45 protein-coding genes (1 of these 45 running past the window's edge) are annotated in these 57,671 nt (G+C 45.4%); 21 read left to right on the forward strand and 24 right to left on the reverse strand.

Going from position 1 to position 57,671, the window contains the following annotated elements; all coding sequences use genetic code 11:
* The first annotated feature begins 226 nt into the window (after positions 1-226).
* Complete coding sequence (locus HF312_10645; GenBank protein MCU7520661.1) at positions 227-2,773, forward strand: YfhO family protein; 2,547 nt, start codon at positions 227-229, stop codon at positions 2,771-2,773.
* A 428-nt stretch (positions 2,774-3,201) separates the two neighbouring features.
* Here HF312_10645 and HF312_10650 read toward each other — a convergent pair whose 3' ends face one another.
* The 4 genes from HF312_10650 to HF312_10665 form a co-directional block, all read right to left on the reverse strand.
* A complete protein-coding gene (locus HF312_10650) occupies positions 3,202-3,480 on the reverse strand; it encodes a hypothetical protein (protein ID MCU7520662.1) in 279 nt (92 codons plus the stop codon).
* Positions 3,443-3,772 carry a BrnT family toxin gene (locus HF312_10655; protein MCU7520663.1) on the reverse strand — a complete coding sequence of 110 codons (330 nt, stop codon included), beginning with the start codon at positions 3,770-3,772 and terminating at the stop codon, positions 3,443-3,445. The genes HF312_10650 and HF312_10655 overlap by 38 nt, the downstream gene beginning before the upstream one ends.
* A gap of 108 nt (positions 3,773-3,880) precedes the next feature.
* Positions 3,881-4,591: a Crp/Fnr family transcriptional regulator gene (locus HF312_10660; protein MCU7520664.1), complete on the reverse strand. Its 711-nt coding sequence runs from the start codon at positions 4,589-4,591 to the stop codon at positions 3,881-3,883.
* Positions 4,592-4,695: 104 nt separating this feature from the next.
* Complete coding sequence (locus HF312_10665) at positions 4,696-5,514, reverse strand: PAS domain S-box protein (protein MCU7520665.1); 819 nt, start codon at positions 5,512-5,514, stop codon at positions 4,696-4,698.
* Positions 5,515-5,651: 137 nt separating this feature from the next.
* Here HF312_10665 and HF312_10670 point away from each other — a divergent pair, with 137 nt between their 5' ends.
* Entirely contained in the window at positions 5,652-5,852 is a 201-nt protein-coding gene (locus HF312_10670; GenBank protein MCU7520666.1) for a DUF2892 domain-containing protein, read from the forward strand.
* On the opposite strand, the gene HF312_10675 is transcribed toward HF312_10670, so the two are convergent.
* Entirely contained in the window at positions 5,845-6,336 is a 492-nt protein-coding gene (locus tag HF312_10675; GenBank protein MCU7520667.1) for a hypothetical protein, read from the reverse strand. The two genes, HF312_10670 and HF312_10675, sit on opposite strands and share 8 nt — an antisense overlap.
* Positions 6,337-6,845: 509 nt before the next feature.
* On the opposite strand from HF312_10675, the gene HF312_10680 reads away from it, so the two are divergent.
* Positions 6,846-9,536, forward strand: coding sequence for a PAS domain-containing protein (locus HF312_10680; protein ID MCU7520668.1), 2,691 nt, complete (start codon positions 6,846-6,848; stop codon positions 9,534-9,536).
* The gene (locus HF312_10685; protein MCU7520669.1) at positions 9,523-10,785 is read left to right on the forward strand and encodes a PAS domain S-box protein; all 1,263 of its coding nucleotides are present in this window, start codon (positions 9,523-9,525) and stop codon (positions 10,783-10,785) included. The genes HF312_10680 and HF312_10685 overlap by 14 nt, the downstream gene beginning before the upstream one ends.
* A gap of 32 nt (positions 10,786-10,817) precedes the next feature.
* Here the strand turns inward: HF312_10685 and HF312_10690 are convergent, their stop codons facing one another.
* The 5 genes from HF312_10690 to HF312_10710 all read right to left on the reverse strand — a co-directional run bounded on the left by HF312_10690 (position 10,818) and on the right by HF312_10710 (position 16,463).
* Entirely contained in the window at positions 10,818-12,677 is a 1,860-nt protein-coding gene (locus tag HF312_10690) for a hypothetical protein (GenBank protein MCU7520670.1), read from the reverse strand.
* Positions 12,678-12,712: 35 nt separating this feature from the next.
* The gene (locus HF312_10695; GenBank protein MCU7520671.1) at positions 12,713-13,324 is read right to left on the reverse strand and encodes a LysE family transporter; all 612 of its coding nucleotides are present in this window, start codon (positions 13,322-13,324) and stop codon (positions 12,713-12,715) included.
* A gap of 34 nt (positions 13,325-13,358) precedes the next feature.
* On the reverse strand, positions 13,359-14,879 hold the full coding sequence (locus HF312_10700) for a B12-binding domain-containing radical SAM protein (GenBank protein ID MCU7520672.1): 1,521 nt from the start codon (positions 14,877-14,879) through the stop codon (positions 13,359-13,361).
* A gap of 42 nt (positions 14,880-14,921) precedes the next feature.
* Complete coding sequence (locus HF312_10705; GenBank protein ID MCU7520673.1) at positions 14,922-15,365, reverse strand: response regulator transcription factor; 444 nt, start codon at positions 15,363-15,365, stop codon at positions 14,922-14,924.
* Between the two features lie 405 nt (positions 15,366-15,770).
* Positions 15,771-16,463, reverse strand: a complete 693-nt coding sequence (locus HF312_10710) for a response regulator transcription factor (protein MCU7520674.1) — start codon at positions 16,461-16,463, stop codon at positions 15,771-15,773.
* Positions 16,464-16,786: 323 nt separating this feature from the next.
* Here HF312_10710 and bfr point away from each other — a divergent pair, with 323 nt between their 5' ends.
* Together bfr and HF312_10720 are read left to right on the forward strand one after the other, a co-directional pair.
* Positions 16,787-17,263, forward strand: coding sequence for a bacterioferritin (gene bfr, locus HF312_10715; GenBank protein MCU7520675.1), 477 nt, complete (start codon positions 16,787-16,789; stop codon positions 17,261-17,263).
* Between the two features lie 303 nt (positions 17,264-17,566).
* Positions 17,567-18,706: an alpha/beta hydrolase gene (locus tag HF312_10720; protein ID MCU7520676.1), complete on the forward strand. Its 1,140-nt coding sequence runs from the start codon at positions 17,567-17,569 to the stop codon at positions 18,704-18,706.
* 60 nt (positions 18,707-18,766) lie between these two features.
* Here HF312_10720 and HF312_10725 read toward each other — a convergent pair whose 3' ends face one another.
* Entirely contained in the window at positions 18,767-18,982 is a 216-nt protein-coding gene (locus HF312_10725; protein MCU7520677.1) for a hypothetical protein, read from the reverse strand.
* 8 nt (positions 18,983-18,990) lie between these two features.
* The gene (locus HF312_10730) at positions 18,991-21,162 is read right to left on the reverse strand and encodes a sodium-translocating pyrophosphatase (protein ID MCU7520678.1); all 2,172 of its coding nucleotides are present in this window, start codon (positions 21,160-21,162) and stop codon (positions 18,991-18,993) included.
* A 401-nt stretch (positions 21,163-21,563) separates the two neighbouring features.
* On the opposite strand from HF312_10730, the gene HF312_10735 reads away from it, so the two are divergent.
* From HF312_10735 to HF312_10760, 6 genes are all read left to right on the forward strand, one after another.
* Entirely contained in the window at positions 21,564-23,081 is a 1,518-nt protein-coding gene (locus HF312_10735) for an amino acid permease (protein ID MCU7520679.1), read from the forward strand.
* Between the two features lie 117 nt (positions 23,082-23,198).
* Positions 23,199-24,578 (forward strand): DUF4139 domain-containing protein, encoded by a 1,380-nt coding sequence (locus tag HF312_10740; protein MCU7520680.1) that lies wholly within the window; start codon positions 23,199-23,201, stop codon positions 24,576-24,578.
* A 31-nt stretch (positions 24,579-24,609) separates the two neighbouring features.
* Positions 24,610-25,680, forward strand: a complete 1,071-nt coding sequence (locus HF312_10745; protein ID MCU7520681.1) for a hypothetical protein — start codon at positions 24,610-24,612, stop codon at positions 25,678-25,680.
* Between the two features lie 36 nt (positions 25,681-25,716).
* Positions 25,717-26,772 (forward strand): thermonuclease family protein, encoded by a 1,056-nt coding sequence (locus HF312_10750; GenBank protein ID MCU7520682.1) that lies wholly within the window; start codon positions 25,717-25,719, stop codon positions 26,770-26,772.
* A 44-nt stretch (positions 26,773-26,816) separates the two neighbouring features.
* Positions 26,817-27,431, forward strand: coding sequence for a hypothetical protein (locus tag HF312_10755; GenBank protein MCU7520683.1), 615 nt, complete (start codon positions 26,817-26,819; stop codon positions 27,429-27,431).
* A 369-nt stretch (positions 27,432-27,800) separates the two neighbouring features.
* Positions 27,801-30,047 carry a nitric-oxide reductase large subunit gene (locus tag HF312_10760; GenBank protein ID MCU7520684.1) on the forward strand — a complete coding sequence of 749 codons (2,247 nt, stop codon included), beginning with the start codon at positions 27,801-27,803 and terminating at the stop codon, positions 30,045-30,047.
* A gap of 102 nt (positions 30,048-30,149) precedes the next feature.
* Here HF312_10760 and HF312_10765 read toward each other — a convergent pair whose 3' ends face one another.
* Together HF312_10765 and HF312_10770 are read right to left on the reverse strand one after the other, a co-directional pair.
* On the reverse strand, positions 30,150-30,896 hold the full coding sequence (locus HF312_10765) for a hypothetical protein (GenBank protein ID MCU7520685.1): 747 nt from the start codon (positions 30,894-30,896) through the stop codon (positions 30,150-30,152).
* Between the two features lie 478 nt (positions 30,897-31,374).
* Complete coding sequence (locus HF312_10770) at positions 31,375-32,214, reverse strand: EamA family transporter (GenBank protein MCU7520686.1); 840 nt, start codon at positions 32,212-32,214, stop codon at positions 31,375-31,377.
* A gap of 126 nt (positions 32,215-32,340) precedes the next feature.
* Between HF312_10770 and HF312_10775 the strand changes: the two genes are divergently transcribed.
* Positions 32,341-32,688 (forward strand): hypothetical protein, encoded by a 348-nt coding sequence (locus tag HF312_10775; protein MCU7520687.1) that lies wholly within the window; start codon positions 32,341-32,343, stop codon positions 32,686-32,688.
* A 98-nt stretch (positions 32,689-32,786) separates the two neighbouring features.
* Here the strand turns inward: HF312_10775 and HF312_10780 are convergent, their stop codons facing one another.
* The gene (locus HF312_10780) at positions 32,787-33,335 is read right to left on the reverse strand and encodes a cysteine hydrolase (GenBank protein ID MCU7520688.1); all 549 of its coding nucleotides are present in this window, start codon (positions 33,333-33,335) and stop codon (positions 32,787-32,789) included.
* A gap of 95 nt (positions 33,336-33,430) precedes the next feature.
* On the opposite strand from HF312_10780, the gene HF312_10785 reads away from it, so the two are divergent.
* Entirely contained in the window at positions 33,431-34,015 is a 585-nt protein-coding gene (locus tag HF312_10785) for an SOS response-associated peptidase (GenBank protein MCU7520689.1), read from the forward strand.
* Between the two features lie 40 nt (positions 34,016-34,055).
* Here HF312_10785 and HF312_10790 read toward each other — a convergent pair whose 3' ends face one another.
* The 3 genes from HF312_10790 to HF312_10800 are packed head-to-tail and all read right to left on the reverse strand — an operon-like array spanning position 34,056 to position 35,612.
* The gene (locus HF312_10790) at positions 34,056-34,568 is read right to left on the reverse strand and encodes a DinB family protein (GenBank protein ID MCU7520690.1); all 513 of its coding nucleotides are present in this window, start codon (positions 34,566-34,568) and stop codon (positions 34,056-34,058) included.
* A gap of 29 nt (positions 34,569-34,597) precedes the next feature.
* Positions 34,598-35,254, reverse strand: coding sequence for a hypothetical protein (locus HF312_10795; GenBank protein MCU7520691.1), 657 nt, complete (start codon positions 35,252-35,254; stop codon positions 34,598-34,600).
* Between the two features lie 10 nt (positions 35,255-35,264).
* Entirely contained in the window at positions 35,265-35,612 is a 348-nt protein-coding gene (locus HF312_10800; protein MCU7520692.1) for a DUF3147 family protein, read from the reverse strand.
* A gap of 147 nt (positions 35,613-35,759) precedes the next feature.
* Between HF312_10800 and HF312_10805 the strand changes: the two genes are divergently transcribed.
* The gene (locus HF312_10805; protein MCU7520693.1) at positions 35,760-36,635 is read left to right on the forward strand and encodes a phosphatase PAP2 family protein; all 876 of its coding nucleotides are present in this window, start codon (positions 35,760-35,762) and stop codon (positions 36,633-36,635) included.
* Positions 36,636-36,909: 274 nt separating this feature from the next.
* Here the strand turns inward: HF312_10805 and HF312_10810 are convergent, their stop codons facing one another.
* A complete protein-coding gene (locus tag HF312_10810; GenBank protein MCU7520694.1) occupies positions 36,910-38,703 on the reverse strand; it encodes a hypothetical protein in 1,794 nt (597 codons plus the stop codon).
* 1,418 nt (positions 38,704-40,121) lie between these two features.
* Here HF312_10810 and HF312_10815 point away from each other — a divergent pair.
* The gene (locus HF312_10815) at positions 40,122-40,928 is read left to right on the forward strand and encodes a T9SS type A sorting domain-containing protein (protein MCU7520695.1); all 807 of its coding nucleotides are present in this window, start codon (positions 40,122-40,124) and stop codon (positions 40,926-40,928) included.
* 216 nt (positions 40,929-41,144) lie between these two features.
* Entirely contained in the window at positions 41,145-43,076 is a 1,932-nt protein-coding gene (locus HF312_10820) for a T9SS type A sorting domain-containing protein (GenBank protein ID MCU7520696.1), read from the forward strand.
* 60 nt (positions 43,077-43,136) lie between these two features.
* Here HF312_10820 and HF312_10825 read toward each other — a convergent pair whose 3' ends face one another.
* Positions 43,137-43,544, reverse strand: coding sequence for a DUF937 domain-containing protein (locus HF312_10825; protein ID MCU7520697.1), 408 nt, complete (start codon positions 43,542-43,544; stop codon positions 43,137-43,139).
* 273 nt (positions 43,545-43,817) lie between these two features.
* On the opposite strand from HF312_10825, the gene HF312_10830 reads away from it, so the two are divergent.
* Both HF312_10830 and HF312_10835 read left to right on the forward strand, forming a co-directional pair.
* Positions 43,818-45,383 (forward strand): DASS family sodium-coupled anion symporter, encoded by a 1,566-nt coding sequence (locus tag HF312_10830; GenBank protein MCU7520698.1) that lies wholly within the window; start codon positions 43,818-43,820, stop codon positions 45,381-45,383.
* Between the two features lie 133 nt (positions 45,384-45,516).
* Positions 45,517-47,814 (forward strand): hypothetical protein, encoded by a 2,298-nt coding sequence (locus HF312_10835; protein ID MCU7520699.1) that lies wholly within the window; start codon positions 45,517-45,519, stop codon positions 47,812-47,814.
* A gap of 188 nt (positions 47,815-48,002) precedes the next feature.
* Here HF312_10835 and HF312_10840 read toward each other — a convergent pair whose 3' ends face one another.
* From HF312_10840 to HF312_10855, 4 genes are all read right to left on the reverse strand, one after another.
* Positions 48,003-49,118 carry a hypothetical protein gene (locus HF312_10840; protein MCU7520700.1) on the reverse strand — a complete coding sequence of 372 codons (1,116 nt, stop codon included), beginning with the start codon at positions 49,116-49,118 and terminating at the stop codon, positions 48,003-48,005.
* Positions 49,119-49,186: 68 nt separating this feature from the next.
* The gene (locus tag HF312_10845; GenBank protein ID MCU7520701.1) at positions 49,187-54,394 is read right to left on the reverse strand and encodes a T9SS type A sorting domain-containing protein; all 5,208 of its coding nucleotides are present in this window, start codon (positions 54,392-54,394) and stop codon (positions 49,187-49,189) included.
* Between the two features lie 76 nt (positions 54,395-54,470).
* Positions 54,471-54,872 (reverse strand): hypothetical protein, encoded by a 402-nt coding sequence (locus HF312_10850; GenBank protein ID MCU7520702.1) that lies wholly within the window; start codon positions 54,870-54,872, stop codon positions 54,471-54,473.
* Positions 54,873-54,971: 99 nt separating this feature from the next.
* Positions 54,972-55,460, reverse strand: a complete 489-nt coding sequence (locus tag HF312_10855; protein ID MCU7520703.1) for a hypothetical protein — start codon at positions 55,458-55,460, stop codon at positions 54,972-54,974.
* Between the two features lie 511 nt (positions 55,461-55,971).
* Between HF312_10855 and HF312_10860 the strand changes: the two genes are divergently transcribed.
* A complete protein-coding gene (locus HF312_10860; GenBank protein ID MCU7520704.1) occupies positions 55,972-57,075 on the forward strand; it encodes an FHA domain-containing protein in 1,104 nt (367 codons plus the stop codon).
* Positions 57,076-57,093: 18 nt separating this feature from the next.
* Positions 57,094-57,671, forward strand: partial view of a serine/threonine-protein phosphatase gene (locus HF312_10865; GenBank protein ID MCU7520705.1) — the 5' portion only. 484 nt of this gene lie beyond the right edge of the window; 578 of the gene's 1,062 nt are visible here — the first part of the coding sequence; its start codon is at positions 57,094-57,096; its stop codon lies beyond the right edge, outside the window.

Genomic DNA, 57,671 nt, shown 5'->3' on the forward strand with positions numbered 1-57,671 from the left:
ATTGAATAGCCACGAGCTTCAGCTCGTGGAATATTGCCCATTCCCCAATTGGGCTCCACCCCCCGATAACGCGGCTTATAAAAATGCATACCGCAATCCTTAAAAACGCACCGCCCCTGTTAAAAATATTATAAATTCTTTTACCGGAAAATAGTAAATTGTTTTTCCGATCTCATAAATAGTTTTTTTAAGTCAATTTTGCACTAATACTTTTTCCGGAGAAAAAATGGCTGTAAAAACCAAACCGGCGGCAAAACCTGCTGCTAAATCACATAAAGAAACTTCACAAAAACAATTACTTGCGGCTAAGACGATCCCTGAGAAATACCAGACCCCGCTCTCACTTGCAATACTTCTGATACTGTTCCTCATCTTCTTCTCTCCCATGTATTTCGGGGGCAAGACGCTGCAGTCGGGTGACATAATAACGAGCAAGAGCCTTCAGACCTATGTTACGACTCACGAGGGGGGCTATACGCTCTGGAACCCTTACATATTCTGCGGTATGCCCGCCTACTCACTGGGTGTGGGATTTAAGTGGTTTAACCTCATTTATGTGGGTTTTACGGCCATGAAGTGGCTTTTTGCAAAACTCTTCTCTGTTGAATACGCTGTCTGGAGCCTTTACCTCATTATACTCTCATTTACGAGCTATTTCCTCATGAAGTATAAGACCAGGAACACTCTGATAAGCCTCTTTACAGCCATTGCAGCCAGTTTTTCAACGGGGCTAGTCATCTTCCTTTTCATAGGTCACGTAACAAAGCTGACCTCACTTTGCATGTACCCTCTCATATTCCTGATGCTCTTAAAGTTCCAGAAGAAGGTCAGGCTCCTGGACTTTGCAATCCTGACCATTGCACTTCAGCTTTTTGTGCAGGGCTGGCACGTACAGATCATCTTCTACACGCTTTTTGCAGTCGGGATCTACTTTGTCTATTACTTTATCCGTTCCCTCATAAAGAAAGACCGCGAGCTCCAGCGACAGCTCCTTAAGTCCTTAGGTGTCTTTGCCGCAGCAGCAATGATTGCCATACTCATTCAGAGCGACAACCTGACACAGATCTACGAGTATTCTCCTTATTCGACGCGTGGGGGCAAGAGTGTTGTTGAAACAAAAGCAAATGAACCGGATAAGTCTTCATCCGGCTCGGCCTACTACGATTATCATACTTTATGGTCTTTCTCTCCTCAGGAGGTAATGACCTTTATGGTTCCTTCATTCTATGGATTCGGAAATTCCAAATATAACGGACCTCTTTCTGAGACTCCCGACTTCCAGGTAAATACTTACTTCGGACAGATGGAATCGGTAGATGTTGCAATGTATATGGGGGTGCTTGTCTTCTTTTTCGCTCTGTTTGCAATGTTTACATGCTGGAAAGACCCGTTTGTACAGTTCCTTACAATTCTTTCGGGCATTGCACTGCTGATATCATTCGGAAAAACATTTTCTCCTGTTTTTAATTTTATGTTCTATTACTTCCCTTATTTCGACAAGTTCCGTGTGCCCTCAATGATGCTTGTATTGCTGCAGCTCTCAATGCCTTTTCTGGCCGGACTGGGAATAAACAAAATAATTTCATTTCGTAAAGAGAAGGATCAGAGGGTTTTTAATCTGGTTAAATATGCTTCCATATTATTCGTTGCTTTGTTTGTAATTTCTCTTTTGCTCTCAGATCCAATAAAAAATTGGTTTACTGCACGGATGTTCGAATCCAACACTGCCAGGCTTGAAGCGGATAAGTTCAGGGCGCTTTCAGAATACATTACCAATATGTTTATTTCAGATACAATAATCGCGCTTGCTCTTTGTGCACTTTCATTCAGCCTTGCTTATGCTTACGTCTCTTCAAAAATAAAAGGCAGCGTGCTGCTCCTTGCAGTAATTGCATTTACAATATTCGATCTCTGGAGAATTGACAGCAGGGGAGCTTTATATACAGAAGAACAGAATGTCGACAATATTTTTAATGAACCCCGGTATGTAAAGGCAATAAAAGCTCAAAAGGATTCATCCCCGTTCAGGGTGATCGGGTTAAGGCAGGATGGCTCACACGGCAATGCCGACTACCAAAATGCAAATTTCAACGCGTACTTCCTTCTGCAGGATATTTACGGATATTCTGGAATTAAATTCAGAGCTTATCAGGATATTGTTGACGTGCTGGGAAATGTCGCAAACCCCACGCTCTGGCGGATGCTGAATGTGAAATATGTTGTCTTGAGTAAACCGGTCAGTTTTCCGGGACTTTCAGAGATTGACAGGTCAGAAGAAAGTATTGTATACAGAAACGATTCAGCTTTGCCAAGGGCCTACTTTGTAAATTCGGTTCAGACAAAGACGGCTCTTGAAATTTTGAACCTGATAAAGAATAATGCCTTTGATCCGAAAGAGACTGCATTCCTGGAGGGCGAGAGTATTAAAGTTGACAGGCCGGATACGGCTTCAGCATCTGCCGTGGTAACGAGTTACAAAGATGAGCATATTACAATTCAGGCAAAATCAACGGGGAGGAATTTCCTTTTCCTGGGTGACACGTATTATCCCAACGGATGGAAAGCATACATTGATGGAAAAGAGACTAAGATCTACAGAACCAATCATGCATTCCGCGGAATTGTAGTCCCGGAAGGAACACATAAAGTTGAATTCACTTTTGCCCCATTAAGCTTCAGGGTCAGCCAGATTATTTCCTTAAGCCTTAGTTCCCTGGTCATACTCGGCATAATTTTAGGCTTAATTCTTAATAAAAGAAGGGTAAAGGAATAACGCCGAGTTTTAATCGTACTATTGTAGAATTGAGTTTAATTTTGTAATGTAAATGGTAGAATTATTTGCTGCTGATCTAATAATTAGTATCCTCAGTGAGCGCTTGAATGGCATTCAAGAGGTCAAGATAGAACTAATCTTAATTGAAACGCCTGAAAAGGGTGTTAAAATGAAGGAACTATAATTCATTAAACCGCGCCTTAACTCATCTGCGTACTTGAATGGGGTTCAATTTGTCTAATGACTATTTCACTGAAACTCAGAGTACGGACTTACAGGATTGCTTCCTGACGTGATTTTTTGCGATGGGGCATTTCCTTTCTAAGGTTTTTTGCCACCCGCCTTTGACAAGCTGGCAGGCAAACCTCTGACTGCAAATATAGAACCCGCTGCTGCGGGTTCGGAATATCGCCTGATTTATTTGGCTCTTATCCTACCTTCTTAAGCTCCTCGCGGATCTTCTCTTCAAGGAAAATTTTGATCAGGGACTGGTAAGGAACATCCTTGCGGTTTGCCAGTATCTTCAAATCATTTATCATAAAAGTCGGAATCCTCAGGGAAATCGACTGTGTGGTCGGTTTCAAATTAGGAAATCTTACAAAGGCGGCCTTGGAGCTGTCAAAATTGTCCAGCACACTGTTGTTGGCCCAGAATTCCCTTTCTTCATCTTCATTCCTGAATTTCGGAATTTCTCTTTGCTTCTTCATAAAATTGCCTTTCCTTTCTACTCATGTCCCGAGCTGAAATAGCTCTTATTTTATTTTTCCTAATTGTAAAAATTACCTGGAGCATCCTTCCCGTATGCGTTCGGCCTAAAGCACCGTGCCTTTTTTCCTCTTCGCTTGAATGCGAAGGATCAGGGAAAAATAATAGCGGAGTATTAATAAATACTTCCTCTATTTCACTGTTTGAAACATTGTGCTTGATTAAATTCTTTTCAATGTTCCCTTTATCCCATTCAAATTCAACAGGTTCAGGTAAGTCATAAATCTTTATCATAATATCATTGACGTATATACGTGAAATATACAGACTATTTCTATGAAATGAAAGAGATTTTGCTATCCTAAAATAAAACCTCGAACTTTGAACCTCGGCTTTCGTACTTTAATTGCCCTTGCCTTTGCCTAATTCTTTCAGCTTCGCGTAGTTCGAAATGAATATCTTCTTCCCCTGCACGCGTATTATCCCTTCTGTCTCAAGCTTGCGGAATGTGCGCGAGAGGGTCTCTGTAATTGTCCCAAGATACGCCGCAATGGTCGCTTTCGTTACCTCGAGCCTTATAAAAGGCTCAGGCAGATTTGCCTTCCCGCCGGCCTCAACCTCGCTTACAAGATAACTGCAAAGCCTGTTGATTACTTCCTTCTCCGAAAGATCCTTTACCTTGTTCGTCATCTCCTTCAGCCTCCGGGCAAAACCCGCCAGCATCTTAAGGCTTATTGAAATGTTCTTCTCCAGCAGCCCAATAAACTCCGTCTTCGGAATGAAAAGCAGAACACTGTCCTCAAGCGCCTGCGCGCTAACCGGATAATTACCCCCTTCAAAAAGAGGTACGTCGGCAAAAGCGTTGAAAGGCTTTATTATGTGCAGTATGGCCTCTTTTCCCGAAGAGGAGGAACGGTACACTTTTACCGAGCCCTGCAGCACTACAAAAAATCCCCTGTAACTTTCACCTTCCATGAAAATAATGGCGTTCTTCTTAAAACGGCACTCTTTGCTTATTCCCGCTACCTGCTCAATCTGGCACTCGTCCAGCTCCGAAAATAAAGGCAGTGCCTTCAGCTTGTCCCTGAAAATGTCCTCTTTAATTGTTTCCATCTGATTGTAAAAGTTTTGTCATGCGTTCTGTTGATTATAATCGGAATAATAAATCCGAATATAATCAAAACTTACCTTTGTGAAAAGTAAAAAAGAGATAGACTTCAGTCCTTTTTTCCTGACGCCTGCACTTCAAGCAGCGATTTCAGGTGCTCTTCAATCCGCTTGCGCTCGGATATGTCAGTAAAAACGCTTAATAGGCATTCCTTTCCCTTTAACTTAAGCCGCCGCACGGAGATTAAGCCTGTAACTTCTTCACCCGTTTTCTTCCTGAAACTGAACTCCATATTCTGAATGAAACCGCTTTCCTTTATTATCTTCTGGAACCTTTCCCGTTCTTCCATACTCCGGAAAATAGCTAATTCGGAAAGCGTCCTGGCTAATACATCGTCGCGGCTGTAGCCTGTGATAGTCTCAAATGCCCTGTTTACGTCAACAAAAAGACCTTCTTTGTACGTGGTTATTGCAATAAGAGATGGAATTTCCTGAAAAATAACTGAAAGCATCTGCTCCGATTCCCGAAGCATATCATTCGCATGTTTTCTTTCAATTGCATATTTAAGCGAGCGCACGAGAAGATTTGTATCGAAATCACCTTTTACCAGATAGTCCTGCGCCCCTGCCTGTATGGCTTTTGTCGCCGTTTCCTCATCATCCAGATTTGTCATTACCACAACCGGAAGATCGGGAGCGGCATCCTTAACCTTCTTTACCGTATCCAGCCCCATGCTGTCGGGAAGCGTTAAATCCAAAAGAATAACATCATAATGCCCGCTTCTTAGGAGTTCCAGTCCGTTCGAAAGCCTGAAGGCATGATCCAGAGTTATCTCCGTACCCCGGGCATCTTCTATCATCTCCAGGATTAACTGCGCAAAGCTGCGGCTGTCTTCAATCATTAAGATTTTGAAGAAATTTTCTCTCATGTTGACCCCTGATGTTTAACCATAATATATAAATAAAAGGGAAAAAATCACCAGTTTTTTTATAAAAAGAGTTTTCCGGCCCCTTGAATCCTTTTTAGTAATTTTTCATCAAACTGTCTAAATAACAGAGATTAAATATGAATCCAGCAGTATCAATTATTCAAAGAGTTGTTAAAATAGCTTTGGGACTTGCCATGCTCTCCTGGCTCTTTATTGGGGAAGGGGAGTCGAAATACATGGGAATTATAGGACTTGCTCCCCTTATCTCAGGACTAACAAATTCCTGCGGCGGCGCCACAGGCTGCCGTACAAACTTCCGCGAAAAAGAAGTTAATTGATTTTATCTAATTCATTAAGCGCGGCATCAATTTCCGGATCCTTTCCTGAAAAGTAATCCTCAGATTTTACAGGCACTAAGACCTCCGGGAGGATATACATCCTGCCGTCATTCGCCCTTACGGGCTGGTTGTATCCAGATGATATTGTCCCCCGGAGGCCTGAAAACGGCAGCTTGAAAGGGCGTTCATTTCCATAATGATTTGGCTTGGAACCGGTTTTCTCACCTGCAAAAAAAGCGTGTGTCCATTGGTCCATCCTTGCTGCAAAAGTCTGTGCGGCTGAGAATGTCATCCTTCCTACTAATACGGCAATTCTGCCGCCTTCCATGTCGAAGTTCACACACGTCCTGAACAGTTCATCTGCTTTCAATGCTTCGCCGCCATTGTTGTACCGTAAGTCGAGTATCATCTTTTTATAAGGTCTTAACAGCTTCCTTAGCCCTTTCCTGAATTCTTCCAGCGTCTTTTCCCGGGAATCATTCATAGAGTTTACGGTAACATGCAGCACGTCAGGCCTGATTTCTTCAAGTCTGAAATTATCCTCCCTGTGCCTGAGATAGGCCTGGGCAACCCCGCCTTTCGGAGCAATCAGCTTAATTTCAAGCTTTTCAGGATCTATAGCTTCGGCAGTGAATGTATAATTTACATTATTCCCTAATTCGGAGAAGATTTCCCTTTTTCATACCAAAGGGATAAAGAATTGTATGCCCATCCCCAAGTGCAAATGGTTCTGCAGAGAATTGCGGACCTGCAGTTCCTTTAGGCGTAATAAATGCCGGGAAATTGGGATTTGTTCCTGCCTGTCCCGGCAAATTAAAATGATGAATAAAGAAATACCCGGTCCCTCCTTTTTTGCAGTGTAAGAGCTTTTCATATTCCTGTTTTTTTTCGTTACCTTATAGTCGGTACTTTTATATATTTAAGGTGATCTGTAAATCTATAGCCATTATAGTCTGCTGTGCTGCATAATTGTTTTCAGGAAAAGGGCAAAATATGAAAAAGTCTCCGGCGCTTTCGGAAAGTAAACAAAAACCTGGCGGTTTTGCCTCCGGCGGGAGCCTCCGCCCGGAGCTGGGTAGCCAGAACAAGTCCGGATTAGAGGCTGAAGAGCAGTTCCCGGTCGTCGGCATTGGTGCCTCGGCTGGCGGACTTGAGGCACTGGAACAGTTTTTTACCAATGTGAATCAAGACAGCGGTATGGCTTTTGTCGTCATACAACACCTGGATCCGAACTACAAGGGCATGATGCCCGAACTTCTGCAGCGCTTTACCCCAATGCACGTCCTTCAGGCTAAAGACGGCTTAAGGACAAAGCCAAATACAGTATATGTTATCCCTCCCAACAAGAGCATGTCTGTTCTTAACAGAACACTCCATTTGTTTGCCCCTGTGGAAAAAAGGGGCTTAAGGCTGCCCATAGATTACTTCTTCAGTTCACTTGCCGATGACCTCCAGGAAAAAAGTATAGGTATTGTTCTCTCTGGTATGGGATCCGACGGAGCCACAGGGCTGCGCTCAATTAAGGAAAAAGGGGGCATTGTTCTGGTTCAGGACCCTGCTGCGGCAAAGTACAGCGGTATGCCGCGCAGCGCAATTGAAGCTGTTGTGGCTGATTTTGTGGCCCCGGCAGATGAATTGGCCGGAAAGCTTCAGGCCTTCTTCAAACACGCTAGAGCCGTTAACTCCATTTCCACACCCGAGGGCATAGGTAAGAATGCCCTGGAAAAAATTATTATACTCCTAAGGGCACAGACCGGGCACGACTTTTCACTTTACAAGAAAGCTTCAATTTACCGGCGCATTGAACGCCGCATGACCGTCCATAAAATAGATACGATTTCCCATTATATCCGTTTTCTGCAGGAAAACCAGGAGGAATTAGAGATACTTTTTAAGGAACTGCTCATCGGGGTAACTAATTTCTTCCGCGATCCTGTCGTCTGGGAATACCTTAAAGAAAAGATTTTTCCTCCTCTTTTTGAAAAATTACCCGCGCGCTATGTCCTGCGCGCATGGGTGGCGGCATGCTCAACAGGCGAGGAAGCTTATTCACTGGCTATTGTATTTAGAGAAGCACTTGACCTGCTTAAGCAGAATAACAGGAACTTAAAACTCCAGATTTTTGCAACGGATCTCGACGCTGATGCCGTAAACAAGGCCAGAAAGGGTTTCTTTCCGGCAAACATTTCCTCCGATATTTCCCCCGAACGCCTCAACCGCTTTTTTACTCCCTCTGAAGGCGGCTTCTGCGTTAAACCTGAAATAAGGGAAATGGTAGTCTTTGCACAGCAGAACGTGACAAAAGACCCACCTTTTACTAAGCTGGACTTGCTTTTATGCCGCAACCTTTTAATTTACCTTGAGCCGGAACTCCAGAAAAGCCTTATTTCGCTCTTCCACTACAGCCTTAACCCGGGCGGTGTCCTGATCCTGGGAAGTTCTGAATCGAACAGTGACAACAGAATTTTATTTAAGAGTATTGAGCCTAAACTCAGGATCTACAGGCGACTGGTTTCAACAGTCCCCAGGCAGGTTGAGCTCCCGGCTTCTGACATAAATATTAAAACCGATCCCGTTAAAAAATACCCAAATATGAAAGCTACTGACAATATGGGAACTCTGGCCGATCAGCTGATGCTGCAGAAATTTGCCCCGGCAAGTGTACTGGTAAACAGCGATGGCGATATTTTGTATATTACCGGACGTACTGGAAATTACCTGGAACCTTCCTCCGGAAGGGCAAATATGAACATTTTTGCCATGGCCCGCTCCGGACTTCGCAATGAACTGCCTATGGTTTTCCACAGGGCTCTTAAGAATTATCAGAAAACGGTCCTGAGAAATGTGGAAATCAGGGATAATGAAAAAACTTATTGCGTGGACCTGACTGTTCAGAAAATTGAAAAGCCTGACGCCCTCAGGGATCTGGTCATGGTGGTGTTCTCCGAGGTGACGCAAATGAAAGAAAAAGAACCCCTGAAATCCAAAGGCGGGAAATCTTTATTGAAGAATTCTCCGGATAACCTTCACAATGGCCAGCTGCAGCTTGAACTGCAGAAACTCAAAAAGGAGATGCAAAACTCTTTTGAAGTAATGCAGACTTCCCAGGAGGAGCTTAGATCAGCCAACGAGGAGCTGCAGTCTACAAACGAGGAACTCCAGTCTACGAACGAAGAACTTACAACCTCCAAAGAGGAAATGCAGAGCCTTAATGAAGAGCTTCAGACAGTAAATTTTGAACTGCAGAGCAAAGTAGATGAATTTACAGTCGTTAATAACGATATGAATAACCTCCTCAACAGCATCGACATTGCCACACTGTTCCTCGACAGGGAACTCCACATCCGAAGGTTTACCAAGCAGACAACTAAAATTTTCAAGCTCATACAAAGTGACATCGGAAGGTCCTTTACCGACCAGGTTTCCGATCTTGAATATCCGGAAATATTAAACGATGCGACGGAAGTTCTCAGAACGCTCATCCCCTTGCGAAAGGATGTTGTTACCAACGACGGACGGTGGTTCGAAGCGCGAATTATGCCTTACCGTACAATGGATGACAGAATAGACGGACTTGTCATCACTTTTACCGACATAACAAAAGCAAAAAATCTGGAAGCTGAGCTGAATAAAACAATTGCTATTCTTCGTTCACATAATCTGGATAGTTATGAAAAAAAATAATGGCAATAATCCTAAAGAAGATTCTCTCCGCAGAAAAGCAGAAGAAAAGCTTAAAAAGCAGCAAAACAAAACGGAATCCTATCCCTCAGAGGCCGACGGGCTGAAACTTCTCCATGAACTCCAGGTTCACCAGATAGAACTCGAAATGATAAACGAGGAGCTCAGGCTTGCTAGGGACAAAGCCGAAATAAATGCCGGCAAATATCTTGAGCTTTATGATTTTGCCCCCTCCGGATATTTAACTCTTCACCCCGACGGGATTATCAGCGAATTGAACTTCAGCTCTGCCAAAATACTGGGCATGGAACGTTCCATGCTCATAGGCAGGAATTTTAAGTTTTTCATCTCTGCGGAATCAAAACCCGTCTTCGACGATTTTTTCAAAAAAGTATTTCAAAGCAGTACAAAGGCAGCCTGCGAACTAATGCTGCATACAGAAGACAATACTTCAATGTTTGTTTATATCGAAGGGAAAATCTCCGAAAATCCCCCCAAATGTAGCCTTACAATGATTGATATTACCGACCGCAGGATAGTAGAGGAAAGCTTAAAACATACACTTGCGGCACTTGAAAAAAGCAATTCTGATCTGCAGCAGTTTGCTTATGCGGCCAGCCACGACCTCCAGGAGCCGCTGAGAATGATTACAAACTATATTAATTTATTAGAGAAAAAGCTGAAAGGCACCCTGGATGCTCAAACCGGCAAATATCTGGAATTTATAATCGACGGCGCAAAGCGCATGCAGGGATTAATACACGGCCTGCTTTTATTTTCTCGCATTACTGCGCAAAAAAAAGAATTTAAACCAACAGATCTCAATTACATAGTTGAAGACGTGCTTAAAGATCTTGAGCTTATAATTACTGAATCCGGGGCTGAAATAAATGTGTCTAAACTTCCAGTATTAAACGCTGAACCGACACAGATGCATCAGCTCTTTCAGAACCTGATTGCCAATGCAATTAAATTCAGGGGGGAAAAGAACCCGGTTATTCATATTATAGCTGAACGCAGGGAAAACAGCCTGATCTTCTGCGTAAGAGATAACGGCATCGGTATAAACCCGGAATTTTTAGAGCGGGTATTCATGATCTTCCAGCGCCTGCATGAAAGAGAAAAATACGCGGGAAATGGCATTGGACTGGCCTTATGCAAGAAAGTAGTTGAGAATCATGGCGGCAGGATATGGGTTGAGTCTGAAGAGGGAAAAGGGGCGGCTTTTTATTTCACCATTCCCGACAAATAGTATGTCTGCAGCCCCTCCCCGTTCATAAGGGCTCATTCGGCTGAGACAACCGAAGGATTTGAAAATTGAAACCGGTTGAAGTTATAATATATCGAGCTTTGACGGAACATGCGGAAGTGCTTGCCGCCCTCCTGAGGTGTATTCGGATAAAAACCGAACATGAACTGGAACGGGGGAAAGATCAGGTGTTCATTTTGTATCCTGAATCCGATGCCGTAACCCTGGAAAAGCTTGCCTGAAAATAAAGGACTGTTGCTTGAAGAAATCAGGCCGAAATCGGCGAAAGTAATTATTGCAAGCTTAAAACCCAGGAATTTTACCGGTACAAAAATGTCGTTTTCATAATTCAATACCAGTTTCTTATTCCCCGTTAAATCGCCCTCTGAAAAACCCCTGAGCCCTCTTTCATAATTGATGTTCAGTACATCCCGTGGCCTGAGAGGGTCGTAGCTGTATGAGTAGCGGCTTCCCAGGTAATGCCTCCATTTGTATTTCCCAATTGAATTAAGCTTTGAAAAATATAGCAGCTCCAGAGTGGATACCCTCTCCACCCATTTCCTTTCGCTGCGGAATGCCCCGGTCTGAAACCCCCCGTAAAGATAACCCAGATAATCCTTATATAGGCTGTAGCCTGTCTTTATCCCATAATAAGGCCTGCTGGTCTTAGCCCCCTTATCCAGGCCGAAAAGGAGTTCTATCATATTTATTAGCGGAATATCCTCTGTCCTGCCGAGGCCGAATATAAAGCGGCTCTGGTAGTAAGTCCTGTAGGAATATCCGATCCGCCCCAGGTAGAACGTATTATCCTGGAACAGATTCATTGTATCAAAATTTGGCTTCTGGCTGTATACGGTTCTGGTAATTCTGCCTGCTATGTTGAACCTGTTCTGGTTTACTGCAGTTGGATCATAAGACTTTATGTCAAATGCATAACCGAGCCAGTAATCCTGGCTGTTTAGCCGTACGGTCTCTGCCTGCTGAAGTAAGTTCCTTAAATCAATATACCTTATATTCTGCCAGTCCTGCGCTATGGCACCAGCCCAGCCGATTACAGGTGAGAAGAAGTCTCTGCCAATTACAACCCCGTAGTGCTGATAGTCCCTGCCTGATGAATAATAAAACTTTGCCGCAAGAAATGTTCCTTCAATGTTATTATATGTATAACTGCCATCCCAGTCCCAGCCGTGTGTAAGAGCGCGGTCAAATTTAAGTCCGCCCCTGAATTCATTGCCGTATCCAAGGAAGTTAATATCGTTAAAGGAAACACTTCCCGACTTATTGCCCGTACTATATGCGGCGCTGCCGTTAATGCTCCATTTATCCTGTATATAAACCATAATATCAACACTGTCGGGGTTGTTCAGGACCTCCTGCGGAATAATGCGGACGTCATAAATATATGGATTTAACCTTATTATCCTTTCGCTTTCCTGAATATCATATGGAATAAAGATCTGTCCTTCAGAAAAGATCAGCATATTTCGAACGATCCACTCCTTTGTCTTTATATGAAGTGAATTCCCGCGTTTCTGCAGCCAGGTTCTAAGAGAGTCCTCCGGATTATGTACCGAGGCTCCAAATAAGTCAAGAACCTCAATATAAATATTCCTTATGACTTTCCCGGTATATTTCCCGACTATTTCCCTGTCGGGGTCCAATGGCTTGCCTGCCGGCTGTAGTTCCTCATCATGGGTGATAATATTTCTCAAAAGTCTTGAGAAAAAATTATCTTTTTCTGAAAAATCTTTTGCCCTCTGGACAATTGATTTACTGGTGTCAGCCTGCCGGGAATAATTTCCCCGGGCAATAAGAGGCTCTGTACCGGATAATATCAGTATGCTGTAAATGAAGACGCTGCTTAATAATTCTAACGATCTCTTTTTCAGATACATCGGATTATTCATCTCCTGGCGGAAATGGATATGGTTTATAACAAACTCCCAATGGCAATAAATCCTGAAACAACTATCAACACGCCTGCAATTTTATTTACCCAGATAAGCCCTTTTACCTCAAACTTCTTTCTGAAAAACATAACGCCTGAGCTGAGCATGAAAAACCACAAAGCCGAACCCAGAAAAACACCCGAGACAAGGGCTGAAGCCGAATAATTACTGAGATCATATCCCAAACCGAGTGCGGCAAACACGGCAATAAATGCAAAGATGGCCAAAGGATTTGTAAGCGTCAGAAAAACAGTAGTCAGGTACGACCGAATAATACTGCTGGCGTGAACGTTAAACTTGGGATCGGCGGGCATCTTAAGGAATGTCTTTACCCCCAGAAATAAAAGCAGCGCTCCCCCAACCAGCCTTATCCAGATTTTCTCCCTGATAAGCAGGTCTGAAACGAGCGTCAGCCCAAAGGCGGCTATAGAACCGTAGAGCAGATCCGCAGTTGCCGCTCCAAAACCTATAACCAGTCCGCGCAGCCGTCCTTCAGTAAGTGTCTTGCGTATGCACATAATCCCTATGGGGCCAAGGGGCACTGCCATAACAAAGCCAATTAAGACCCCTTTAAGAAAGATAATAAATTCCATAATTATTTCTCTCAATTGTAGCGTAATTCATATATTATCCGGCTCTTAAATTTTCGGAGTTATTATATATATGACTAAATCCATTGGATATTTTCCTGAAATGATACCCGTAAATCGTAAACAATATCGCCAGGGAAAAAAGCCTTGGTTTGCGGAACAAGGTCCAGATGAATAGTTTCCAGTAATAAAACCTTTCCTCACCAATTACTCCTAATTTTACAATGGACCTGAAGAGGGCTGCTATGTAATTGGAATTGAGATGAAATACCTTTTTTGTCTTTGGCTCAAAATCTTTCAGAAAGTGCATTACCCGTTCGTAAAAATATTTGGGGGAATATATTGTCCTTACAATGTTTTTATAACCGGAGATCAGTACATCATGATCCATGCGCGGGACAAAATTGATGGAAAGGTCGGTGTTATTGCCGTTAAAATCATTTAGCAGCCTTTCTTCCTGAAGCAGCCTTTTTTGAAGCTTGGTGCCTTTTGGAGCATTTAACAGCCCGACCATTGCCGTTACAATTCCGCTTTCCTGAATGAAGTCTGTAAGCTTATCGAAGATTGAAGGCGGGTCATTGTCAAAACCCACAATAAATCCACCCTGAACCTCAAGACCCGAGGCCTGGATCTTCCTTACGCATGAGATCAGATCACGGCTGCTGTTCTGCGTCTTGTTGCATTCAACCAGACTCTCCTTGTTCGGTGATTCTATCCCTATAAATACAGCATCGAAATCAGCCCTTATCATAAGCTGCATCAGAAGCTCATCATCAGCCAGGTTGATCGAGGCTTCGGTGCTGAAGTAAAATGGATAATTCCTTCTTTTGTTCCACTCCGCAATTGCAGGCAGAATATCTTTCTTTAATTTCCCTTTATTGCCTATAAAATTATCATCGACAAAAAACACGGGTCCCCGCCAGCCTGTTTTATATAAAGCGTCCAGTTCCAGGAGCACCTGCTCCCTGTTTTTTGTGCGCGGCCTTCTTCCATAGAGCACTGTTATGTCACAAAAATCACAATCATAAGGACATCCCCTTGAATACTGAAGGTTCATTGAGGTATACCTGTTCTGAGCTACAAGATCCCATTTAGGCAGAGGAGTATGTGTTATATCGGCCCAATCTTCTGTGGTATAAATATGTTTAGCCTTCCCTCCGCTCAAGTCACTTAAAAACTCAGGGAGTGTTATCTCGGCTTCATTGAGCACCAGGTGGTCAACACTCTGATAATATTCCGGGCTGCTGGTAAATAATGGTCCGCCTGCTACAATCTTTCTATTCAGCACTTTGCACCTTTGTATTACCTCATCGGCGGACCTGCTTTGAATTGACATTGCACTTATAAATACGTAATCGGCCCACAGTATATCTGAATCTTTCAGGCTGGTTACGTTCATATCAACTAACTTTTTGTCCCACTCTTCAGGCAAGATTGCCGCTACGGTTAATAGTCCCAGAGGCGGGAAACTTGCTCTCTTCGATACAAATTTCAATGCATGTCTGAATCCCCAGAATGTATCGGCGGGGTAGAGTGGATTAACCAGTAAAATGTTCATTTGCATTGTCCTCTTTATACTTCAGTCTCGTTTTGCCGAAAATCAATGGTGGATAATGGAGATACCCCCGGAAATTGCATTCGGTGTTCCTTCAGTATTAAAATAGTTCGCTGTCTCAAGCCGTGTATGCAATGCCAGCTTCTCCATGATATTATGAATATGACTTTTTACTGTATAAGTAGAAATATGGATCCTTTGCCCTATCTCCTTGTTTCTCATCCCTTCACTAAGCAATTCAATAACCTCACGTTCCCGCTTTGTAATCCTGATTGCATCTTTAAGTCCGGATTTACTTGCCCTGAATGCGTGATCAACAATCTCTGAAAAAAGCGAATCAACTGAGAGAGCAGGTAAGACAGTTGAGCCTTCAGCTACGGAACGGATGGTTACAAGGAAATCATTAAGTGACGCATCCTTAAGTATAAAGCCGCTTGCACCTGCCTTTACATACTGCAGTATATCGGCCTGAACGGGCGCAAGATCCATAAGAATTATCTTTGTCTTGGGAAAATCTTTCTTCACAATTTCCACAATAAGTAAACTGTTCTGGCTTCGAAGCCCCAGATCCAGAAGGATTACATTTGGTTTTAACTTTTTTATTTTATCTGGCGTTCCAATCCTGCTGCCGGATGCGCCTATTATTATAATATCCTTAAATGGCGCAAGAATATCAATTATTCCTTTTCTAAGCGTTCGGTTATCTTCAATTAGCAGCATTCTTATCTTTATCATCTCCCTTTCTCCCGGAAACATAAATAAAGGCCCTTGAGGGATGTCATTTTCTACATCTGCATCATATCAAAAAGATACGGCTAAAAGCGGCTCCTTATCAATCCCTCAAAAGGATGATATGTGGGCTAAATCTTAATGCCGGGTTTACGGCGCGAAATTTTAATTTCCTATGAAAGAAATCTCGTCTGTCGCGGTCTTATATGACTGGGAAATATGGGCATAGTTTGCTATCTGAACGCGCGTATGAAGCGAAAGCTTTTCAAGAATGTTATGCACGTGACTTTTGACGGTGTAGGTCGAGAGGTGAAGCTTCTGGGCAATCTCTTTGTTGGTAAAACCATCTGCAATCAGCAGTATCACCTGACGTTCGCGTTTTGTCATACGGACCGATTCTACGATTAAGGAAGGTTTCGAACCGTTCATGGCATGCTCAACAATTTGAGAAAATAGCGACCCGGTCAAGTTCGGCGGCAATATTCTTTCTCCTTTGAGAACTGAACGGATGGTTTTAATAAATTCGGTAATGTCGGCATCTTTAAGTATAAAACCCGTGGCACCAGCCTGAACAAATTCAAAGACATCATTTTCAAGCGGAATAATGTCCATAACTATTATTTTAACTTCCGGCGAATGCTTTTTTATTGTCTTTACGACTTCCAAACTATTCTGGCTTCTTAAACCCAGATCAAGCAGCACAACCTCGGGTAGGAAACTGTCCATCATTGCCAATATATTTTCGCCATTGCCAACTGCCGCGGCTACACTCATATCAGACTGTTTTTTGAGGATTGCGCAAATTCCATCACGCAGCAGCCGGTTGTCTTCGATAACGAAAATTGTGCTTTTTTTCATATCTTTTGATCTGGTCTCATGTCTAAAGGAATGTTTGGCCCTGTATTTATAATAAGGATTTGGAAAATATTTTACAAGACATCAGGGCAAAAGTTAAGGATTGAATATCCCATATCTATGCGATTTTTGCTGTTTTCATCCGGATGAAGTATTGAACTTCTACAATTAAAACCTTTTCCGCTTTGTTTTCTCACACCGAAAGATGTAGTTCCTTTTTCGATCTTTTGCCCGATTGATTCATTTTATAGCCTCATATAAGTTATATTATATCCTGAAGCATAAACTTCATAAAATAATAAACGCAAGTTTAACGGAGATCAAACATGAAAGGCAACGAAAAGATTCTCACAGTGCTTAACGAGCGCCTGGCTGATGAACTTACAGCCATTAATCAGTATATGGTACATGCAGAGATGTGCAGCAATCTGGGTTATGAAAAGCTCCACAAGGCGATCGAAAAGCAGGCAATGGATGAAATGCACCACGCCGAATGGCTCATTCAGCGCATCATTTTCCTTGATGGCACACCCGCCGTCTCAACGCTTAATCCAATGAAGATCGGTAAAACGGTTCCTGAGATGGTAACTAACGATCAAGCCGCGGAACTTACAGGATTAAAGGCATACAATGCTGCTGTTAAAACCGCCCATGAGGTGGCTGACGAAGGCAGTGTCGACCTGCTTACAAAGATACTGAAAATGGAAGAGGGACATGTCGATTGGGCTGAAGCACAGCGCTCTCAGATCGAACAAATGGGCATCGAGAACTATCTGTCTAAGCAGACTGAAGGCGCCATTTAATTTGATGCACCATTATGGGACAAACAAATGAAAAGAAATGTGTTTTTCAGGAAGTTATGTCATTCAGTGATTGAAACGCTGTATATTTGATGTGTTATTTGGCTTCTGGAGACATATCTGTGAAAAGCACACAACTCCTTCCTGCGGCGGCGCCACGGGCTGCCGCGCAATGTTCCCATTCCGAAATGATGAATTGTATTAAATTAAACCATCGATTGACATACAAAAACAAATTCATTAAGTTGAACCCAATTCTATTTTAGTGGCTATCCGTTCATGTGATCTTTCCCCGGGGCATGTATTATGAAAAATATTTTCAGAAAGGGATTAAAGGCTATGCTAATAATCTTTGCCGGCATTCTTTCGGTTATCCTGGTCTTACTGGCCCTCGTGCTGATCTATAGTCCCGGAAAACCTGACCAGTACCTGGATCAAAGCGGAAGGCCGGTCCCTAAAAGCCTCTCTGAGAAAACATTTGTTGAAATCGGAGGCTTAAGGCAGGGGATGTTCATAAAGAGTAAGAACATAAGTAATCCCGTGCTTCTTTTTCTGCATGGTGGCCCTGCATTCCCGAATTATTTCCTTATAGATAAGTTCAGGCCGGGGCTTGAGGACTGTTTTACAGTCTGCTATTGGGAGCAACGCGGTGGGGGACTTTCATACAGTTCAGATATTCCGCTAAAGAGCATGACTCTGGAGCAGCTGACTTCCGATGCAATTGAAGTTACAAATTACCTCCGCAGGCGCTTTAAGAAGGATAAAATATTCATTATGGCCCATTCGGGCGGCACCCCTATTGCCTTGATGGCCGCGGTAAAAGCTCCGGAACTCTATTCTGCCTATATCGCAATGGCGCAGATTACCCGCCAGAAAGAATCTGAAAAACTGGCATATAAATTCATGGTGGAACAATATTCACGCTCCGGGAATAAGAAAACTCTTGAAGAGCTGAAAAAATATCCCGTTCTGGAATCGGATAATTATATCGCACCGTTTTATAAATCCTTGCTTCGTGACGAGACTATGCATGAACTTGGAATTGGAACCATGCATAACATGAAATCCGTGTTCTTTGACATATTTATTCCTGTATGGACGTGCAGGGCATATACTTTAAGAGAGAAATTCAATATCTGGATCTCAAAATTTTCATTCCTGAAAAAGACCGGGTTAATTGATCAGATCCTGGCAACTGATTTTGCGGCAAAAATTCCTAAGCTTGAAATCCCGGTTTACTTTTTCAGCGGCAGATACGATTTAACAGTAAACATAGATTTAGCCAAAGCATATTTTAAGAAGCTTGAAGCCCCGGCAAAAGCCTTTTACACATTTGAAAGGTCCGCCCACAGTCCCTTATACGAAGAGCCCGAAAGAGTAAAGGAAATATTGATGAAAGATGTATTGAATCTGAGGACAAATCTTTCAGATAACAGTAAATTATGATCTGACTTTATTTTGTATTCTTAAACTCCTTTTTCTATCTTTTATTCCATAATTTAATTTTCACTTTTGACCGGAACAGGGAAAATGAAATTTATAAAAATACTTGTTGGCGGCATGCCCATCGAAGGCGGCGGCTGGGTTGCGGAAATCCCCTGCCAGTAAACACAAAGCAATTAAGCGGTATATAAGAAAATGGATGCCGCGGTCAGCGGCATCATGTTGATAGCCACCGGGCGCAGCCCGGTGGGACGCCGGAATATCGGAAAATGGATTCATCGAAATCCCTAAATAAATAACGGTGCCAATACCAGCGTAAGCGTGCTTAAAAGTTTTATCAGCACGTGCAGCGACGGGCCTGCCGTATCCTTGAACGGATCTCCAACGGTGTCGCCTACAACCGAAGCCTTGTGAGGCTCTGTGTGCCTTCCGCCGTAAGCTCCGGTCTCAATAAACTTCTTCGCATTGTCCCACGCGCCGCCGCCATTGTTTAAGAATAACGCAAACAAAATACCCGTAATTGTTGCCACCATCAGATATCCGCCAATTACTTCGGCTCCGCTTGCGCCATTTGGATTCGCTGCTCCGCCGCCCAGATAATAAACATACTTGAATATAAGCCCCACTCCTACCGTCATGCCTACAACCAATAACCCCGGCACAACCATCTTCTGCAGCGCTGCCTTGGTTGCAATGTCAACGCACTGACCGTAATCCGGCTTTGAAGTCCCGAGCATAATTCCCGGATTATTCCTGAACTGGTCTCTGACATTCCGTATAATTGAATACGCGGCTTTCCCCACGGCTTTAATTGCAAGAGAAGAGAAAATGTAAACCAGCATGGCGCCAAGTATTGCTCCAACAAACACTTCAGGCTTGTTCAGATTAATTACAGGCTGGAAGCCCGGTACGTAATTTCTTACTTCATCAATATATGCTCCGAAAAGAAGGAATGCCGCCAGCGCTGCCGAACCCACTGCGTAACCCTTCGTAAGCGCTTTGGTTGTGTTGCCTACCGAATCCAGACGGTCGGTCTTCCTTCTTATAGATTCTTCCTGCTGGCTCATCTCAACAATTCCGCCGGCGTTGTCTGTAATGGGACCGAAGGTGTCCATAGCCAGAATGTAGGCCGCCGTTCCAAGCATACCCATCGTTGCTACAGCCGTCCCGAAAAGCCCCGCGTCCTTAAGCCCCGAGTTCTGCCCCAAAAAATAAGTGCTTACAATGCCCGTTCCTATTACCAGTACAGGGAATCCCGTGGATTCCATGCCGACTGCTAGTCCCGCAATAATATTTGTTGCCGCGCCGGTTTGTGAGGCTTCTGCAATATACTTGACAGGGCGGTAGCGGTATTCAGTGTAATACTGGGTCAGGTAAACGAAAGCCAGTGAAATTAAAACGCCTATTGCGCCGCAGAAAAAGAAGTTCAGAAAGTATGTCCCTAAAAGCCACTTTGAGGCGATAAAAAATCCCACCATGGCAAGCCCCGCCGTAACATAAAATCCGCGGTTTAAGGCCTTCATCGGGTCTTCTTCTTCATTTGTCTTTACAACAAGAACTCCTACTATTGAAGCCACAATTCCAAATGCTCTTGCAACAAGAGGGAAGAGGAGTACTGAAAGAAGCGTCAGCCCCTGCGCTTCAAACACCCCGGCGTTTGCGCGGTAAAGCCCCGCGGCCAGTATCATTGCACCGATGTTTTCAGCCGCAGTGGATTCAAACAGATCGGCGCCGCGCCCTGCGCAGTCGCCCACGTTGTCTCCTACAAGGTCGGCTACAACTGCCGGGTTCCTCGGATCATCTTCCGGAATTCCTGCTTCAACCTTGCCCACCAGGTCGGCTCCCACATCGGCCGCTTTTGTATAAATGCCTCCTCCAAGCTGTGCAAAAAGCGCTACAAAGCTTGCCCCGAATCCGTAGCCCACGATAAGAAGCGGTATCTTCGACGGGTCATCCGTAACTCCAAGAAGCCTTACAACTGAAAAGAGTCCCGCAACACCCAACAGGCTCATTGCAACAACAAAGAAACCTGAAACTGCGCCGCCTCTTAAGGCAATCCTGAGCGCACCGTTCATTCCCTTGATGGCTGCTGCTGCCGTCCTGATATTTGTACGGATTGCAACCCACATTCCCATGTATCCCGCTGCAACCGAGCAGGCGGCTCCCAGCACAAATGATATCGTAGTCCATAATGCAAGCTGCGAGGGACTGGCCGGATCGTGAGGGTTTTGGGTTCTGACAAAGGCGTAAATTATATATATAAAGGCTGCAAGTGCAATGGCAAGGTAAATGATCGTCCTGTTCTGCCTTCTCAGAAAAGCTTCTGCACCTACCTTGATGGCATTCGATATCTCCTGCATCCTTGCGGTTCCTGTTTCCTGCTTTAGAACGTAGCGTGTTAGATATGCGGCAAATAAAAGTCCCAGAATGCTGATTGCCAAAATCAGATTGGCTTCCATCTTTTATCTCCTGTTTTATTATATATTAGATAATTATACCAGGCAAAAGAACTGCTTTTCTGGATTCGGGATTAAATGGGAGGGATATGCACGTCTTAAGAAAAAAAAAGATTGCAGGAATGAATGGATTACCGCAATCATTATTTATGCATTTCATACACCCATGCAGTCCTGTACTTCTTAATAAACAATAGTTGGACAGAACAGAAAGTTATCTCTTTCGTAGAAAATAAGATTTTTTCTCCAGAAATAACACCCTGATAACAAAATATTATAAATATTTAGCTCATTTTCCAGAGTTTAATATTTTATAACGCCGGACGTTGCAAATTAAAGCTGAATGTGCGATTTTCGTAAAATACTACAATATTTCTTTTTTTAGTAATCTAAGCAGGTGAAAAATGAAGCAATTATTTGCAAAAAAACCTTTGTCTCTGCTCCTCGAAGAGATGAAAGGCGAAAACCGCCTGCGCAGAATACTGGGACCCGTAGCCCTCACGTCCCTTGGCGTGGGCGCAATTATAGGGACCGGTATATTTGTGCTTACAGGCGTCGCTGCTCACGATAAGGCCGGCCCGGCAATCATCCTCTCATTTGTCATTTCAGGACTTGCATGCGTCTTCGCTGCCCTGTGCTATGCCGAGTTTGCTTCCATGGTTCCCGTGGCAGGCTCTGCTTATACTTATGCCTATGCCACTTTGGGCGAAATGTTCGCATGGATTATAGGCTGGGACCTCATTCTCGAATACGCCGTAGCTTCGGCTACCGTGGCTCACGGATGGAGCCATTACTTCCAGGACTTTATAGGCATATTCGGCCTCAGGATTCCATATTGGGCTACACGCGCGCCATTCGACTTTAATCCCGATACGGGCCTACTTGCCGGAACAGGCACTGCAATAGACCTTCCCGCAATTATTATTGCAGCTATCATTACTATTATACTCGTAAAGGGAATAAGGGAAAGCGCGTCTTTTAACGCCACAATGGTAATTATAAAACTCATCATTGTGTTCTTTGTAATTATAGTCGGCGCATTCTATATAAATACACAGAACTGGACGAACAACTTCGCCCCCTTCGGATGGTCGGGCATCAGCTTCTTCGGTAAAACCGTCTTCGGACAAACAGGCCTCGGAGGCGCCCCGGTCGGTATGATTGCAGCTGCTGCTACTATATTCTTTGCATATATCGGCTTCGACTCAATTTCAACTCATGCCGAGGAGGCCAAAAACCCGAGGCGCGACGTTCCGATCGGAATTATTGCTTCGCTCCTTCTTTGTACCGTGCTCTATATTGCTGTTTCAGCAATTATTACTGGCATGGTGCCTTACGATAAAATCGATATAGATGCCCCCGTCTCAAACGCTTTTAAGCAGGTGGGACTCCCGTGGGCACAGCTCATTATCTCATTCGGCGCCCTTGCAGGCATAACGTCAGTCCTTCTTGTTATGATGCTAAGCCAGCCCAGAATTTTCCTCGCTATGGCGCGCGACGGGCTGCTTCCTAAAGATGTGTTCGGATCTGTTCACGAAAAATACCGCACACCATGGAAGTCAACAATCCTTACGGGAATATTTGTCGCCATACTGGCAGGACTTCTGCCCCTTAGAATCCTTGCCGAACTGGTAAATATCGGAACCCTCTTTGCCTTCGTTATCGTCTGCGCCGCTGTTCTTATTATGCGCAGAACTCACCCCGAGGCCGAAAGACCCTTTAAGGCTCCGTGGGTTCCTTTTGTTCCCGTTGCAGGCATCCTTACGTGCCTTATGCTCATGTTCTCGCTTCCTGAGGAAAACTGGCTCAGGCTTTTCGTATGGCTTGCAATAGGCTTCGTAATCTATTTCGGCTACGGCCGCAAGCACAGCGTAATGCACGAATACATGACGTCACACGAACAGGAAAAAGTTCATAAATAAACATATAAAGGGCAGGCACATTAAACCTGCCCTTTAATTTTTATATTCTCCATTCCTGCTTTGCCTTTATTAAGGCATCTTCTTAAATTACACATCATCTTTCACCGGAGGACTTTAATGTTTAAGAAACTTATCATACCTGTAACTTTATTATTTTTATCCGTACAATCCATTTACGCCCAGGAGGCGGAACCTAAATCCCTTTCCGTCACGGTCTATAACCAGAACCTAGGCGTAATTAAAGACGTAAGACCTTTACACATAAATTCAGGACGCTCTGAAATTTCTATAAGGAACGTCGCACAGCTCATCGACCCCACCAGCGTCCATATTAAACTCCAGGGCGAAGTGCTCGAACAAAACTACCAGTACGACCTGGTTAGCATGGAAAAAATTCTGCAGAAATATCTCGACCAGAACGTTCAGCTCCTGGGCGAAAAAGATGAGCTCCTTGAAGGCCGGCTCCTTTCGGCTCAGGGCCCGCAGATTGTCCTCCAGAAAAAAGACGGCGGACTTATCATGCTCCCTAATACCGAAAAATACCGCATCAGCGTGGGCTCGCTTCCAGAAGGCCTTATTACAAAACCTACGCTCGTCTGGACCGTCCAGAGCCCTTCATCAAAGGACCAGGATGTGGAAATATCCTACCAGACAGCAGGCATGAACTGGCACGCTGAGTACGTCGCGGTCCTAAACGAAAACGATACAAAGCTTTCTCTTAACTCATGGGTCAGCATCGAAAACCAGTCGGGTACAACGTATAAAAATGCCGGACTTAAACTTGTTGCAGGCAACGTAAACCTCGTCTCACAGAGGCAGCCCGCACCCATGTTCAGAAAGGACGTTAACATCCTTGCTGAATCTTCAGGGCAGCAGTTCCAGGAAAGGGAATTCTTCGAATACCATATCTATGACCTGGAACGTCCTGCAACGCTTAACAACAATGAAACAAAACAGATCTCGCTTTTCCAGGCGGATAACATAAACGTAACTAAAAAATACCTCTACAGAAGCGGATTCCCTGTCTATACTTACGGCCAGCAGAACCAGAAGCCTAAGGTTGCCGTTGCAGTGGAATTTGAAAACACACAGAAGAATAACCTCGGTCTTCCGATGCCGGCTGGCAAGGTAAGGGTTTATAAATCCGACGGCAAAACAGTTGAGTTCGTTGGCGAGGATATGACAGACCATACGCCTAAGGACGAGAAAATAAAACTTAGGATTGGCGACGCGTTCGACATAGTTGCCGAGGAAAACCAGACCGATAACGTGCGCATATCCGACAAGGTTTATGAACAGGCTTTTGAAATCAAGCTCAGAAACAGGAAAAAAGAAGATATAACGGTAGATGTGGAAAGGATGATGGGACTTAACTGGGAAATTCTTTCTTCGTCAATAAATTATGAGAAAAAAGATGCCCAGACCGTGACTTTCAAAGTCCCCGTCAAGAAGAACGAGGAAACCGTGCTGAAATTCAGGGTCAGATACGCCTATTAGTCCAAAATTTCTGTAACAATACGGGAGCCTGATGTTAAAAGTTTTATCTCTGTTCCTCCTGGTGCTCATTTTGTGTACTTACAGCCAGGCACAGACGGCAAAGATTAAAAAGATAATAGATTCCAATTTGTTTGAAACTGACGACGGAAGAGTAATTAAGCTCGCGGGCCTGGATGTTCCTAATCTTAATCATCCCGACCGCTACTTAAGAAGTGTCGCAGATAAAGCCTATGTTTATGCCAGGTCGGTTTTCTTGAACAGGACTTTCAATATTAGTTCCCTGGCTCCACGCGACTCGGCAAGAGATTACGAGCTCGTGATAATGCAGAAAAAATACCCCCTGGGACTTCTGGATTATAATAAGGAGTTCCTTTCGCAGGGCTTCGGCCGGTTTACCGGGAGTGTCTCAAAAGCATTTTATAATGAATACAGGGATGCCGAACAGGAGGCCCTGGCACATGAAAGGGGGATCTGGAAGGTGGTTACGGGCGGCAGCACCGAGGTGCTCGACAGGCCTTTCAGCTCTGAGGAGATTAACCATTATACTCAGAAGGATTCCCTTATTTTTATGCGAAAGCCTGTCAGGAAATCCGGGTTATCTGCCGGAGTGATAATAAGTGAGGTGATTTTAGGCCCCGTGGCAGGCTTTGTAACTGCATTGCCCGGCGCATACCTGGTTGCCGGTCTTAGTGCACTGGATAGAAAAAACCAGGGCTGGGGTGTCCTGGGCTGGGCAGCTTTGGGAGCCGGATTCGGCTATATTACAGGAAATGCCCTCGGCGTTTATGCAGTAGCACATGGTGAAAACCCCAATGTATCCTTCCTCGGTACACTTACAGCCTCCTTTGTTGGAACTGCGGGGGGCGTCGGGCTTGCAACCCTCGTGTACAGAAAAGATTCATCTGTACCGTATGTAATTGGTTTTGCCGGACCCCTTGTCGGAGCAATGGTCTATGCTAATTTGATGTCACCGCGCTCCGAAGGGAAGGATTATTATTCCGTCTATCAGGCATTCACGCCTCCGGTACAATCATTTTCCCACAAGGACCTATATAACAGCACGGTTGTTTATAATCTTAACCTTTTCAGCATAACATTCTAATAAAATATAACACCAACAATCCGGAATTTTATGAAAATGCGGCTTTTCATTTATTTATTTGCATTAACCCTCTGCGCTCCCGTTTCAGCGCAGACCGTAAGGATTAAAACAATCCTCGATTCCAACCTGTTTGAAACATTTGACGGTAAAATTATTAAGCTTGCAGGCGTGGATGCACCCTCAAAGAACCACCCGGCTCCTTACATGAGGGATGTAGCCGAGAGGGCATACATTTACGCCAGGTCGGTCTTCCTGAACAGGCATTTTTCCATAGCCCCGCTGCTTCCAAAGGATACAACTAAGAATTATGAACTCGTCTTCATGCAGAAGGACTACCCTCTGGGGCCTGTAGATTATAACAAAGAGTACCTTCTTGAGGGCTTCGGCCGCTTTACCGGCCTTGTGCCGGATGAATTTTACGCCGGATATAAAGAAGCAGAACATGAGGCAATGGAAAAGAAAAACGGGATCTGGAATTATCTTCCTGGCGACAGCACGCTGACCTTCGAAAGGCATTTCAGCCCTGAAGAGTCTGCTCAGCTCAGGCAGCAGGATTCCCTACTCTTTATAAAAGATGCTTTTAAGAGAAAAAGCGACCCGACCGGAAGAATTGCAAGTGAACTTATCATGGCCCCATTATCCGGTTTTGCTGTGGCATACGTTTCATTGTTCGCTTCGGCAGGCGTTGGCGCCCTTGGCGGGTCGGAAGGACTCGGCCTTTTTCCTTACGCTATAGTGGGGGCAGGGGTGGGATACACTGCAGGATCGGCCCTTTTTGTTTATCTTGTGGAGCACAACGAAAACCCTAATGTCACCTTCTGGGGTACACTGGGCTATTCATTCCTTGGCGCTGGAGCCGGAATCGGTTTGGCCTGCCTGTTTCCTTACGGGACCTCCCAGTACGTCGCATTTTTTGCTGCTCCCGTCGTATCTGCAATAATTTACGCTAACTATGTGGTGCCGGAACCGCAATTCAGCGACTTCTATCCCACGGCTGGAAAATATAGCTTTAAGCAGAGGGGTTACTCACACAAAGATCTTTATAATAGCACAGTTTTATATAATGTAAACCTTATTAATATAGCATTTTAAGGCACCTGAATATTTAATCATTTTACAGTAGTTGTGGTAAATTTATGAAAAAGCTATTCTCCCCGTTCCTTATTGCACTCATGCTCTGTGCTTCCATCTCAGCGCAGACAGATTCCCTTGCTTCATTAAACAAGCCTTTGGAATCGTACTCACCTTCGGCAGGCACTATAATAGGCGAGGTGTTCTTAGGCCCTGTTTCAGGTGCAATTTGTGCTATCCCTATGGCACTGCTGTTCTCAGGTGCAAGCGACCAGAACTCAAAAAACGACAAATGGGATAATGTCGCCTGGGGAGCCATTGGAGTCGGTGCCGGATACATCATTGGAACCGGCTTGGGAGTTTACCTGTTCGCGCACCATGATAATCCGGAGGTAACGTTTGGTGGTACTGTTTTAGGCTCTGTCCTGGGTACTGGTGTTGGTATTGGACTTGCGGCTTTAATAAATAAAGGAGATTCAGCCATACCATACGTTGTAGGCCTTTCATGCCCGCTTATAGGCTCAATGGTCTACGCCAACTTTGTAGCCCCGCACCCCAAATCCTCCGGCTATTCCGCCAATATTGATAACTACAGGAGCATTGCCTTATCCTATTCGCATAAAGACCTCTACAACAGCACTCTCCAATACAGAATGAACCTCTTTACAGTTGCATTTTAAGCCCCCCGGAGAATGATGAATTTCCCGGCAGGGTAATTTAAAATTATAAATATTATAAACCACGGAGTGGTTTTCTATCTGTAGCCCAGGGTTTGCCCGCTCGCCTTCAGGCGAGCCAAAACCCTGGGAAAAATATCAAAAAAAAACCCCACAAAACCGCGTCAGCGGTTTTACATCTGTTACCGCAATCCCGCAATATTAAACGCGCATTTAACAAACATGAAACCACCGCTTCTAATTCCGACTAAAAAATCCGAAAATCATTTCAAAATTGACTTAAGTCAAGGAATGCCCGCCCACCCGTGAATAATTTAGTACTGTAGGAAATTAAAAATACATTCTAACAACACTAAAACCGGAGAAATAGCAATGAAAAAGTATTGGCTGGGCTTTACTCTCGTCATACTCGTGTCTTTTTCCGTACTCGGATGGGTCGGAGCAAAGATCTACCAGCAGGCGCCTCCAATTGCCGAAAGGGTCGTAACCGCCACAGGGCAGGTGGTATTCGAATCTGGCGCAATCGAAAAAGGGCAGAACGTCTGGCAGGCAATGGGGGGAATGGAAGTCGGCTCCATTTGGGGCCACGGAAGCTATACGGCACCCGACTGGACAGCCGACTGGCTTCACCGCGAAGCAATGTTTATTCTTAATGAATGGTCGAAAACCGACTATAATACCACATATTCACAACTCGACGTCGAAAAACAGTCGCTCCTTCAGGCACGCCTTTCTAAAATGATGAGGAATAATACCTACGACCCCACAACAAACCAGATCAGAATCGAAGAGGTCAGGGCCAGGGCAATTGAAGATAACGTAAAATACTACAGTACGCTTTTTTCAGAGGGCAGCGGCAGCTACGCTATTCAGAAAGGCTCCGTTACAGATCCCGTAAAGCTCCGTGAACTCTCGGCTTTCTTCTTCTGGAGCTCATGGGCCGCTTCTACCAACCGCCCGGGCGACAACATTACATACACAAGCAACTGGCCGCATGAAAAACTTGTTGATAATCAGCCTACAGGGGATTCTGTTGTATGGACCGGCGTAAGCATTATCATGCTCCTTGCCGGCATCGGCGGCATGGCTTGGTTCTATGCTTCACGTGAAAAGAAACACCCCGGAATTATCTATCCTTCCCGCGATCCTCTCTTAGGCTCAAAGGCAACTCCTTCACAATTGGCTGTTGTTAAGTATTTCTGGACTGTCGCGGGACTATTCCTCCTTCAGATCCTTATGGGCGTAATTTCGGCTCACTACGGTGTTGAAGGAAACAAATTTTACGGATTTGACATAGCTAAGATTCTTCCTTACAGCGTGGTAAGAACGTGGCACACTCAGCTCGGCATCTTCTGGATTGCAACTGCATGGCTTGCCGCGGGCCTTTATATAAGTCCTGCCGTAAGCGGTGTTGAACCTAAAGGGCAGAGACTTGGCGTAAACCTTCTCTTTGGCGCGCTCGTTGTTGTTGTGCTCGGCTCAATGGCAGGCGAGTGGATGAGCATTATGGGCCTCATGCCCGACAAGTTCTGGTTCTTCTTCGGTCACAGCGGCTATGAATATATAGATCTCGGAAGATTCTTCCAGATCGCACTCTTCATCGGACTTGTCTTATGGCTATTCTTAATGGTCCGCGCGCTCAGGCCCGCTCTTAAGAACAAGGACGAGCAGAAGCCAATTCTTACACTTTTCTTAATCTCGTCGGTTGCAATTGCTCTTTTCTACGCTTCGGCTCTTATGTACGGCAAGCACACAAACCTTGCCGTTGCCGAGTTCTGGAGATGGTGGGTAGTTCACCTCTGGGTTGAAGGCTTCTTCGAAGTGTTTGCAACCGTGGTAATTGCCTTCCTGTTTGCAAGGCTTGGCCTTTTGAACATCAAAACCGCAGGGCAGGCTGCCGTGCTTTCGTCAACCATATTCCTGTCTGGCGGCATCATCGGAACGCTGCATCACCTGTACTTTTCAGGCACACCAACCTTTGTGCTCGCGTTAGGATCAGTGTTCAGCGCGCTTGAAGTTGTGCCGCTGCTTTTCGTAGGCTACGAAGCCTGGGAAAACTACAAGCTCTCAAAGGCAAAGGAATGGGTTATTAACTATAAGTGGCCGATCTACTTTTTTATTGCAGTGGCATTCTGGAATATGCTGGGTGCCGGATTATTCGGCTTCATGATCAATCCTCCTGTAGCGCTTTACTACATGCAGGGCTTAAACACAACTCCCGTCCACGGACACGCGGCTCTATTCGGTGTTTACGGCATGCTGGGTCTGGGACTCATGCTCTTTACATTAAGAGCCTTAAAGCCCGGGTATGAATGGGACAGCAAGCTTTTAAGCTTCGGATTCTGGGCAATAAACATCGGACTCTTCTCAATGGTGGTATTCAGCCTTCTGCCCGTTGGACTAATGCAGACGTGGGCCAGTGTAGAGCACGGCTACTGGTATGCAAGAAGTTCAGAGTTCCTGCAGACAGGCGTAATGCAGACCTTAAGGTGGATGAGGGTATTTGGCGACACCATCTTTGCCGCAGGCGTTATATCGCTTATATTATTTGTAGGCAAGCTCACCGTAACCCGTTCCTACGAACCAACAGGCAAAGAAGCAGTCTCAGAAGCAAAATAATTTTTTCGAACGCAGACTAAATCTCCCGGTTTATTGAATGCTAAGCTGACAGGAGGCGGAGCAATCCGCCTCCGATTCTTTTAAATATTCTCCCAGGCTTCCTTAAAATTCTTCCTTAATTAAGTTTTCAATCTGCTTCCGCAGAAGAATATTTTTCTTATCCGACTGAATCCTTTTAAGCAGCTCTAATCTTTCAGATTTAGAATTTAGAGTTTTAAATTTATCAGGAATAAAGTAGAATATTTCCCTGTATCCCGGACATTTTTCAATCATCTCGTCTGCAATCTCTAATCCTTTCTCTTCATTATCCAATGAGATTTTCCATGTTATTCTTAATAACGTCAGGACAGGCGCCAGATAAATGCTGTTCGGATAAGAATCTGCAAGATGCCTTAATGTCTCTACACGCTTTTCAGGAGATTGATTTTCAATTGCATCAACATACCCGTTATGAACAATTAACTCATCACCCGAAGGCTCAATGACCTGAAATGGAATAGATATACTGTCTGTTATTACACCCTGTGGTTTTAAGTATATCTTCAGATTATATGCACCTGCCGGAATAAACTGCATTGCAGAATACGGATGATGTTTCCCAAAATTACCCGTTAATGAAATTATGTGATAATTCTCCTCTCCCGGCTTGAGCTCCTCTGTAGTAGGAGAAAAGAAATCAAAATTCCAACCGGTGTAAGGCAGCGCTTTGCCCTTGCTGTCTAAAACCTTAACCAGTACAGTGTGGTAACTAAGTCCCTTATAGGTTATTTTATCTTTATTACTAACAGTAAGACCAAATTCCACAGGTTCATCAACCAAATAGGTCATTTTAGGAAAGAGGACATCCATTTTAAGCGAATTCTGCGCATTCAGCTGGTGGCAGAAAATTACGAATATTATTAGAGTGCGAATGAGATACTTCATTTTAACTCCCTTTCGTTTTATAAATGATCTAAATATTTTGCAAGAGTTTCGGCAATTTATATAAAATGTGGTTCCGTTTACTCTCCGCCATTCGAATCCTTGAGTGTAAACTTGATTCAGGAATCACAAATAGGATTAAAGAGCCTCGGAGAGGCGACTTGTCTGTAGAAAAAGAGACACCACCCAACCCTCCCCAGAGCTCCGGAGGAGCGACTTGTAAAAGCGGAAAATAAACGTTTATATCCTTTAAACAAGTCGCTCCTCCGGAGCTCTATTGGATGTTTGGGGTCTTCGCTTTTTCTACAGACAATTCATTCCTCCGGAATTCTATGAAAACGAACCGCAATTTACCTTCATTTTATTTGCTTCATCCCATGAAAAAAATCTAAGTATTCACATCAGGTCACACATTAACCGCACGCTTTTTCCATATCTGCACCGTGCTCCTGTATGTAAGCGAGGCAATGACTATTATGCCCCCTATTATTGCCCAGAAACCCGGCGTTTCACCTAAGAATATAAGGACCCATATGGGATTTAATACGGGCTCAATTACAGGAATTAGTATCCCTTCAATTGCGCTTACGTGCCTTATTGCATATGCATAAAGAACATACGAAATGCCTAACTGCACTACGCCTAAAAGCAATAGCCCGATCCAGCTTTTTGAATCTATACCCTGACTGAAATAAAAAGGAATGCATATGATTGCGGTAATTAGATTCCCCCATACAACTGAATCCAGAGGCGACTCATTTTTCTGCTTTCTCATTAGTAATACAAGCCATGCAAACGCCACACCGCTAAGTATTGCAACTATGTTACCCAGCATGTCGCCTGCTGAAAGCTTGTCCAGAAAAAACAGCACCATGCCGCAGAATACCATTAAAATTGAGATCCAGTCCGTCTTTGTTATTTTTTCTTTTAAGAACCAGTGGCCCAGTAAGGCTACATATATGGGTGCGGTATACTGAAGCAGTATTGCATTGGCGGCGGTCGTAAGCTTGTTTGCCGAGACAAACAGTATTACAACTGCGGCATATGCAAAACCGCCTAGTATCTTTACGGGCGAGATCTTAAGCTTCGGGCGGAAGGCAATCATTATGAAAGCAAAGGCAATGAGGCTCCTTAAGCCCGCAATGGCCAGCGCGCTTAACGAAACCCACTTTATCAGCACACCGCCAAGTGACCATAAAAGAGCCGTTAAAACCAGATAAATGACCGACTTCCTGTGCTCAACCATTAATATTGCTCCACGTTGAAGTTTAATAATGACAAGAGCAAATTTTCGCAATAAATCTGAATTAAGCAAACACTCATTGTTCTTTTAAGGCTAATTAAACATATTAAAATAAAAGGGGGAATAAGTATGGAATACTACTGGTCGCTTCTGCAGGGAGTGTTTTATTTCATTACGGGCCTCTGGCCCATAATCTCAATAAAAACATTCGAGAAGGTTACAGGTCCCAAAATAGATAAGTGGCTCGTTAAAACCGTGGGAGTGCTTATTGCGGTTGTGGGCCTTGCTCTTATAATCGCGTTCATAAGAAAAGAAATATCTTTTGAAATGGTGATAGTAGCTGCCGGCTGCGCACTGGGACTCATGCTTATAGACATTATTTACTCCCTTACGGGCGTAATTTCAAAGATATATTTGCTGGATGCCGCGGCAGAGTTTGTACTGATTATCGGATGGGTATTTTTTAATTTCATTTGACGCAAGTTTCCAATGATGTCAGGAACCATTTCCTGACATCATTTGGCCGCCTTAGGCGGACAGTGCCGCGAAGTAGTCCCCGGCACCAACTGCAATGCCTACAATGTGCTTATAATTTCACCCGTGCTCTGCACTTTGGCAAACATGCCGTTTAATGCCGCAAGAAACGACCAGTGCACCTCTTCTGCCGCGACGGTCTTCTCGCCAATGGTTAACGCCTTCGTCGCGCAGGCGTCGTGCGCTATGGTGCAGTCAAAAGCGTAATCAAATGCCGCCCTCGTTGTTGAATCCACACACATGTGCGTCATCATCCCGCATATGTAAAGCTGCCTTAACTGCCGCTCCGATAAATATTCCAAAAGCCCCGTATTCCTGAAACTGTTGGGGTAATTCTTCTGGAAAACAATCTCACCCGGCTTAGGTGTAATGGATTCGTGTATCGCCGCTCCCAGCGTCTCCGGAAGCAGGTACGTCGCCCCCGGCTTTAACGACAAATGCTGAATGAAAATTACATGTGAACCCCTGTTGCGGAAGGAATCTATTAACTTCCTGGCGTTCTCTGCCGCTTCCATGCTCCCTTTAAGCTCGCAGTGGCCGCCCGGAAAGTAATCATTTTGTATGTCTATTACTAATAATGCTTTGTCCATATTTTTCTCTTTGTCTGAAATCTTTTGTTATAAGATCAAAAAAAAGCGCTTCATAATCAATTTTCTTTTATGAGGATTTTTTTTATCTTAACTTCATGTGCGGAAGATTTGAAAATAATGTACAGGTAGAGGACCTTTTCAGCGCCCTTGAGGCTAAAGGCACCTCTCTTAAGGCAGAACTGCCGAAAGAGAATATTGCGCCTACACAGAAAATTATGACTGTAATTGAAAAGGATAACGAGCTCAAACTTATTCCCATGAACTGGGGAATTAAATTCTCAGACGACTCACCCCTCATCTTTAACTCAAGGATTGAAACCATTAAGGAAAAACCTTACTGGCAGAGGCTTTTTTCTGAGAATAAATGCCTTGTGCCCATGACGGCCTTCTATGAATGGAAAAAAGAGGGAACAAGGAAAGTCCCTTACAGGATATTCCTCCCCAATGAAAGATTTTTCTTTGTGCCCGCGCTCTATCTGGAAAAGGACAGGCAGCTCTACGCATCTCTTATAACTACAACTTCAAACAAGTTCATAGAAAAGCTGCACCACAGAATGCCTGTAATACTTAAAATGAATGAGGCGCTGGACTACCTGAAATGCGATAGCGAGGTAAACCTTAAACGCTGCATCCCCTTAAGCTCAACCGAAAAAATGGATATGGAGCAGGTTACGCTTTAAGAGAAACCTGCCCCTGAAATTCCTTTTAGCCTTAAAACTCCTACAGCGCTATAAATTTCCTTACATTCTCCAGCTGCTGAAGATGCCGGTCGCCGTGGTAAATAATAAAATATATCCATTCGGCTCTTGTCAGTTCCCCGAACTTCGGATGTATAAAGTCCAGACAGCTTTCCGTCATGTCGTGCACTTTTATTGTATTAACGAGAGTGGTCCTGTTGTTAACAAGTTTTTGCGCAATCTCATCACGGTTCTTGGGCACTTCTGTGGGGTAGATTTCTTTTCCTGCCGTAAACTTCTTTTCAAAATCCTTGAATGTGGTCCCAAGAAGCGGCGCTTTCTGCAGCGGGTCGCGCTCCGATGCCCTCACGGCGCCCGTCATAATTTTACTTATAAAACTCTCTACAATATAAAGGTGCTCTGCAATGTCGCCCGCCGACCACGTTCCTATAGAGGCGCTTTTATTAAACTCATTTACTGGAAAATCCCCTATGGCCTCGGCAAGCCTCCCGGTTGCGCTTTCCAGGTCAAATATTAGCGTGTTTTTGTCTATCATGAAATTCCTCTTGTTATATCAAAAAAGCCTCAGCCCTTAACTGCAGCGTGAAGGCCTTTTTTATTGTAATAAATTATAAGCAGAAGTCCAATTACCCCCGCAAAAGAAAGCCCGAAGTCTTCTGTAACCGATAGCTGCACCGCCGCGCTGAAACCTAAAATGCTCCACAGAACAGGAATAATAAGCAGATAATACGGAAAGCGGTTCTTAACAAAAAGAAACATACCGAACGTAAAAATTGTGGTGGGGCAGGGAAGTCCGAACGTCGGCGCCTTGGGATAGCTGTGCCCTGACAACATACCCAGAATGGGATAAATTATAAGAGCATACGCAATAAATGCCCAGCCGAAGTATGCCTCCATGCTCCTTTCCGTGGAATAATTAAGTTCTTTTCTTATCGCTCCTGCATAAATAAAAAGAAGTCCCTGCAGAATAAAGAGTGCCCCGAAAAAATATGCCGCTTTGTTAATGGCGCTGAAAAACAAAATGTGGTAAATCACTCCTATCCATATCCAGTAGAATGCAAGAGATAGGCTGATTAAAAGATTTGAGTACTTATAATTCCTGTAGGCAAGGTAAATTAAAACAAATGCCAGCAGAATAAACACAATCTGAAGGGGAAATACACTAGTGTTGTACTCTGCAAACACATTCAGAAACGCTTCCTTTGTAAATGGCCGCTGCATTTTAGCCTCCTTATATTTTAATCCCTATTTTATCCAGTAAAAAGATCATTACAAAATAAAACAGAACCATAAGTACAATTGAAACCGCAAGAGCCGCGTAGAACCCCATTTTTTTCATTAGTACAGGAAGCAGCAGAAACATCGATAAGGAAGGTATTACGAGCCAGAAAATTCCCCTCGATAGTTCCGCAACCTTCAGCTTATCCTTTGTATCAACGTAAAGCCATATGAAAGCCAGTATGGAAACAAGGGGCACCGAGGCAAATACGCTCCCCAGGAAAGTGCTCCTTTTGGATACCTCGGAAACAAGCACAATCAGGACTGAGGATATGATCACTTTAAGAGCATAGTAGAGCATAAATTACCGTTATTGTCTGCTGTAAAATATTAAAATTTTAACAAAAATAAAGCACGATATTAACCTTGCCTCCTCCGAATTACATTGGACATCCCGGCCGTTTTCCTTAACATGAATTAATACACAGACCAGAGAATTGAAGATCTTATGAAAAAAATATATTTATTTATAACTATTATAGTTTTTTCAATCCAGGGATTTCCGCAGGAGATAGGTCAGAAAGACTCGCTCCAGATTCCCCTCCAGCAGGAGGAGCAGAACCAGACAGCGCTCCACATTTCACCTTTCGATAATATCGGGAATAATTTCCTGAACGCTTTTTCGGGCTATAAGGGACTCCTGCAGCTTGCGGGCATTGCATCCACCTATGCTCTCATCCATACAGATGTTGATTATCACGTAACTACCTATTTTATGGACCATTCCTCATATGCAAATTATGCGCTTCCCGCCGTGGTGCTCGGCTCCACGCTCCCCATAACTACAGGAGGCGTGCTTTACTTTTTGGGCAAGCACAATAACGACAACAGGATGATCGGGGCATCGTTTGCAGTCCTGCAGTCAGGACTTTTAACTGTGGCCTACATATCCGTCCTTAAAGGCATTACAGGAAGAGCGCATCCCGATGCAAGTTCACCGGCCGACAGAAAGGCCGTAAGCAGCCGGTTTAATTTCGGCCTTGTACGAAGCGGCATATACAGGGGATGGCCTTCGGGACACGTGGGCGGGGCGATGGCTGTTGCATCTGCGCTTTCAAATTATTACCCCGAGAAAACGTGGCTTAAATACTTAACTTACGGCTGGGTGGCATACACCATGGCAAGCGTAAGCGCGTTTCACAAAGGAACAATGCACTGGTTTTCAGATGCCGTTGCGGCAAGCATGATGACATATACAATAGGCGCAAGCGTAGGCACATACTACAGGAATGTAATGGAACACAATAATGAAGACGTTAAATTCCGCTTCCTCCCCATCGCAGGCGGCGATTACTCGGGGATTATTCTTTCATATTCATTTTAGTTTTTCAGGCCTGAGGTTCCCATAATGGCATAAAGGTTAAGGAAAGCTGAGCATCTGGAAAAGACAAATTACAGAGCCTCGGAGAGGCGAATTGTCTGTAGCAAAGAACAACCTAAAAACACCCAGAGCCCTGGAAGGGCGACATGTAACTTGAAGATTAACGTGGATACCTCATATACAAGTCGCTCCTCCGAAGCTCTGAATTATTTTTTATTGATATACTTTCTACAAACAATTCGCCTCTCCGAGGCTCTTTTTCTGATCAATGTAGAAACTATATCCCAAACCCCAAAAGCTTTGCTTCAAACTTCTCTATCTCTTCGCGCATCTTTTGTCTTACCTTTTCTGTCTCTTCTGTTATATCCGGGATCATCCCCTTATAATACTTTATCCCTTCCAGAAGATTCGTCCTGAACGTCTTGAGAAATGTTTCCGTCTGCTGCGGATAAGGCTTCAGGCTTTCTGAGGCTTTCTTAAAGAAATAATCCACGTAAAGCGACAGCTCCTTAACAAACATGTTCGGCCTTGAGGGATGCGTTATAAGGTTGATCCTTCCGTAAATGTGATCCACCATCTCCTTCAGACCCGTGACCTTCGAAAAATATGCAAGATTTGGCCCCGGGCATACTGCCACGGCCTGACTCTGCTTCGGAGTCTCAATTCCGTTTACAATTAATGCCGATGCCCCAAGCCCTTCGCAAAGACACGTCTTTTCGGCTGCCTTGTCAAATTCCTTTTTGTACTCTTCCTCACTTAGCCCCATCTCCTTAAGGCTCTTCATCTTCTTGTTCATGAATGTTATTGAGGCGGTGCATAAAGGCCTGTCTGAAAACTCTTTGCTCGACTGCAGGAATTTCTTCGGGCATGCGCTCCCGGCTTTTCCGCTTTTAACCCTTTCCATCCTCTCTAACTCTTTCCCATTGTTTCTCACACTGTTAAACGGCACACCAAGTGGCGAAATGCCGCTTAAGTAAAGATCTTCTTCACCGGCCTGACTTAATTTCTGAAGCGTATTCTCGTCAACATTCATTACCTCAGGCACAAGCAGAAACGGGCTTCCCCAGCCGACAGACTTAACCTCGAAATACCTCAAAAGAAAATTCTGCTCCTCCGACTTCCCGACGCCGCCCTGCACGGTAACGTCTATTTCAAGCGCCGAGGGGTCAAGCGTAATGTTCTTCTTCTTTAACGCCTCAAGATAGATCTCACGCACGGAACGGAAAAGCTCATCCCTTTTGTCTTTGAACTCACCGAGTATGGGACCCATGAGCTGCCCGTCGGAGGCAAATGCGTGACCGCCGCAGTTAAGTCCCGATTCAATCCTGTATTCCGAAATCCACAGCCCCTTTTTGGCCAGGAACTTCCCCTGAATTAAAGCCGAACGGAAATCGCTTACCTTAATTATAATTTTTTTCTTCATGCGCCCGTCACCTGCGGGGTAGAAATCTTCAAAATTCTCCAGATAACTGTAAAGCTTTGGATTCATACCGGCAGAGAAAATGATTGCACTCTCAAGCTCGCTTTGCGCAAATCCCCTTAATGCCGCGTGCGCATCATTAAATTCCATCGGAAGCGCCTGCCCCTCTGCAGTGTATCTGCCGTTATCCAGCTTGCTCATAATGTTTACGTCAATTGAGCCGGGACATATATTTTCCCTCAGCCATGCCTGCAGCTTCTTTATCACACATTCGTCCCTGGAGGACAGCATCTCATTGTACTTCATCTTGAGTGAGGAGAAGTCGGGCAGCATTTCAAAGTATTTGCTTATTTCGCTTCCTTTGGAAAATGCAGAATTCCTTAAAGCCTCAAACTGCTCCTTTACTATCCTGTTCATCATATTCAGGTATGCCGTTATCCTCGAAGCCCTGGAATCGTAATCCTTTGAGGAAATCGGCTCGTACGGCTTGTTCATCTTCTCGGAATAATGCCTGCGCAGCTTTTCCATCAGCGTGTCATCTACCAGCGAAATAACCGATGAAATGCCGTATTTTGACACCTTTACAGGTGTATCCACTGAAAAACCCACACCCAGAACGGGTATATGAAACTTATGCTCGGAATTAATCATATGTATTATACTTTGCGAATGAATGTGACGTGTAAATTCATAGCCAGGAATGTCTTAACTTAAAGGAGAATAGAAGAAATACCGTACGAAGAATAAGTAGAGATCAAAAACCTGCCAAAGAAATTAATTACGAAGTAAAGATACTAAAAAATTCCCCATAATGGGGATTATTTATATGAATTAATATTCGTTCCTGTTCATTTTTATCACAAAAACGAACTAAAAGTTTCCGTTTGCAATTGTTTCCCGGCGTACTTAGTTTTACAAAAACAAAAATCAGCAGGAGTATTATGACCCCGTTCCCTCTGTGCAGATACCGGTATTCTTCTTTGTCCGTTTTGCTCATCTTACTTTTAATCTTTAATTTTAACAGCCTTTCGGCGCAGGAATGCGGCGACTGCTCTAACCCAAGAGTTGCTCTTTACGACTTTGCCATAAAAATTCCAAGGCCGACTGAGACAAAGGCTATACAGAATTGGCTGAAACTCTTTTTTGTGGGCCCTTTTGCACGCGGCCATGTAAGAGAACCTTACCCCTACGGAAGCTGCATTACCTGGCTCGACGGGGCGATGATAAATGCAACGGAATATCAGGGGGATACCCTCCGCTTCGGCCCTGAAACTACAAACCTCCCCCCCGCGGGTACTTTTGAAAGCGCCGACTATATCTTAACCGGTGAGGTTAACGGCTCAATGGGAAATTATACGGCAACCATTTCCTTTGAAGCTGCATGGAGCAGAGAAGTTGTGGCTTCGGCTACTGTGGCCTTTACCGATGTCAGCTCCGACGGCCAGGACCCGATTGATAAGGCTGCAGTTAAACTCGCTGAAGGAATTTCGCCCCTCCTTAAGACAATACGCGACTTTGAACTGAGAAAAAGAAATACCGATACTAAAGTGGCTATAAGGGATAAGTGGACAAAAACGTCCATCCCTGAAATGGAAATAAAACCTTCTAAAAAAGAGGTCGATATAAATGAAACCATCGACGTCGAAATCAAAATGATCGACTGCGACGGCGTGCCCCTTAAGAACAGGGAAATTAAATTTACAGGCACCGACTATGAAGGCAATCCCCTTGAGGCCTCAACGGGCGGAGAGTTCGAAACCACCTCGGCTACAACCGACGAAAATGGAATAGCTAAAGCAAAGTTTAAGGCCGGAGGCGAAAAAGGCACCGGCGTGCTTTATGCATACTACGTCCATGAAAAACCTACCGGCAAACCTGCCATGTTTATGGGCTCGGCCGTAATTAATATTAAACAGCCCCCGGTTGAATTCTGGAAAATCAGCGTGAGCTTTACGGAAACAAGGACTTATGAAAGGGATTCCACGTGGGACTTCTACGGCATATCGGGCAAAAGCAGCGACAGGAGCTCGGCAGAGGCAAGCGGACACGTGACGGCTATTTTGGATAATATGTCAGATGCGGCGGGACATTTCAGCTTTTACCATGAGGTCCATTCTCCCATCGCACTCAGCGGAGGCGGAAACTTCTCTGAAATCTATAATTCAAAATCCTTTGAGTACGCTCTGGGAACCCTTGACGTTGCCGACGTCAGAAGCGATAATGTAAGCGCTGATGCAATAATTGATAAAGATATCAGCCTTACAATGGATTTTAATGACACCACTGAATACTTCGGGCTCACGGTTGGATTTTCCGGCAAGGGGTTCACAACCGCCAGACACTACGGAAGTCCTCCCGTTGGAGGCAGCGTTAGATGGTGGGATTACGGCGGACCCTTCGAAAGAGGGGACGTGGCAGCCTTAGGTTTTGACAGCGCCCCGGGAGTCTATGTCAGCCGTTCCGACAGCGGTTACTCTGTAAGCTGGTCTAAGACTGAAACCACCGATGACAGCGATGGCGCACACAGGTCGGTAAAGCAGAATCTTACCGCGACAATTACGCCTTACGACAAAACAACAGGAGTTGAAGAGAAACTGAGGTATGGTATACCGGATAACTATTCCCTTGAACAGAATTATCCTAATCCATTTAACCCTTCAACAAAGATACGCTACAGCCTTCCCGAAAGGGCATTCGTGACGCTTAAGGTTTATGACGTCCTTGGAAGTGAAATAGCCTCTCTTGTCAGCCAGGAAAAAGGGGCTGGAAATTATGAGGTGGAATTTGACGCCTCAAAGCTTACTAGCGGAATCTACATCTATAGGATACAGGCAGGAAAGTTTACTTCAGCCAGGAAGCTTCTTCTCGTGAAGTAAAAAACATAATAATATAAGAATGGGCGGACTTCACAATCTGCCCATTCTTAAAAATTCTGCATGGTGTGTACTTATCTTAATTAATATTTTCTCCTGATCCTCCTCCCTTAATGCATTTATCATCCCCAAAACACGCAAAAGTTTCCGTTTGCAATTGTTTCCCGTGTGCCTTAGTTTTCAGAATACAAAAATCCGACACTTACCCGCAGGAGTCTTATGAAATCCTTCTCTTTCAGAACACATTACTCTTTCTCCTTGTCCTTTTTGTTCATTTTTATTTTTAATCTTAACAGCTCCATGGCACAGGAGTGCGGCGAGTGCTCGCGCCCCAGGGTCGCTCTTTACGATTTTGCCATAAATGTCCCCAGGCCTTCGGAAGCTGATGCAATTATGCAGTACCTCAAACTCTTTTTTGTGGGCCCCTACGCCCGCGGCTCTGTAAAAGATCAATACCCCTACGGAAGCTGCATTTCTTTCCTCGATGGTGCAATGGTAAATGCATCCGATCTCCAGGGCGATACACTCCGATTCGGTCCCGAATACTCTAATCTTCCCCCGGCGGGAGCTGTGGAAAGCGCCGACTATATTCTGACGGGTGAGGTCACAGGCTCAAATGGCAGCTATACGGCAATGATATCTTTGGAGGCTGCATGGAGCAGGGAAGTTGTAGCCTCAGGAAGACTTCCCTTTACTTTATCTGCCGAATCTGCTCCAATTCAAAGTGTGGGCATAGGCCTGGCTGAAAAAATATCCCCCCTCCTTTCAATTATAAGGAATTTTGAATTGGAGAAAAGAAATTCAGATACTAAAGTGGCTATCCGGGATATATCGGCATCCGGCTCGAAGCCTGAAATAGAAATAAAACCTTCAAAAAAAGACCCTGATGTAAATGAAACTATCGACGTTGAAATTAAAATGATCGACTGCGATGGCGTGCCCCTTAAGAACAGGGAGATCCTATTTGAAGGAAACGACTACGAGGGAAACCCCCTGGACGCCTCTACGGGCGGAAAATTTGAAGTGAAATCGGTTGTTACAGATGAAAGCGGAACTGCCAAGGTAAAGTTTACCACCGGCAGCCAGCAGACTACCGGCATCCTTCACGCTTATTATGTCCATGAAAAACCCTCCGGAAGGCCCGCTATGTTCATAGGGACTGAACTCATCAATGTAAAACAGCCTCCCGTAAAATACTGGAAATTCAATGCTCAGTTCTCAGAGTCCAGAACCTATCAGTGTGATACATCCTGGAGCAACGAGTACTTTGCAGGCAGAAGCAGCGAACAGTCTTCTTCATTTGCCGGCGGCCATGTTTCCGCTATACTTGAAAATATTTCCGATTCATCGGCATTCTTTAATTATGACAATGCTGTCAGGCACCCTTTGTCTGTAAACGGAAGCGGAAACTATTCGGAATTTTCAACCTCAAAATCATTTGAATATATCACGGGAAAGCTCAATACGGCTGATGTAAGAAACGACAGGGTTTCCGGAAACGCATCAATAACAAAGGAAATCAGCCTGTTCCTCGATTTCAACGACTCTACGGAATCCTTTACTCTTGATATTGGATATCCCGGCAAGGCAAGCTACAACGGAAAACTTTTTGGCATCCCTCCTGAAGGAGGTGACCTTGGCTGGCGGCCTTACGCGGGAGATGGCGAGGGGGGTGGCGCCGTCGACTTTTCCTTCTCTTCCACACCTGGAACTCATGTAAGCCGTTCCGACAGCGGTTACGCCATAAAATATTCGGAAACCGAAAATTCAACCGAATATACCTCCGGAGGAAAAGCATACGTAACCGTCCGCAAAAACCTTAGCGCTTTTCTTGCCCCTTACGATAAAACAACAGGAGTTGAAGAGAAACTGAGGCATGGTATACCGGATAACTATTCCCTTGAACAGAATTATCCTAATCCATTTAACCCTTCAACAAAGATACGCTACAGCCTTCCCGAAAGGGCATTCGTGACGCTTAAGGTTTATGACGTCCTTGGAAGTGAAATAGCTTCTCTTGTCAGCCAGGAAAAGGGGGCTGGAAATTACGAGGTGGAATTTGACGCCTCAAAGCTTACAAGCGGAATCTACATCTATAGGATACAGGCAGGAAAGTTTACTTCAGCCAGGAAACTTCTTCTCGTGAAGTAATAAATCATAATAATATAAGAATGGGCGGATTTCACAATCTGCCCATTCTTATATCATCTCTTACAGTTTTTCTTTTATGAAGTTAATTCCCTGCTGGAGCGTACTTTGCTGTGGCACATTGCCGTCGGGTGTCAGTTTGTCAACAACGTTCGGCAGTACTTCCTGCAGTTTTGATGCAACCGTGTCGGGCGACTGTCCCGTCTTTGTAGCCAGGTTCTGTATCCTTTCCTCTCCCATACCCTCTCTGATCTGTTCTTTGGATACAGGCTGGTTTTCACCTTTGCCTATCCACGATTGTATAGCACCTCCAAGTCCCTTCTGCTGGAACGACTGAATCATTCCCTGGATTCCGCCATGTTCATTATGCGTAAACATCTGCAGAAGAGCATTTGTTATGCCTGAATTCTGTCCGCCCAGGTTTCCCAGCATTCCGCCTGCCGCGCCTTTGATATCATCCATCAATCCCATATTCATCTCCTCCATTTATTATTATAAAATCCTGCCCAAGGCAGAGTTATATTTAAATACTCCATATTTTCAAGAAATTCAAGGTCAAACGCCTTCGGCGTCTCCGACGTCGTACATCAGACCCTCTTCCCGTCGGACCTTCTTCCCGTCGGACGTCGGACGTCGGACGTCGGACCTCCCTTCACGTCGAACTTGTTTTTTACTTAAAGATTCCTATTTTTCGGTATTAAATCCGTTCCGTTACAGTTCATACCACAATTCCGGAGCTGCCGTATGGGGGAATCTCTTGAACTTAAAAGCCGTAAGATCGGCTTTGCACTTGGACTTGTACTGTTCGTGATAATAATGATTCTGCCCGTGCCCGGAGTATTTATACAGATGGCGGCAGACTCCCTTAAAATGAACGCCTCCTCTCCTCAGGTTATGGAAGCCGCCTTCGGCACCAAAACCGTCCTTGCCACACTCGCTATAATGATCTGCTGGTGGATAACCGAGGCACTCCCGATCCCCGTTACTGCACTTTTGCCGGGAGTAATATTCCCGCTTTTTCACGTAACCGGGGTCTTCGGCGGAAAGATATATAATTTTGACGCTAAGAATACATTCATAAACTACGCCAACCCCGTTATATTCCTTTTCCTCGGGGGATTCCTTATCGCCGCGGCGCTCCATAAGTGGAACCTCGACCGCCGCCTGACTTTATATATCCTCACGCGCGGCAACCTGGCAAATAAACCCAGACTCGTTGTCCTGGGCATTATGTCTGTCTCTGCCTTTATTTCAATGTGGATATCAAATACTGCAACTGCCGCAATGTTCCTGCCTCTGGGACTCGGTATACTGGGACTCGTAGGACTTGAAGCCGGAAGCTCAAATATGGGAAAAGCCCTCATGCTGGGCATTGCATATTCGGCATCAATCGGCGGAATCGGAACCGTTATCGGTACGCCCCCAAACGGGATCTGCCTTTCTGTACTCTCGGCCTCCGGATATGCTAAGATTAGCTTTGTGGACTGGATGAAGTTCGGCGTCCCCTGCGTAATGATCATGACGCCTCTTGCATGGCTCATACTGATGAAAATATTTCCTCCCGAAATCAAAACAATTAAAGGAGGTAAAGAACTCCTGCTTAAGTTTAAGGCGGAACTGGGACCCGTTTCAAAAGAAGAAAAAATAATTGCAGGAGTCTTCCTCCTTGCAGTATTCCTCTGGATCTCAAGCCCCTTCTGGCCATATATACTTCCTTCCTGGCTTTCGGACAGGCTTTCATGGTTTGACGAATACGTAATAGCTCTCTTTGCGGCATTCCTCCTTTTTATTATTCCGTCCGACGTGAAAAAACACACTTTCATTCTCGACTGGAAGGATTCGCAGAGCGTGGAATGGGGAGTATTGCTTTTATTCGGAGGCGGCATTGCGCTTTCCGACGGCATGTTCAGAACGGGACTTGCCGGATACCTTGCGTCTTCATTTATATCCTTTGCCGGAATGCCTTCAACGCTTTTGATGCTGATATTTATGGTTGTAATGATAGATTTTCTTTCTGAAGTAACTTCAAACACCGCAGTTGCCTCAATGATGCTCCCCGTGGTAATCTCAATAGCCAGGAATATGGGTAACGACGTCGTGGCACTTGCAGTCGGCGCCGCACTTGCGGCATCCTTAGGCTTCATGCTTCCCGTTGCCACACCGCCCAATGCAATTGTGTACGGATCGGGCTACTTAAAAGTGCGTGACATGATAAAGGCGGGCTTCATGCTCGACATCGCCGGCTGGCTTGCCGTCCTGGTAACTCTCTACGTCTTCGCCTACCAGATCTTCGGCGTAATAAGACTTTAATATTCTAAATTTTTGTGGGGGCGAGCGGCGGCTCGCCCATTATTTGATTATCGGCGTTATTCCCTGATGAACGGTACTCCCATTCCTCCCTCCCATGCGTCAAAATGACAGATAAAAACCTTGGGGAATAATTATGAAAAAAATTCAATATGCCGCCGTGGCACTGCTGTCTTTCTCCATGATCGCCCTCGAGCTTTCATGGACGCGCATTTTCTCGGCCGAATTCTTCTATACCTTCGCTTTCCTTATTCTTTCACTCGCAATAATGGGACTTGGACTAGGGGGACTTACACTCCGCCTCTTCCCTAAATTAAATGAAAAGGATAACCTGGGAATGCTCCTCTCCCTCTCAGCCTTAATGGCTCTTGCAGGACCTCCGCTGGTATTCCTTCTTAACCTCGACTTTACGCGGCTTTTCTCAAGCCCCCTGATGCTCCTGAAACTGCTTGCAACAGTTCTTCTTTTAAGCTCGTCATTTTTAATAGGCGGCATCGCGCTTTCCAAACTCTTCAGGAATAACTATTCCGATATGCCCAGGCTTTATATGACTGACCTTATAGGCGCGGCCATGGGAGTGGTGCTTTCAATTACCCTTATGAACTGGTACGGCACTCCCGTAACAACGTTCCTTATTCCGCTTCCCCTTATTATTGCCTCTTTCCTTTATAGCCGCAGATGGATGAAACTCCTCCCGGCTTTCCTTGCTCTGGCAATGATTATACTCTCTGTAAATTCCGAAAAGATGCTGGACGCCAAAGGAACGGACAAATATAAGGGCGCTATTATCTATAAGCACTGGGATGCCATGTCGAAGATAAAAGCTTTTCAGTACGATAAAGACCTGATCGGAATGAATATTGATAACGCCGCGTACACATTCACAACAAGATTTGACGGCAACTGGAACCGCCCCGACTCCATGAAGTTCCAGTTTGCGCTTGACGTAAGCTACCTCATAAACAGATTTGACCACTGCCGCTTTGTTTCACTGGGTTCAGGCGGGGGAGTGGACGTCCTTCAGGCGCTTCAGGCCGGGGCCACAGAAATCCACGCCGTTGAGGTCAACCCCGAGATCAATTACCTCATGAAAGACGGCGGGCTTGCAAAATTCTCGGGCTACATTTACAGGGACCCCAGAGTAAAAGTTGTTACCGAGGACGCCAGGACGTACATCAGGCGCTTCCATAACAAATTCGACCTCATTTATTCTTTCAGCTCAAACACTTTTGCGGCGCTTACTTCGGGCGCATTCGCTCTAGCTGAAAATTACCTTTTTACAACCGATGCATTTAAGGACTACTGGAACGCCATGTCTGAAGACGGCTTTATGATGATGGACCACCAGTTCTACATCCCTCGACTTACGGGTGAACTCATGGAAGCCTTAAAAGAAATGAAAGTTGAAAATCCTGAGCGCCACTTCGCGGTCTACGACGTTCCTAAAATGAAGCGCATGATGATGCTGATTTCAAAGCAGCCCCTTACGCCTGAAATAATTGACCTTGCATTCGGCCGCACAAAACCCGAAATGGAAAACTTCAGGGTCGTAATGCACCCGGCTGCGGATTCCTTAAAAGGAAACCTGATAGACGTAATTGTAAACAAGGGGTGGAAAGAGGCTTCACAGAAAGCGGGGATTGACATATCCCCATGCACCGATAACCGTCCCTTTACAGCCCAGTTGGGCCTCTGGCGCAATTTCTCACTGTCCAAACTGGATAAGATTACGCCCTACGACTTCAAAGGTTTCCCATTGTCAAAACTGATGATCGTAATAATAATTGCCGTAATATTATTAATTATTATTCCACTTAACTGCGTTCCGTATTTTACAAAAGGACCCAGGCTGAGGCCCTATCCGTGGCTGTACTTCTTCTCAATCGGCATGGCGTTTATGATACTGGAAGTAATACTGATGCAGCAGTACACAATGTATATAGGCCCGTCTTCCTACAGCGTAGTAACGATATTACTAACCCTGCTGTTGATGTCTGGAATAGGAAGCCGATTTGCAGAAAAAATTCAGGCAAAAACCGCGTTTACCGGAATTATTGTGTGGATCGTGCTTGACATAATTTTATTCAGCAGGATGTTTTATCTGATGGGTGACTTTTCAATGTTTGCAAGGATAGTTATTTCATCAGTAATGATTGCCCCATTGGGATTTTTCATGGGCATCCCGTTCCCGAAGGGAACCCTAAGGGTAAAAGAGCTCATAGACTGGGGTTTTGCCATAAACGGTGCCGCATCCGTATTAGGTTCAGCTCTCATAATACTAATAGCCATATCCTGCGGCTTCACCGTTTCACTCATCATAGCAGGACTTTTATATCTCGCAGCCTACTATCTCATCTCCACCCCCAAAGCCTGGGCGCAGGAAGAACAAAAAGATGAGCTAAAGGCAGTTCTAAAAGCAGAAGAAATATATTGAACTCGAACACCGCGGGCAGGGACCGCTCCCTGCCCCAAAGCAGAATATTAACAGAGCATTTAGCATAACGCAATTGCAGAATCCCGGATGGATGACTTGTCTTTAATGGCTCTTTCCGTCGGACGTCGGACGTCGGACGTCGGACCTTTTCCTCATGTCGGACCTTTTCCTCATGTCGGACCTTTTCCTCATTTATTGAATCCCATCTCCGTCACTTCCACATTCAGCCACTTGTAATCGCCGTCTTTCAGCTTCCACGTTACACTGCTTTTGGCCGGAATCCTCATTCCGCCGAATTCTTTGTATCCGTCCTTGTCTATCTCTATATACCACTTCTCAAGCGTGGAGCCTTCCTTGCGGAAGTAATAACGCATAGCTTCAAAACTTACCAGGTCACCATCTGAGTTAAACCTGTATACACCCGAGGCTTCAATACCCCCATAGGTCATCGTTGCCCTTGCACTTAATGAATCCACCTCTTCCCACCTTAAATAACTGCTTAATGCAAACGCCGGGAACCAGGTGCCCTCTGCTAAAAACCTCAGCATCGCTCCCTGATCTATGTCCTTGCCCTTTACATCCACTACCGGCACAAGCGACATCACTTTTATCATCATCTGCCCCCGGCCGTTATGATACATGTCGCGCCCCGTCATGTAAAGAAACGGATTTGCTTTTACGTCCACTTTCCACAGGAAGGCCGGCCTGTCTACGGTAAAATACTGCTCGGCCTTAAATGCCCACCAGCTTCCTTCGGGACTTGTACGCATCTGCCCGGTCTGCTTTAAGCGCACGGTCTTAACCATGTCTTTACCTATCACGTTTGAACGCCTCAGCCACTTCTGCACTGCGGGAGGAAGCCCTGAAATGTCACTGTCTTTTATAACTTCAGATTTAACGGGGCTCTGGGAGACAAATGACGGCAGTTCACTATTAACCATCCTGCTGAAGCTCCAGTCGCCGTAGCCTATTACGCACATTACAAGAATGATTACGTTTGCTATGGTGCCGAACTTTGCATCGTGCCAGTAGGTGATAATAAGTGCCTGTGAAACGATAAGCGCAACTGATGCGGGAATCCACCACCAGCCCTGCTTCATAAGGTAAGAAATTGCAGCTGCGGCAAATAAAATGCATGTTAATAACCAGAGCAGCCCTGCTGCTTTAGCCATTGCTGCCGTCATGGGGAAAAGGGTTTTCCCCGTCAGCTCTTTGACCTCGGAAATCTTCCACTCTTTTAAGAAACCTAAAAGATGTATAAACCCATGTATAAATACTATAAAAGAAAAAATAAACTTCAGCATTATATCCCCTCAAAAAAATTTTTTCAGGGATAAAACTCCGTATTTTTCCTCCTATAATCAAGCGTTCATTACTTTATAAGAAGCATCTTTTTTGCCTCCCGGAACCGGACATTCCCGTCAGATCCCTTCGCCTCCATCGAATAGTAATAGACTCCTGAGGCAAAGGTGCTTCCGTCAAAACTCACCTCGTGATACCCCGCCTCGCTGAAGCTGTTTACTACATCTTTTACCAGGCGGCCTAACATGTCGTATACCTTTATATTCACAAACGCATCCTGCGGCAGCGAGTACTTTATAAGCGTCGCGGGATTAAAAGGATTCGGATAGTTCTGGAAAAGCGCGTACTCCTGCGGCATAAGCTTGCGGCTTTCTTCCTTAATATAAGCGCTGCTGCCGATTAAAAGATCCATATCCATAAGCTTTGCGTATGAAGGCAGCGTCAAATCCGTTTCCTTCCTGAGGTCGTAAGCCTTGCTGAGCCTTTTATCTATAAGGCAGACCTCATACCCCTTGAAATTATCCGTTCCTTCCCACTTAAGCTTAAGCACCCGTTCCGTGTTATTCTTAACCCTCAGAGTAAACTTCTGTCCTTCACCTACTTCACTCCTGAACTCTGTGAAAAGCTGCTTCCATCCGGTGGAAATATTGTTGTCTATAATGCGCATCCCCAGCTCCTCAAAGTCCCCCGGAGGCGCCATGGCATCCAGCGTGTCGTAGTCATCGGCAGAGTTTTTGTCGATCCCGGCTACCACGTGCGACTTTACCTCATCCTGGTCCATAAGGCTGAAGGAAATTGAGCTGTTATCATTAGAACCCTTCTCAGTAGAACCCTTCTTTGAAAGCAGCGCCATTGAAGCTGTGCCGCTTAAAACAGGCTTGTATGCCAGCTTCAGCTCCTTAAGGTTCCGGCTGTTATAAAAGTAATACCCCTCATAAGGCGCCATAACCTGTGCGTCGCTGAAACCGCTCCCGCTCCAGCCCGATATTTTCTCTGTTACGGAGTTTAACCCCTGGACATTTGACCAGAGTATCGGTATCTCAAAGGGATTGGTAATTATATTCCACCCCGCGTGATCCAGCTTTATGGAATATGTTCCTCCAGAAGAAAGCGCTACAGTCTTAACCTCTCCCGAAAGCTTAACCGGGTTTCTGCTCACAATCCAGAACCCTCTTCCCGGGGCGAAAGTAAAGACTGACGAGCCGTCGTACTCAACAAAATAGTCCGCGTCCTTGCCGTTGTCGTAATACATCGTCCAGTCCTTCTTTGCCTCTCCCTGCGCATACTGCGAAAGCTTTAGCGATGATGACTCGCCCGGAATGCCTATCATCCTGTAGCTCGATTTCTGTATGGGCGAGCTGAAGGCAAATACCACATCCGTCAGCGAAATTGCCTGCGCATACGTCCTGATCTTAAAGGCCTTATTAACAGTGTCTGTAGTAAGTGAGCTGTTATCCCTTATTCTCAGCATGCAGGAAGAAGAGCTGATATCGTTGGGCACATTCCATACGTAGCTGCCCTGTGAGGCCTGAATGTCCGAGGCAATCGTCTGCCAGTTCTGCCCGTTATCGGTCGAATACTCAATGCTGATCCTGGAAACGTTGCTGCTCGTCCATGTAATGACATACTGGACGGACCCCACAATTTCTTCACCTCCCGTGGGACTCACCAGTTTCAGCTCGGGCTTCAGAGCTGTAAATGCCGCATCGCTGCCGTAGGCAATTCCGGCCAGGCTTATTGCTCTTACCCTGTAGTGATAGGTTGTGCCCGCAGTAAGCCCCGACACCTGTGCGCTCACCTCGGCATCTCCCGCGCCGTATAAAGGGCTTTCCTGTGCCTTGATAACCGTGCCGTAGCTTGTAGTTGTCCCGAACTCAAAGGAAACCTGCGTGGGCAGGCTGCCCGCATTTACGGTGCCTCTTAAGTATGCAGAGCTGAGCGTAATGTCGGTTGCGCCTTTAGTTACAGCAGAGGGAGTGGAATAGACTAAAAAGCTGTTTGAAACCGCATTTAATGACGCGTTTGTTACATCGGTAATTCTTACCCTGTATTTTGAGGACACCTGCGAAGGAACCGTCCATTGGTAGCTCCTCTGTGAAGTGGCAACGGACGGGACTATCGTAATCCAGCTGCTGCCGTTATCGGTGGAGTACTCTATCTTTATGTTTGCTACGTTCTTGCTCCGCCAGGAAATGTTCTGCACTGTGCCCGTTAGCCACTGTTCGCTTCCTGTCGGCGAAGTAAGCGTAAGTGTAATGCCGTCTGTGGTAAATGTCTTGTCGTCGCCGTAAAAATTCCCAAGGCTGCTGTTGGCTCTGACCCTGAAGTGATAAATGTTCCCCTGCGAAAGCCCGTTTATCGAAGCGCTTACGTCTGTGGCCGATGTTCCGCTTATGGTGTCCGGAGTTGCCGGTATGGTCAGTCCGTAGGCTGTTGAAGTCCCGTATTCAAAGATAACGGTTGAAATCACATTGCCGGGATTTACAGAAGCATATAAGACAGCCGAGTTGAGCGTAATGTTTGAGGCGTCGCTTGTAATAACAGCGGGAAGCGCGTAGACAGAAAAAGCTTTTGACGTATAGCTTATGAGCGAATCCTGCGCATTGCTGATCCTTATTCTGTAAAGTGAGGAGAGTGTGTTCGGTACTATCCAGGGATACCTTCCTGTAATTGATGGTGTGCCGGGTGTAATGGTAATCCAGCTTTTCCCGTCGTCTGTCGAGTAATCAATTTTAAGGTCTTCCAGGTTTTTTACCGACCATGTAATGTACTGCAGCGACCCGGCTTTCCAGCTTTCTCCTCCTACGGGGGCTGAAATAGCAAGTTTTATGCTGTCGGTCGTAAATGTAATATCTTTCCCGTATGATGTACCCGCGGGGTTCTGCGCCGATACCCTGTAATGATAAGTCGTTGCAGGCAAAAGCCCCGTCAGTTCGGCCGATACATACACAAAGGATGTTCCTGAAACCGGGTTCTGCTGGGCAACTATTCTTGAACCGTAAGCATCCGTGGTGCCGTATTCAAAGGCTGCTGTTGCCGGCGAATTCCCCGCCATTACAGAGCCCCTTATTACCGCAGAACTTATTGTAATATTTGAAGGGGCATTGCTTACGGCTGTGGGTTCAGTAAAAACTGAAAACGGGCCGGAAGATGAACTTAAAAATAAATTCCCGGCGTCAATTAGCTTTATTTTGTAAGATGATGAAACCGAGTCGGGCACCTTCCACTGATAGCTCCCCTCAGAGGCCGGAGCGGCCTCGGCCAGCGTGATCCAGCTTTTCCCGCCGTCTAAAGAATAAAGTATCATAACAAAATTAACATTCCTGCTCGTCCAGGTTATTTTCTGCTCCGAGCCTGCGGGCCACTCTTCACCCCCTGTGGGGTAAGAAAGCGCAAGATTAATGCTGTCGGCAATAAACGTTACGTCGTCCCCTAAGACCGTCCCTGCTTCATTTGCAGCCCTGATCCTGAAGTGATATGTTGTTGCCGGTTTAAGCCCGCTTAAAACTGCAGTGACCTCAGTCTGACCTGTGCCGCTTACAGGGCTTTCAAGTGCGCTTATGGAATTGCCGTAGGCCGAGGTCGTTCCGTAATCAAAACTGACTGTGGTCATGGAATTCCCCGCGCTCAAAGAGCCGTTCAGCTTAACCGAGTTTACAGAAATGTCAGAAGCATTATTCGTTTTGGCCGCGGGCAGCGAATATACGGAAAAAGTGCCCGAGACGGAGTTTAAGGCCGGATTTGACTGCTCCGATGCCCTTATCACGTATTCAGAGGAGAGAACGTCCGGCACCCGCCACGGGTAGGAGTTTCCCGAAGTAACCGGGTTCCCGTTATTTATTGAATTCCAGTTTAACCCGTTGTCTGTCGAATATTCTAAAATAACCCCGCTGAGGTTCCTGCCCGACCATGCAATTGTGCGGGTTACACCCGAGCGCCACCTTTCACCTCCGGAAGGGGAGGTAAGTGAAAGTGTTATGGCGTCAGTTGTAAACGTCCTGTCGGAGCCGTAAACAACCCCTGCGCTGCTTTCTGCCTTAAGCCTGTAGTGATATGTTGTACCAGTTAAAAGCCCTTCCAGCCTGGCGCTTACGTCTGTCTGCATAGTCCCGTCTACCGGGCCCGGCGATGCATTTACTGTAGATCCGTAGGAGACGGTTGTGCCGTATTCAAATGTCACAGATGTAGCTCCATTGCCCGCGCTTACCGTTCCCTTAAGTGTGGCTGAATTAACCGTTACATCGCTTGCGGCATTTGTCTGTGCCGAGGGAAGTGAATAAACAGTAAATGAATTTGAAACGGAAAAAAGCGTAGAGTTGGAAGCATCACTTATCCTCACCCTGTAGCCCGAGGATAAGTTGTCAGGCACCTTCCACGAATAGCTCCCCGAAGAGGCCTGCAGGCTTGAGGCAATTATGCTCCAGCTCTGACCGTTGTCTGCGGAGTAGCTGATCCTTACGTTTTTTATATTACGGCTGCTCCAGGTGATATCATGAGCCGAACCCGAGAGCCAGAGCTCTCCTCCCACGGGGGAAAGAAGTGTAAGCGACGGCTTTTCTGTGGTGAATGTAATGTCGTTCCCATATACTGTTCCCGCGGCGCTTTGGGCCCGTACTCTTACGTGGTATGTTGTACCTTCCAGAAGGCCTGCAGCCTGTGCGCTTACAGTTACGTCTGTTGCTCCATTTACGGGGTTTTGTGCTGCGTTTACGCTTAAGCCGTAAGTAGTGTCCGTGCCGTATTCAAATGCCGCAGTTACATCCGAGTTGTTGGCATTAACAAGCCCGTTAAATGTTGCTGAACTGCCCGTTACATCGCTTGCCGGACTTGTGGAAACCGCGGGAAGCGTATAAACTGAAAAAGTATTGGACACAACATTTACAGAATCGTTAGCCGCGTCTGCAACTTTTATCCTGTATTGCGTGGATGCATATTTTGGCACGGCCCATAGAAAACTCCCGTGGAAAGCAGGCGTGCTTGCCGAGGCCACCTCCCATGTCTTCCCGTTGTCTGAAGAATAGCTGATAGTAACATTATCTATATTCTGGCTCTGCCAGGTGACATTCTGGTAAGTATCTCCGGGCCACGATTCACCCCCCGCGGGTGAGGTAAGAATAATTGTGTCTGCAGGTGCGGGATTTGTATCAAGCGCCGCGGAAAATATATATGCTATGCCTTTTGCTTCGCCCGGTTTCCCGGCATTCAATACCCCGGAGCGGGAAGCAGCGGCATTCAGGCAGACAGGAAGAAACATTAAAACAAACAGTAGCTTTTTCATTTGCCCTCTTTCATATCCCTTTGCATAAAATCTCATTCTAAAAAACTTTTCCCATGCACCAATTGCACGTAAATCCTTACCTGCGCGTTACAAATAGTGTCTCTGTTGCCGTATTGCCCCTGCTGTCCGTGGCGCTTATTACAAGAGCGTTATCCCCGGTCTTAAGCCCTACATCGGCGCTGAAGCTCCCGTCTTCCAGCAGTATCGCCCTCTGGCGGTTTACCGTAACAAGCCTTACACCGTTTAATGAAAGCGCCGTGCCTTTTACTGAAACAACGGCCTGGCTGCTTATAACTTTCGTCCCTTTGCCCGGAAGGGGAGAGCTTATTGAAATTACCGGCGGCGTAAGCTTTGCGCCTGAGTAGGCTCCCGCCTGGGTTTTTGGTACAATCCGCATTGGCGCCGAGGTGCCTTTAACCTGCGCCCGGGCACTGATGGCTGTAATCATAATGGCAATTATTATGAAGAATAGTTTCATGTTGTCGTCTCTGCTAAAGAATTATTTCATTGCACCGATGCTGAATCCCACTGCATCCTTCTTCCTGCATACTACTTCCTTCTTACTGCATACTTCCTTCTACGGCCTGCCCGGGGGAGTGGGAAGTCCTTGTGTGCCCGTCTGCCCCCCGGAATCACCCTGCGCGTTCCATGTAATTATTGCCGCCGCGGCGCCTCCTGCCACAAGTGCCGCCCCTACATAGTAGTACCAGGCGGTTCCTTCTCCGGCAGCGTTTGCAGTAACCTCAAAGTAAAAGTCCTCACCGTCAGCGAACATCTTTTTTTCACTGGCAGAAAGTATCCAGATGATCTTCCTTTTACCCGAGGCAAATTTGCCTCCGTTTACGTCTCCTTCAAGGTCTTCAGGCGTGTAGCTGAAGCTCGGCTGCGAAGTGCGTTTTAACTTCACCCCTACTTCATATTCCTTGGATGGGTTGCCCTGGAGCTCATAGTAGATAAAAACCTTTCCCTCAGAGGCTTCGGAAGTTACTTTGATCTTTTCCTGCTGCGCCCTTAAAGGCCAGCATAGGCAGAGTATTATAAATACTGACAGCAGCGTTTTATTCATATCACATGCTTTGCTTTTGTTGAAAATAAATTCGTTGCCTTTCAAACCGGTATCTGCGTCATTTCTTAATGACGCCTGTAATCAAACCTTCACGCTTTCTGTCCACCCCTTTTTATCCTTTCAGGTAAATACTCAAATAGAAGAGAAATATAAGATGACGGATCATTTTTCCTTTGGAAGGTGGATGGCTCTATAAAAAAGTATAAGATTTTAGGTGATTAAAAACAACATCACCCTGTCCCCGGTGATTTAAATCACCATTTCCGGGCCTGAATATACAAGATATACCCTTTTATGTTTATTATTTAAAGAATAGCGGCTCTTTTCACATGCCCTAAAGATCAGGGCAAAGGCATAAGATTGAAAAATAGGGGTTTTCTTTTATATTTATTCAATAGGGGTGAATGTGCCGGAAGAAAAGAGACCCGTGAAAAAATGGAATTCCGGGCATGGGAAACTATGCCTTTTGTGTATGCTTAAAATATAAAGTAATGAATGTGAGGATGAGAGTATGAGAAAATATATTGTGCCGGCTTCAGCTTTACTGGTCTTATTCTGGTCCGCTATAATTTTTTCCCAGCCGAAGAAAATTGCAATTGAGGAGATTACTAAAAATTCCCGGTCCTTCAGCTCCCAGGCCGTGGAAGTTGAGGGGATTGTAACACAATACGTGCCGTCTACCTCATCTACAACAAGCTATTATATGATAAGCGGCCAGTTCGGCGGCTCCATAAAGGTTAATACCTCCTCCACTGCACCCGAACTCTTTAAGCGCTACAGGGTTACAGGCACGGTATATATCGACCCTTCGAACAGTGAGGCTTTTATCAGTGAACGCTCAAGAAGCTCACTTGAACCTGCTTCAACTTCCGCCGCCTCTGAAGGAACAGACCCTCTGGTTATACTCCTTGTTGTGCTCTTTGTTCTCCTTGCCGCCATATTTATCTATACACAGATCTCAAGGCGCAGGGAAAGAAATTATGAGGAGGTAATCTATGCGCTCCCTCTAACACCCCAAAGCGAAACAATGCATATTCCGGATACCCGTGGGCCAGAGAAGCCGGTGGCTGAAAAGTATGAGCCTCCCCAGGCAAAACCGCGCATGGAGCCGGTAATTGAAAAACCTTCGCCCGGAATGGAAATGCCTCCAAGAGCGGAAATGCCTCCGCGCAGGGAAGTGCTTAAGACAGAGAAAAAAATACAGGCACCGTTCTTTGATTCTGATTTCAGGACTATAAAAATAGTTCCTGCCGCTCCGCAGACAATCACCTTTATTCCCGGAGTCCTCGAAATCATCTCGGGCGACGACACCGGAAAATCTTTCAGAATTGCCGGATTCCCTACATCCGAGGGAAGCATTGTCTCAATCGGCAGGGAAGTGGTTACCGGCGAAAGGGCTTACGCCCACATCCAGCTTAATGAAAAGTTCAGAACCGTCTCGCGCAGGCAGGCTGAACTGATCTATAAGGACCATAAGCTCTTCGTCAGAAACTTAAGCGAGACAAACCTTACACAGGTCGACGGCGTGGAGCTTAAACCGGGCGAATGCGCGGAACTAAAACCTGATGCTAAAATCAGAACAGGAGAACTGGAATTTCAGTATAAAATAAATTAATAATTCCCGGCTAAATAAATGCCTGAACTTGAACTTTATTCGGTTTCATATACCGGCAGGAGAAGTAATAATGAGGATTCCTGCACCACACTGTCCTTTAACGGGAATGCGTATTTCCTCGCCGTGGCCGACGGTATGGGAGGCGCCGCAGGTGGAGAGGTCGCAAGCAGAATCGTAATCGAAACGGCTAAGAACTACCTGAACGATAATTTCACTACGCGCGTCTACCCCGAGGACCTGAAGGAAATGCTCCGGAGAATATTCGACCTGGCTCAGGAGGCGGTGGCTAAGGAACAAAAGGAAAAACCGGAACTGGAAGGCATGGGCTCTACTCTTGCATGCGCCCTTGTTGCAGGGGATAAATATGTAGTCGGCAACCTGGGCGACAGCAGGCTCTACCTCCTCAAACGCGGAAACCTCCAGCTTATGACGGAAGATCATACCTACGTCCGGCAGCTCCAGAAGGAGCTTGGCTCAAAGGCGGACCCCGCGAAACTCCAGCGCTTCAGCCACCTCCTTGTGCGCGCAATTAACGGTGGACAGGATAAGCCCGACATATTCCCCGAAGAGGAAATGTACTATACGCTCCATGAAGG

The organism is Ignavibacteria bacterium (assembly GCA_025612375.1).
Classification (GTDB): Bacteria; Bacteroidota; Ignavibacteria; order Ignavibacteriales; family SURF-24; genus JAAXKN01.

Bases quoted from the DNA above. Each gene is read 5' to 3' on its own strand.
- HF312_10685 (MCU7520669.1), top strand. From the start codon at position 9,523: ATGAAAAAAAATAATGGCAATAATCCTAAAGAAGATTCTCTCCGCAGA.
- HF312_10790 (MCU7520690.1), bottom strand. From the start codon at position 34,568: ATGATAGACAAAAACACGCTAATATTTGACCTGGAAAGCGCAACCGGG.
- HF312_10835 (MCU7520699.1), top strand. From the start codon at position 45,517: ATGAAAAAAATTCAATATGCCGCCGTGGCACTGCTGTCTTTCTCCATG.
- bfr (MCU7520675.1), top strand. From the start codon at position 16,787: ATGAAAGGCAACGAAAAGATTCTCACAGTGCTTAACGAGCGCCTGGCT.
- HF312_10850 (MCU7520702.1), bottom strand. From the start codon at position 54,872: ATGAAACTATTCTTCATAATAATTGCCATTATGATTACAGCCATCAGT.
- HF312_10860 (MCU7520704.1), top strand. From the start codon at position 55,972: ATGAGAAAATATATTGTGCCGGCTTCAGCTTTACTGGTCTTATTCTGG.
- HF312_10670 (MCU7520666.1), top strand. From the start codon at position 5,652: ATGAATCCAGCAGTATCAATTATTCAAAGAGTTGTTAAAATAGCTTTG.
- HF312_10660 (MCU7520664.1), bottom strand. From the start codon at position 4,591: ATGGAAACAATTAAAGAGGACATTTTCAGGGACAAGCTGAAGGCACTG.
- HF312_10810 (MCU7520694.1), bottom strand. From the start codon at position 38,703: ATGATTAATTCCGAGCATAAGTTTCATATACCCGTTCTGGGTGTGGGT.
- HF312_10720 (MCU7520676.1), top strand. From the start codon at position 17,567: ATGAAAAATATTTTCAGAAAGGGATTAAAGGCTATGCTAATAATCTTT.
- HF312_10780 (MCU7520688.1), bottom strand. From the start codon at position 33,335: ATGGACAAAGCATTATTAGTAATAGACATACAAAATGATTACTTTCCG.
- HF312_10795 (MCU7520691.1), bottom strand. From the start codon at position 35,254: ATGCAGCGGCCATTTACAAAGGAAGCGTTTCTGAATGTGTTTGCAGAG.
- HF312_10755 (MCU7520683.1), top strand. From the start codon at position 26,817: ATGAAAAAGCTATTCTCCCCGTTCCTTATTGCACTCATGCTCTGTGCT.
- HF312_10665 (MCU7520665.1), bottom strand. From the start codon at position 5,514: ATGAGAGAAAATTTCTTCAAAATCTTAATGATTGAAGACAGCCGCAGC.
- HF312_10700 (MCU7520672.1), bottom strand. From the start codon at position 14,879: ATGAACATTTTACTGGTTAATCCACTCTACCCCGCCGATACATTCTGG.
- HF312_10725 (MCU7520677.1), bottom strand. From the start codon at position 18,982: ATGAATCCATTTTCCGATATTCCGGCGTCCCACCGGGCTGCGCCCGGT.
- HF312_10845 (MCU7520701.1), bottom strand. From the start codon at position 54,394: ATGAAAAAGCTACTGTTTGTTTTAATGTTTCTTCCTGTCTGCCTGAAT.
- HF312_10650 (MCU7520662.1), bottom strand. From the start codon at position 3,480: ATGAAGAAGCAAAGAGAAATTCCGAAATTCAGGAATGAAGATGAAGAA.
- HF312_10690 (MCU7520670.1), bottom strand. From the start codon at position 12,677: ATGTATCTGAAAAAGAGATCGTTAGAATTATTAAGCAGCGTCTTCATT.
- HF312_10825 (MCU7520697.1), bottom strand. From the start codon at position 43,544: ATGGGATTGATGGATGATATCAAAGGCGCGGCAGGCGGAATGCTGGGA.
- HF312_10840 (MCU7520700.1), bottom strand. From the start codon at position 49,118: ATGCTGAAGTTTATTTTTTCTTTTATAGTATTTATACATGGGTTTATA.
- HF312_10730 (MCU7520678.1), bottom strand. From the start codon at position 21,162: ATGGAAGCCAATCTGATTTTGGCAATCAGCATTCTGGGACTTTTATTT.
- HF312_10740 (MCU7520680.1), top strand. From the start codon at position 23,199: ATGTTTAAGAAACTTATCATACCTGTAACTTTATTATTTTTATCCGTA.
- HF312_10695 (MCU7520671.1), bottom strand. From the start codon at position 13,324: ATGGAATTTATTATCTTTCTTAAAGGGGTCTTAATTGGCTTTGTTATG.
- HF312_10680 (MCU7520668.1), top strand. From the start codon at position 6,846: ATGAAAAAGTCTCCGGCGCTTTCGGAAAGTAAACAAAAACCTGGCGGT.
- HF312_10770 (MCU7520686.1), bottom strand. From the start codon at position 32,214: ATGGTTGAGCACAGGAAGTCGGTCATTTATCTGGTTTTAACGGCTCTT.
- HF312_10800 (MCU7520692.1), bottom strand. From the start codon at position 35,612: ATGCTCTACTATGCTCTTAAAGTGATCATATCCTCAGTCCTGATTGTG.
- HF312_10820 (MCU7520696.1), top strand. From the start codon at position 41,145: ATGAAATCCTTCTCTTTCAGAACACATTACTCTTTCTCCTTGTCCTTT.
- HF312_10760 (MCU7520684.1), top strand. From the start codon at position 27,801: ATGAAAAAGTATTGGCTGGGCTTTACTCTCGTCATACTCGTGTCTTTT.
- HF312_10805 (MCU7520693.1), top strand. From the start codon at position 35,760: ATGAAAAAAATATATTTATTTATAACTATTATAGTTTTTTCAATCCAG.
- HF312_10645 (MCU7520661.1), top strand. From the start codon at position 227: ATGGCTGTAAAAACCAAACCGGCGGCAAAACCTGCTGCTAAATCACAT.
- HF312_10705 (MCU7520673.1), bottom strand. From the start codon at position 15,365: ATGGATCTTGCGCCCGTTCAGGCCGATATACTGCAGTATGTAAAGGCA.
- HF312_10855 (MCU7520703.1), bottom strand. From the start codon at position 55,460: ATGAATAAAACGCTGCTGTCAGTATTTATAATACTCTGCCTATGCTGG.
- HF312_10785 (MCU7520689.1), top strand. From the start codon at position 33,431: ATGTGCGGAAGATTTGAAAATAATGTACAGGTAGAGGACCTTTTCAGC.
- HF312_10735 (MCU7520679.1), top strand. From the start codon at position 21,564: ATGAAGCAATTATTTGCAAAAAAACCTTTGTCTCTGCTCCTCGAAGAG.
- HF312_10775 (MCU7520687.1), top strand. From the start codon at position 32,341: ATGGAATACTACTGGTCGCTTCTGCAGGGAGTGTTTTATTTCATTACG.
- HF312_10830 (MCU7520698.1), top strand. From the start codon at position 43,818: ATGGGGGAATCTCTTGAACTTAAAAGCCGTAAGATCGGCTTTGCACTT.
- HF312_10675 (MCU7520667.1), bottom strand. From the start codon at position 6,336: ATGAATGATTCCCGGGAAAAGACGCTGGAAGAATTCAGGAAAGGGCTA.
- HF312_10655 (MCU7520663.1), bottom strand. From the start codon at position 3,772: ATGATAAAGATTTATGACTTACCTGAACCTGTTGAATTTGAATGGGAT.
- HF312_10750 (MCU7520682.1), top strand. From the start codon at position 25,717: ATGCGGCTTTTCATTTATTTATTTGCATTAACCCTCTGCGCTCCCGTT.
- HF312_10710 (MCU7520674.1), bottom strand. From the start codon at position 16,463: ATGAAAAAAAGCACAATTTTCGTTATCGAAGACAACCGGCTGCTGCGT.
- HF312_10765 (MCU7520685.1), bottom strand. From the start codon at position 30,896: ATGGATGTCCTCTTTCCTAAAATGACCTATTTGGTTGATGAACCTGTG.
- HF312_10745 (MCU7520681.1), top strand. From the start codon at position 24,610: ATGTTAAAAGTTTTATCTCTGTTCCTCCTGGTGCTCATTTTGTGTACT.
- HF312_10815 (MCU7520695.1), top strand. From the start codon at position 40,122: ATGTCAGATGCGGCGGGACATTTCAGCTTTTACCATGAGGTCCATTCT.